The sequence below is a fragment of the Butyricicoccus sp. AM05-1 genome, assembly GCF_003474415.1.
Classification (GTDB): Bacteria; Bacillota; Clostridia; order Oscillospirales; family Butyricicoccaceae; genus Agathobaculum; species Agathobaculum butyriciproducens.
Genome location: NZ_QUDG01000012.1, coordinates 1 through 57,671, shown reverse-complemented (window position 1 = coordinate 57,671; position 57,671 = coordinate 1). Strand labels below are relative to the sequence as shown.

Here is a 57,671-nt window from a genome sequence, read left to right as displayed (position 1 = left end):
AAGCGATTGATAGATATATGCAATTTGGCGGAGATCGTATCGAGTTGATGCAACAAGATGTATGGTTGGCTACACAGCTTGAAAAAGATGATAGCTATCAAGATCTGATGAAAAAGATACACGAGATCGAATGCCCGCAGGGAACAAAAGGTTCTCGTCAAATTACGACACAGCGTAAAGAGATAGCGAAAATACAGAAGAAACTGGAGGCTATAGAAGCGCGGTATAAAGAAAAGTGTGGGTATCGTGATGCCGCCGAAGAAAAGGAGGAACTGAATATAGAAAAATATGTCAGAATATGTTGTCGAGTGACGAATGCTTGAACCAAGCGTTAGAAAATGTGAAAAAGGAATATGCTGAGACTATAGAATTAGCGGATTGATTTGATACCCATTGCAGAATAATTCTGCAATGGGTATTTTTGTAAAAATGTATTTTGCAATCATGCAAAAAAATTGTTTTTTTCATGATTGAGCGAAAACAGTGCGGAGAGATATACTAATCATGTCAGAAGACAAAACAACTTTTTGGAGGGAAAAGTAATGAAAAATTATGACCTTATGACAGAAAACGCGCGAAATATGCTGCAATTCGCGCAGCGTCCCGATTCGGGAGAGAATGTGGCCGTTATTGTGGGGACATACGATAAGAAGGGACGAGCTGTTGCCGTGCTGTGGACTGGAGGCTGTGCGATTTCGCTTGATGAGGTGCATGGCGTATGGGCTACGGATACAGGATATGGTGAAATTCATTACGAAAAAGCAAGCGAAGAGGACTTCGAATATGGAATTTTCGTTGAGTCTGGTGACACAATGCATTTTTACATTCAACTGCCCGATCGGCAGCGTGGCGGGCGTGTAGTGATGGCCAGCGATCTGCTCATTACAGCTGTTGCTGGGGACTATATTTTCATCTTTCATGCGGCTCGGGATAAGTTTGCGCGTTTCGCGTATTCGAACAAACCGCTGCTCAAGGCGGAGGTTGACCTGTTAACATTTGAAGCGCAGCGCGCATTGCTTGAGTGCTTGCAGTTAAATTTTGAGGAGGAACGATAAATGGATAAGAAATTGTATGATGACCGCAAAGATTGTCTAAAGAATGATTTTTGCGCGAGAGAAGTGATGGAAACTCACGATAATGGCACTCGGGCTGTTACCTCGCTGTATTCGGATCGTGAGGAGTCGCTGGCAGGAGTATTTGGAAGCCCAGATGCACCTGTATTTGACCCGGAGAAGATTATGGAGCAGGCATTGCTCATGCCCCGTATCAACTGGAACAATGAACTGCCGGATGAGCCGGATATGCCGGATTCTGTGGAAGAGGAAGAAACTGTCGTTCCGAGTTCACAGATTCGTCCACAAGTGGGACGGGCCTCGGTGGATTTGCTCGAGAGTGAGTACGCTTTCACGAAGTACGTCAAAAAACTCATTCCGATGGCCATCGTTGGCGGGCGCCTGTACCTGTTTCAGGCGCCGTGCTACCGCCTGCTCAGCGATCAAGAAATCCTAACCGAAATCAAGGCGGCACTGCCGCGGAATTTGCGGAAGGATATTTCGATGGCCTTTCTAAAGCGTGCAATCACTCAACTGAAGACGGAAAAAGACCTACAGATCGATCTGGAGGAGATCAATTATAACCCGTACGATGTTATTTTCGCGAACGGAATTTATAATGTTCAAACCGGTCACATGCGCGATGGCTGCCCAACGGACTGCTATATTGCTGCAAACGCGGCCAAATTCCGTCCGAAAAAGGGAAAAAAGATCAAGTCCAATGACGCAGAACGTGCTGTGGTCGATGACTTCTTCGAGCAGGCTTCCGGCGGTGATAAGGAAATCGAGCGTCTAATCTGGACCACCCTTGGTGTTATGTTGAGCACAGAGGCCAAGTTTAAGGCTTTCTTTTACCTGTTTGGTCCTCCGGATACGGGTAAAAGCCTGTTCGGTACATTGGTTACGCGGTTGATTGGTGCGGAAAACTGTGCGAATATCTTGTTGAACGAAGTAGACGCGAAGTACCACGGAGCTGAACTGCGTGGTAAACTAGCGAATATCAGTCTGGATCAGCCGAGCGTCGTAATCCGCAACATCGGTGTATTTAAGCAGCTTACGAGTGGCGGCAGTGATGTTGTAACGGTCGAAAAGAAGTTCGGGCCGGTAGAGCGTCTGGAATCCAGATTCATCAAATTTCTGTTTGCTGGCAACCATTTGCCTCGCCTGCGTGAGAATGACGATGCGTTCTGGACGAGAATGGTACTGGTGCCGTTTGAGAACAAGGTAGAGAAAGAGGATAGAGATCCAGATTTGTTGGAAAAGCTGCTTGACCGCTCGGATTACATCATTTTGCGAGCGCTTAAACACTACAAGGCTTTTCTTGATAACAATATGCGTTTTCCGGCATGCCGTCGCTCAGAGGAGCTGAAGAACGGTTATATTCCGGTTTCACCCAATGAAAAGGTGCGAATGTTCGTAGATGAGTGCTGTGAACTTGTGCCGGATGCACAGGCTATGACGCAGGAACTGTATGCGTGCTATTGCGGTTTCTGTCAGAGTAACGGCTACTCAGCTGAAACAATCAAGGCGTTTTCGACGATTCTGAAACGCGAAGTACCGCTGGATACCTTTCGGCAGAACTCGCAGCGTGGTTACCGCGGTATTCGGATGAAATAATTTGAAAAAGATGCGGCCGATCCGGCCAATCCGGCAGGACCGCGCAATTTGTCGGATGGGTCCGCATCTAAAGTATACCATAATGATATATTATAACTATATACAATATCAAGGAGGAAACTATTATGTACAAGGGTTTTGCTGAAGTGGATACCATTCCCAATACCCATAAGCGCCTGCGGGAGGAAGGATACCATGTATCGGTCTGCATGCTGCGCGGCTTAGTTCGCAGCGGTGCGCTGAAAGCCGCATATTCGGGCAATAAGGCACTGCTGTACTATCCGAATGTCATCAAGGTATTGCAGGAGGGTACTGAACCGCCCGAAGCAGTAAAGCGTCAGATTTTACGTCTGATGCAGCAGTAAGAAAGCAATGGGGGAGCGTACACCGGTTGCGTACGCTCCCTTGCCATGAGGAGGGATCAATATGGCAACTATTGAGCGAAAAGAAGGAAAACGTGGCGTAAGCTATCTGATTACCGTACATTGCGGATATGATTTGCACTATCGCAAGATACGGCATTATAAAACTTGGCGTGTTCCAGAGGGCTGGTCGGAAAAACGTGCCGAGCGGGAAGCACAGAAGATTGCTGTTGAGTTTGAACAGAAAATCCAGCAGGGCTTTCTGATCGACAATAAGCAGACCTTTGCTGAGTATGCGACCTATGTGATTGACTTAAAAGAGAGGACTGGCGTTAAGCACAGCACGATTCAGTCATATCGCTACTTGATGGGGCGAATTGTTCCGGTGATCGGGTATATGCGGTTGACAGATATTCGTCCGCAGCATTTGAATAATTTCTATAAAATGCTGATGGAGAAGGGTGTCCGCAGTAAAAAACTGCGGGTACATACCAATCTGGATTTAGGCGTATATCTGGAGAAGCATCATATATCGCGCAGTTTACTGGCAAAGCAGGCGCATGTTTCTCACACTACAGTAACAGTAGCCTGCCGCGGACAGAATATCCAGCTGGACAGTGCAGAGCGTATGGCAGAGGCATTGCAGGAACCATTGGACAAGCTCTTTATTGTCGGTAAGACAATGGAGCCGCTTTCCAATAAGACCATCAAGGAATATCATCGCTTTATTCGGGTGGTGCTGGCGCAGGCTGAGCGGGAGATGCTGGTTCCGTATAATGCAGCAGCGAGGGCAACGCCGCCGAAGGTCAAGCGCAAAGAGGTCAATTACTTTCAGCCGGAGGTATTGGCAGAGATCCTCAAAGCGTTAGAGGAAGAACCGTTGAAGTGGCGCATGATTACGCATTTGCTGATTGTAACCGGCTGCCGCCGCGGTGAAATTATGGGCTTGAAGTGGAGTAAGGTCGATTGGGAGAATCATCGAATCAAGATCGACAGTAATCTACTGTATGCCGGAGACTGCGGCCTGTATGAGGATACCACCAAGACGAGCAATGTTCGCTATATTCCGCTGCCGGATGAAACGCTTCGGCTGCTGCGCCGGTATCGCGCTGAACAGAATCAGCTGAGGTTGGTGAAAGGGGAGTATTGGAAGGATACTGACTTTGTGTTCACACAGGATAACGGCCTGCCGATGTATCCGGACAGCATTGGTTCATGGCTGACTAAGTTCAGCAAACGGCATAATCTGCCGCATATCAATCCGCACGCTTTTCGTCATACAGCAGCATCGCTGTTGATTGCGAATGGTATTGATGTGGTGACGGTTGCTAATATGCTGGGCCACAGTCAGGTCAGCACGACAGATAATATCTACGCGCATATTATCGAGGCCGAGCGCACCAAGGCCAGCGAATGTCTTGCTGATGTGATTTTGCACAGAAAACAGGGATAACAGTCTCGGACGGTAAGGCGAGGTAGTTGCTCAAAAACATGGAAAACTGCCGAAACCTGTCTGAAACAGACCGGTTTCGGCGATTTCCTTGGCTTGATGAAACTCGATTTGAATAATATAATATAACTATAAGAGTCTAAGACAAAGCGGAAAGGCTAATGTTGAATATACTGGAGGATAAATAATGGATAAAAGGAGAGTCGGTCAAATCAAAGAACGGTTTGACCTTGTAATACATAGTGATCAAGAAGCGGGTGTTGAATTTTGGTATGCACGCGATCTGATGTCGCTCCTCGGATATGAACGATGGGAGAATTTTGCGAAAGCAATCGTTCGTGCTATCGAATCCTGTGAAACAAGCGGGATAGCAGTGGCAGACCATTTTCGTGAGGTCACGAAAATGGTTCAGTTGGGAAGCGGTTCGCAGAGAGGAATCAAGGACTATATGCTGACGCGATACGCCTGCTATTTGATTGCACAGAACGGCGATCCGAAAAAAGAAGAAATTGCATTTGCACAGAGCTATTTTGCTGTTCAGACCCGCAAGCAGGAATTAATCGAAGAACGTATTTCTCTGATTGAGCGCACAGAGGCGCGCGGCAGATTGCGAGAATCGGAAAAGCGGCTTTCGCAGAACATTTATGAGCGCGGTGTAGATGACGCAGGATTCGGCCGTATTCGCTCTAAAGGCGATCAGGCGCTGTTTGGCGGTTATACGACACAGGAGATGAAAGAGCGGCTTGGCGTAAAGGACGGCCGCCCACTGGCTGATTTTTTGCCGACGCTCTCCATTGCAGCGAAGAACCTTGCGGCAGAAATGACCAACTACAATGTAGAGGAAAAAGATCTCCGTGGAGAACGTGATATTACCGGCGAGCACGTGCAGAATAATCGCTCCGTGCGGGATATGCTGGGACAGCGTGGTATTCAGCCGGAGAATCTGCCGCCTGCGGAAGATATTAAAAAGCTGGAGCGGCGTGTAAAATCTCAGGAAAAGAAACTGGCGGCACAGTCTGGAAAGCTGCCGGATAACGAGGAGGGCTGTTGATGGATTATAGTATATTGATTGCTCTTTTGAGAGCAAAGCAATATCTTACTGATTTGGAAAAGGATATTTTAGACACATGGGATGAATGGAAGAAAGAACCGTTTGACTACAATTCTGCACAAAGGCAAGTTATGCAGAACAATGCAAAATACCCAGAGATATTTATTGCAATCAAGGCTCTGCCGATGACAGTGACTCGTCCTTTGACCCAGATGACGGAAGCTGACATCCGATATAATTTGGAAAATCAGTTTATAGCACTTGCAGCGAAAAGAAGATAAACAAGAGCCTCAGACGGTAAAATGTCTGAGGCTTTTGCTATGTCCGCGTGGACGATAAATAGACGGTAAAAATTTTTTCTTCGATTTCTATTTGCACAGAAAATAAGAAAAACCGGTCATTTCAAACGAAATAACCGGTTGATCTGGTACGCCAGAAGGGATTCGAACCCCCGACCTTTTGGTTCGTAGCCAAACACTCTATCCAGCTGAGCTACTGGCGCATACAAGATCTGTTTTCTTTCGCTGTCGGCGTTTCGCTTTGTCGCTCTCGCTGACTGCCTTATTATAATATCACGGGTGCGACCTAATGTCAACAATTATTTTCAGATTTTTTGAAAGTTTTTTCGGAAACCTGTTTTCGGCAAAACAAAGCCGCCTGTGGGGGAACAGGCGGCTATATACAGCAGAGAAATTGGAGGTCTGCCATATACCTTATATTGCGTTTTATTCCTGCGGCGGAATGGTATCGAAGCCGATCTGCAGCTCTTCATCGGTGGGGATGTGGTTGCGCATGGTGCCGTTGTGATACGCCTCGTATGCTGCCATATCAAAGTAGCCGGTACCGGTCAGACCGAACAGGATGGTCTTAGCTTCGCCGGTCTCCTTGCACTTGAGCGCTTCGTCGATTGCGGCGCGGATGGCGTGGCTGGACTCCGGCGCCGGAAGAATGGTCTCCACCTTGGCGAACTGAACCGCTGCGTCAAATACGTCGGTCTGCTTGACGGAAACCGCCTCCATATAACCGTCGTGGTACAGCTTGGAGAGGATTGGGCTCATGCCGTGGTAGCGCAGGCCGCCTGCGTGGTTGGGCGCGGGCATGAAGCCGTTGCCGAGCGTGTACATGCGGGCCAGCGGCGTAACGTGGCCGGTATCACAGAAATCGTAAACATACTTGCCGCGGGTAAGCGACGGGCAGGAGGCCGGTTCCACCGCTATGATGCGCGGATCGGCTTTGCCGAGCAGCTTATCCTGCATGAACGGGGAAATCAGACCGCCGAGGTTGGAGCCGCCGCCGGCACAGCCGATCACGATATCCGGATACTCGTCGAGCATCTCCATAGCCTGCTTGCTCTCCAGACCGATGATGGACTGGTGCAGCAGCACCTGATTGAGCACGGAGCCGAGTACATAGCGGTAGCCCTCGTGCGTAGTAGCTACTTCAACGGCCTCAGAAATCGCACAGCCGAGCGAGCCGCCGGTGGTCGGATCGTGTGCCAGAATAGCGCGGCCTGCCTCGGTCGTATTGGACGGAGACGGCGTTACATTTGCGTCAAAGGTTTGCATGATGGCCTTGCGGAACGGCTTCTGCTCGTAGGAGACCTTAACCATGAATACCTTCAAATCCAGTCCGAAATATGCACATGCCTCGGAGAGTGCAGTACCCCACTGACCGGCACCGGTTTCGGTGGTAAGGCCCTTGAGACCCTGTTCCTTGGCGTAGTACGCCTGTGCGATCGCGGAATTCAGCTTGTGGCTGCCGGAGGTGTTGTTACCCTCAAACTTGTAGTAAATCTTAGCCGGGGTGTCCAGCGCTTTCTCCAGATTATATGCGCGGCACAGCGGAGACGGACGGTACAGCTTATACATATCGAGCACCGGCTCGGGAATATCAATGTAGCGGGTGTCGTTGTCCAACTCCTGGTGCGCCAGCTTTTGACAGAAGATGGGGTACAGCGCTTCTTCCGGCAGCGGCTGGTGCGTGCCCGGATGGATCAGCGGGTCCGGCTTTTCCTTCATGTCCGCCCGCAGGTTGTACCACTGCTTGGGCATCTGGTCTTCGGTCAAATAAAGTCTGTGGGGGATCTTAGCCATGGTGATTGCTCCTTTGCAAATTTCAGATAGAGTGGAGAGATGGTGAATATCTTCATTCATCACTCTCAACTCGGTTATACAAAATAAAAAGCTCCTGTCCCAGATTTCTCTTGGGACAGGAGCGAATACGCTCTTGCGGTACCACCCAGATTGACGCAAACTGCGTCCACTCTGCTCACACATCAAACAATGCGCGCTCCCCTGATAACGGGCGGAGTCCCCGTCGCAGTTACTTGGCCGAAGCCGTTCGCCTTGCCCTGCTGAAGTCCATTCACACGGTCCTTGCCTGCCGCAATCACACCGCCTGCGGCTCTCTTGGAGGTTTGGTCTCCCTGCTACTCGTCTTCGTCATTGGTTTGTGTTGGTTTACTTGGTATGGTCACAGTATATTCGCAAAACGAAGGATTGTCAAGTGTAATTTGCGAAAAATAATATATTATTTACGATATAAATTCTTATTGTGAGAATGAAGGCCACAGTATCGTCTTTTTCTGCATACTGTGCTATAATGGGTAGCAGAATGAGAATTTATCGAGGGAGCGAGTGCAAATGCGCGTGATCGAGGGGGAAAACGAACTGCGGCTGACCTGTTCGCGGAGTGCGAGCGGCGGCATTGCGCTTTTGCGGTGCGAAACGCAGGACGATATTGTGCGTCTGCCGGACGAGATCGACGGCGTGCCCGTCACCGAGGTCGGCGCGTATGTACTCAGCGAGCGGGCCCCCGATCTGACAGGCAAGGACACGTTCGCTGTCCGTATTACCTGCGGCGGCACGGAGCCGAAGCACAATGCGGCGGCTATCCGCACGGTTACGCTCCCGAAGGATGCGAAAAGCGTCGGAAGCTACGCATTTTATAACTGCCGCAGCCTCGAACGTATCGAACTGACCGGCTCGGTGAGCGAATTCGGCGGCGGTGCCCTGATGAACTGCATGAGCCTGCGCGAGGTTATCTTGCATGCCGAGCCTTTCGCGCCGACCTGCCTGCCCAGGCTGCTCGGTGAGTACGCCGGAGAACTCGATGTGCGGTTTGATGAGCACGCGCGGCTGCTGTTCCCCGAGTACGTCGAGGAGCTGGAGGACCTCAGTCCGGCGCATATTTTTCAGCGGCGCATTCACGGTGCAGGCTACAGCTACCGCCAGTGTTTTGACAGCGGTGTGCTGAATTTTCGGCAGTATGATGCTGCCCTGAGCGAACTGCTCGAGCGGCACGATTTTGCGGTCGCGGCACGCGTAGCTGTGCGGCGGCTTGCCGTACCGTTTGCGCTCTCGGATGGCGCAAAGACGGAGTATCTTACGGTTTTGCGCGCACACGGCGGAAATCTGGCACAGTCCTGCGCCAAGGCAGGCGAGACCGCTGCCTTGACCTTCCTGCTGTCGCTCGGTGTGCTCTCTGCTGCCGATGTGGATGCCGCATGCACGTCGGCCCGCGAAGCAGAGCAGACGGCAGCACTGTCCGTTCTGCTGTCAGCCGCCGGCAAAACGCAGTCCAAGGGACGCGCCAAATCGTTTGAATTATGATATAAATATATAGAAGTTATCAATAAATCCGTAGGGCAGGGTGCCCTACGATGCAAGATGAACCTGTGAGGTGATGTTTTCCATGTCGCAGTCCTCCCGCTGGGCTTCCATCGGACGCGAAATCCTGTTTTCCGCCCGCACCGAACTGTACATGAACCTGCCGTTCCTCGATTCTGCACTGGCGGCGCTGCCCGCGGCGGACGGCTATGATACACCCACGCTCGCTACCGACACGCGCGTGCTGTTTTTCAGCGGTGCCTGGCTGGCCCAGCAGTACGAGCGCTCCCGCGCGAACGTCAACCGCGCGTACCTGCACACGCTGTTCCACTGTCTGCTGCGCCATCCCGGCAAGACACGCGGACGCGATGCCGACCTGTGGGACCTTTCGTGCGATATCGCGGTTGAAAGCATGCTGGATTCGCTCGATTACCGCTGCCTGCAGGCCGAAAAGGTGTCGGTTCGGCGGCAGAATATCTACCGCGAACTGCGGGATGAGCTGCCGGTCCTGACGGCTGAGGCGGTCTATCGCCATTTTCGGCGCACACGGCTGAATTCGTATGACTGTGCCACGCTCACGCGCGTGTTCGCGGTGGACGAGCACACGCTGTGGTACAAGGAGGACGACGATCAGCAGGAGCGCCGCTGGCAGCAGCAGGCTGAGCGCACGCAGACCGCGATGGAAACCGTTTTTGCGAACAAGGCGGAAGGCGGTCAGGCCGTGCGGGAGCAGCTTGCCGTTTCCACCCGCAAAACGACTGATTTCCGCGCGTTCCTGCGCCGATTTGCCGCTCTGCGGGAGGAGGTCTCGGTGGATGCGGATTCGTTCGACTACGGCTACTACGCCTACGGGCTGCGTCATTTCGGAAATATGCCGCTCATCGAGCCGTTAGAGACGCGGGAGGTGCGGAAAATCGAGGATTTTGTTATTGCCATCGACACCTCGATGTCCACCTCCGGTGAACTCGTGCGCGCGTTCCTCAGCCGCACCTACGAGCTGCTGCAGGAGAACACCAGCTTTTTCCGGCATTTCAATCTGCGTATTCTGCAGTGCGACGATCAGCTGCGTTCGGACAAAAAGGTGACAAATGCGCGGGAACTCGCGGAATATATGGAGCATTTTGAACTGATCGGTCAGTCTGCGACCGATTTTCGTCCGGTTTTCGAGCACGTTGACCGCTTAAACGCCGAAGGCGCGTTCCGCCATCTGCGCGGCCTGCTGTACTTCACGGACGGACTCGGCATTTACCCGAAAAAACGTCCGAAGTACGACGCGGCATTCGTCATGCTCGAAGGCGAAGCCTATCCGGATAAGGTGCCGTCCTGGGGGATTCGGGCGGTAATCAGCGAGGATGCGTTAGCCGTAGAATAAAAGTAGAATGAAAAAGGACGCTTTACGCGTCCTTTCAGTCTGTCAAAAAAGTATTATTTTCATTTTTACGTTTCGTGCGGCAGCACGCATAAAATAGAATTTGCGAAGCAAATTCATAAATTCCGGGAGCATGGTCCAGACCCCCCTCTCTTGCCGCTATGCGGCAATTCACCTTGTGTATCTCGGAATTTATACAAGGGAAGAAAAAATGTGCCCGCAGGGCGCGGATTTTCTTCAGTATTCGCTCGAAAGCGTGGTTTCGAGCGAGAGGCTGCTCGAAAAACGATAGTTTTTTGACAGCCTCAAAAAGGACGCTTTACGCGTCCTTTTTTGCAGATCGGTTATTTTTCACCCATTCGGCAATCGTCTGCTTGACCTTCTTTATCTGCAGCGGCTTTGCCAGATGGGCATTCATGCCTGCGGCGAGGCACTTCTGTGCATCCTCGTAAAAGGCATTTGCGGTCATGGCGATGATGGGCAGCGTTTTCGCGTCCGGGCGGTTGAGCGAGCGAATGGCCTTCGTAGCGTCAATGCCGTTCATCACAGGCATCATCACATCCATGAGAACCGCGTCGAAGGTGTCCGGCGGATTGTTCTGCACGATCTCCACAGCCTGTTTGCCATCCGTGACGACGGTTACGGTTGCTCCCTCGTCGGTCAGCAGGATCTGTGCGATTTCGGCGTTGAGCGCATTGTCCTCGACGAGCAGCAGCCTGCAGCCTGCAATGCTGATATCCGGCGCGGCATGTGCGTCCGGTGTCTGCTCGGGAGACGGTGCAATTTCAAACGGCAGGGTGATCACGAAGGTGGAGCCGACGCCAAGCTGACTCGTGACCGCAATCGAGCCGCCCATCCGGTCGACAAGCTCCTTGGTGATGGTCATGCCGAGACCGGTGCCGTGATAATAGCTGCGCGCGTCCTGCTTTTCCTGCGTGAACGGCTCAAAAATATGGTCAACAAAGTCCGGACTCATGCCGATACCCGTATCCGAAATCGTCCAACGGTAGATGCATTTACCGTCCTGTTCACCGAGCGAGTCCGTACGGGTGGTGATTTTACCGCCGGGACGGTTGTATTTGATGCAGTTGCTGTAAATATTGAGGAAAATCTGCCGCAGATGCAGCGGACTGCCGTAAATATACGGGTACGGAATGATGCATTTGTCCTTTTCGTACTCCCACTCAATGCCGGCTTCTTCGGCGCGGCCGACGATAATGGTAATGATATCGCGGGTCAGCTCCACCAGACTGATGCGCTCATGCGTGAGGACGGTCGTGCCCTCCTCCAGCTTGCTCATCTGCAGCACATCGTTGATGAGCGACAGCAGGTGATTGGCGGAAATCTGCATTTTTTTGTGATTTTCCAGCAGCAGCGCCTTGTCATCAAAGTGGGTTTCGTCCACCTGCAGCAGACCGATAATGCCGTTGAGCGGTGTGCGGATATCGTGACTCATGCGTGAGAGAAATTCGGTTTTGGTGCGGTTCGCAATACGCATTTCATCGAAGGCGGCCTGCAGACGGGCGTTCTCCTGCTCGTCGCGGGCGTGCATCTGCGAGGTATCCTGCAGCAGGATAATCGCCGTGACCATCGGCGTTTCGGCATTGATTTCCGGATCAAACACGGTGGTCTGTGTCATCAGCACGGTTTTCTGTACCCAGCGGATGGCGCCGTCATCCTCCTGCACGCAGTATTCCACCGTGATGTGCTTTTCACCGGCGGCAAAGCGCTTGAGCAGACGGGCACTGGTATCTGCCGTGCGGTAGCTGCCGAGTGTTGCCGGTGTGACGCGCTTGCGGTACTCGTCGCAGTAGTCGCGGTAGGCGCAGGGAAGCGGGTAGTCGAGGAACAGCGCCCGGTCCGAATCGCTCTTGCCGGCAGGTGAAATGTTGCGCTCGAGGGTGTCGCGCGTGAGGTTTACCGTGTAGATTGTGCCTGCCATATCGAGCAGCGCGTCCACATAGCTGTCGTTCTCAAGGATAGACTGCTTTAGCTGCTCGTAGTACAGCGTCAGCTGCTCCTTCGGGTCGATGGCTTGGTCGGCGTTCAGCCGAATGGTCTCGAATGCGAGGATGAAATGATGCAGCCTGCCGTTTTTGTCCCAGTCAATCGGAAGAACGGTCAAACGGCTGTAGCGGCTTTCCTCGGCCGCGTTGTACTGCAGTTCGAGGGTATCCTCTGCGCTGTGCAGGTCGCGCTGCAGCACGTCAAGCTGCAGCGCAGAACGGATGCGGCTGCGCTCGCTTTTAGCAGCCTGTTCCTCGGCAATCTGCTCGACGGCGCCGGTGTAGCTGCCGTCCGATGCCAGAAAAAAGCTTTCGCACGCGCGGATAGTGCGGTAGGTGTCCAGACGCGCATCGCAGTACAGGCAGTCGGAAAAGCTGCGGTGCAGACGGTTGACCTGCTTCAACAGCTGAAAATCCAGCCGCTTTTCGGCGGCGGCTTCCTCGCGCTTGACGTGGTTTTTGTTGATGTACATGTTTTTGTCCGCAAAGTCAAACAGATCGCGCATATTGCTGTCCGGGTTGTCCGATGCAAGCGCAAAGCCGACTGCATAGCTGAGTGGCATATCCGGGTGGTGTCGGGACTCCTCAGCGAGCTGTTTACGGACATGGGAGAGCAATTTCTGCAGCGCATCGGCATCCAGTCCGTGCGTTACCGCGAGAAACTCATCGCCGCCTGTGCGGCCGACAAAATGCTCCTCGGGCATGGCAGCACGCAGCGCGACCGCAAACCGCCGGATGTATGCGTCACCGGTCTCATGGCCCATGCTGTTGTTGATGCGGCGCAGATTATTCAGGTCAAAGCTGCACACACCGGTTTCGGGCGCAGGCGGCGTCGGATCGTCGAGCAGCTCCTCGCACCTGTTCTTGTTAGGGAGACCGGTCGCGGCATCCAGATAGACCTTATGCTGCAGAGCGCGGTTCATCGTAGCCGTGCGCAGCGCCTGAAACAGCTGGTAGCCGATCAGCAGCATGAGCACGACGATATCCGCTGTGATGTACTTCTCCAGAATGGAAAGCGAGGTTGCCTTGCGCTGTGAGTACGCCTCTGCCAGACCGGTCGCGTCATTGCAGATGCCGAAAAAGGTTTCGCTGATGGGAATGATGTCCGTGTTATTTGAGCCGACTGCGCGCACGCGGCCTATCTCCTGCTTGAGTGCTTGAAAATAGTCATCCAGCTCCTGCATTTTGCTTTGGAAGGCATCATTGTTTAGCCGCACGAGGCTGAGCTTGTCGCTGCCGAAGCGCAGTCCGTCGATAAACGCGTCAATATCTGCGAGCATGCCGTCCTGCGGCTGACCGGAGATTTCCAGCTTGACGATACGCTGGGTCATGCCGCGCACGAGTCCGGCGTAGTTGACGATACGCGCGGTGCCCTGAACACTGGCAACGAGGTTCATCATCCAGACGATCAATATAGTCAGCACGACTGCCAGTGCGCCAATGGCGGCGTTGACGATGCCGGTGCTTTTCTTTTTGGGGTTGCCAGCCATGTGCAATGACCTCCTTGCAGGATGTCGAATTTTGTCGAACAAATTAGGCAGGTGAGAGAGTTATATATAAAATTATTATATCGTAAAAAGGGAACAGATGCAATGACAGAAGCGGAGAATCACGCGCTTCACAGAGATATCCACAGACTTGTGGATACATTGCCGATTTTGTGCTATAATGCAGAAAAAGCAATCGGAGGGACAGAGGATGAAGCTGCGTTATATGATTATCGGTGCCGGTGGCGTTGGCGGACCGGTAGGCGCGTATTTGAGCCAATCCGGTGCGGATACCACGCTTATTGCACGCGGAAAGCATCTTGCGGTCCTGCAGGAGCACGGCTTGACGCTTGTATCCGGAGAAAATGAGCGCGAGAGCATTCCGGTCAAGGCAATCGACATGGACGGCTTTCTTGCCGCGAGGGAGCAGGGCGCTCCCTCGCCGGATGTGATTTTCGTATGTGTCAAGGGATACTCTCTCGCGGATACCGTACCGTTCATCCGCAAGGCAGCAGGCAAAGACACAGTAGTTATTCCGGTGCTCAACATCTACGGCACGGGCCGTACCCTGCAGGCAGAGCTGCCTGAGCTTCTCGTCACAGACGGCTGCATCTACATTTCGGCCAACCGGATTGCGCCGGGTGTCATTCAGAAGCACGGCGCGATCTGCCGTATCGTGTACGGGCTGCCGAGCCACAAGACCGACCATCCGGTGCTGCAGCAGGTCGAGACAGACCTCAAAAACGCCGGAATCGCCCCGATTTATTCTCCCTATGTCGAGCGCGACACGCTGCTCAAATTTGCATATGTGTCACCGAATGCGGCCTGCGGACAGTATTATCACGCGAAAGCTGCGGAAATGCAGCATCCGGGCGAGGTGCGCGACAGCTTTGTGCGCCTGATAAAAGAGGTCGTTGCGCTGGCGGACAAGATGGGTATTCCGCTGGAGAGCAGGCCGGGGGAGCTGGTCGAGCGCAACCTGCGCATTCTGGATGCGCTTGCACCGACCGCGTCTACCTCTATGCAGCGCGATATGGAAGCCGGAAAACAGTCCGAGGTGGATGGTCTGATTTATCAGGTTGTGCGTCTGGCAGAGCAGTATGGCGTGGATGTGCCGGAGTACCGCAAAATCGCAGAGGCGGTAAAAAAACAGACGGAAAATAAGTGAAAACGGCAAAGACCCGGAATCCTCCGAAGAAAGATTCCGGGTCTTTGCACTATGGGTGGTGATGCTGTTTCGACTGTCATTGTCAACAATGACAATTTCACTGCACACCGTCCGATGGACGGTGACATTCGCAATCCTTTTCGAGCGCCTGAAGCTGCTGCTTCATGGTCGGCACCTCGCACTTGCCGGTGCGGATGGCCTCGAGCACGACCTCGGGCGACGCAGGAACCTTATTGATGCGCACGCCGATGGCACGCGACACGGCGTTGAGAATCGCCGGTGTGACGGGCACGGTTGCAACCTCGGAAATGCCCTTGGCACCGAACGGGCCCTGCGGTTCCGGGTCCTCGATTAAAATAATCTCGTAATCCGGCGTATCCTCGGCACGCGGCAGACCCAGCTGACGGTACAGCGTCTTGACCGGATAGCCGTTCCTTGTCGGATAACCCTCGGTCAGTGCGTAGCCCTGTCCCATCGAGCAGGAGCCGTGCATCTGTCCCTCGATGATATGCGGATTGATGGCGCGGCCGACATCGTGCGCCGCGATGATTTTGAGCAGACGAACCTTGCCGGTCTCCTTATCCACCTCGACGATAACGGCTTGCGTGGCATACGCATATGCCGGAAAGTTGCGGTATTTTGCACCGCGCTGCTTTGCGCCCTCAAAATCGCCGATGGCGAAGCAGGGGTCGGATGCATAATAGTATTCCGCGCGGCGTTCTTCGCCCGGCCGCCACGGACGGCTGTCTAAATCCTGCTTGAGCTTGACGCACGCCTCATATACCGCACGGCCGCCGCACAGCGTCTGACGCTCGGAAACCGACTCACCGGTGGGTATAGTCAGCTCGGTGTCGCCGTTGGTGATGTAAATATTTGCGATATTCATGCCGAGCGTTTCCGCCGCGATCTGCGTCATGGCTGTGCGGAAGCCCTGTCCCATATCCGTGCCGGAAACGATCATGTGCAGGCGGCCGTCGCCCTGCAGAATCAGCTTGCACGCGCCGTCATCGGTGAAAATACCCTTGCCGACACCGACATTCTTAAATCCCGAGGCCATGCCCCATCCAAGCACCTTGCTGCCCTTGGGATACTGGCCTTCGTATTCCTTGAGTGCTTTTCGCAAACTTTTTTCGCACTGGTTGATGGTATCCATCATACCCATGCTGTATTTGAGCACCTCACCGCCGACCGAGGTCGCACCCGGATAGACGGCATTGCGCCGACGCAGTTCAAACGGGTCGATCCCCAGCTTTTCCGCCATCATATCCATCGCGGTCTCAATCGAAATCGCCGCCTGATTGATGCCGTAGCCGCGAAACGCGCCGCCCTGCAGATTGTTGTTGCGGATCGCCGAGCCTTCTACCTTGACATTGGGAATGATGTACGGGCCGCCGCTCATCAGCGCGCCGGTCATCAGTGTGCCGTAGCTTTCGCATTCGTACGGGCCGCCGTCCGAAAACATGCGGCAGTCCAGATACTGGAACTTGCCGTCCGGCGTAAAGCCGATCTCGTAATCCGTATGGTAGCCATGGCGTTTGGTGGTGAGGATCAAATCCTCCTTGCGCGTCAGCGTAATCTTGACCGGCTTGCCGCAGGCATGAGCGGCAATAACCGCCGGTGCTTCAAGAAATGAGTCGCATTTTTTACCGAAGCCGCCGCCGAGCGGCGTCACGATAACGCGGATATCCTCCTCCGGCTTGTCCAGAATCTTTGCCAGCATACTGCGGATTTCAAACGGCGCCTGTGTGCAGGAATAGAGAATCGTTTTGCCGTCCTGCACCATGCCGATAGCCGAAACAGGCTCCATGCAGGCGTGCTCCTGCGGCTCGATATCCTTGGAGACATTGAGCTTGACAATATCCGTCCGCTGCTTTGCCTGCTCCACATCGCCGCTGACACGGCCGGTGTGTACGATGAAGCTGTTTTTGCGGTAGCCGTCCGCCATGGTGTAGATACCGGGCAGTTCTTCATAGTCGATTTTAACCAGTTTGGCGGCCGCTCTCGCGTGCGCCGCCGTATCCGCGACAACCAGCGCGAGATGGTCACCGAGAAACCGTACCTCATCCGTGCAAAAGACCGGCTGCTCCGGCGTCCATGTGCCGACCTTATTCATGCCGGGCACGTCAGCCGCCGTCACGATGCGCACCACGCCTTCCGCCTGTTCGGCGGCGGAGTAGTCCACCGCGTTGATCTTTGCGTGCGGTGTCGGCGCCCAGACAAATGCACCATGCAGCAGAGTATCTGCGCCGATGTCCTCAGCGGTGAGGTCGTCGCAGAATTTCAGTTTGCCGCCGGTCTTGTCCATGCCGTCCACATCCCAGACCGACTTACCGACCGCGGAACCGGTGATTTCGGGCACGACCTGATTTTCACCAACCACAGTAACCGTGCTTTCGTGGCTGCGGAAGCTGTCAATATCCGGATCTTCCCCGCGCAGCCGCGCCGCTGCCAGCTTGACCGCCTCGATAATCTTGACATAGCCGGTGCAGCGGCAGTAGTTGTTTTTCAGTCCGTCGTAGATTGCCGGCTCGGTCGGAGCCGGATGGTGCAGCAGCAGCGCCTTTGTCGCCATTACCATGCCCGGTGTGCAGAAGCCACACTGCACGGCGCCGACATCAAGAAACGAGTGCTGAATCACCTGCAGCATGGTGTCGTTCGGTGCGTTTTCGATGGTCTCAACGACTTTGCCGTCCAATCGGTGCATGAGCGTCACGCACGAGCGTGTCAGCCTGCCGTCTACCAGTACGCTGCACGCGCCGCAGTGACCGGTGCTGCAGGCTTCTTTTGTGCCCTTCATGCACTTTACATTGCGGAGATATTCGAGCAGGGTGCGGTTTTCACCGTCCTGTACTTCAATTTGTGTGCCATTGAGCGTAAATCGTAGCATGGGATTTCGCCCTCCTGCCGTTACTTGATTTTTGCTTTGATGCGCATGAAGCGTCTGTGACCGGAGTCAAGCGCCTCGTAAAAGTCCTCGCTGTCCTTCGGGTTGTCCTTTGTCAGCTTGGAGACCACATACATCAGCACGAACGCGGTCGCCAGACCAATCGTGCCGTACCACACATAGCCGAGATCCCAGACGAAGAAGGTCAGGCAGATGATGATCGCACCGACCGAAATCGAGGTGATAGCGGCTTTTCGGGTTGCCCACTTGCAGTAAATGCCGAATACCAGCGCCGGGAACAGCGATTCGACCAGGGAATCCGCGAAAATCATCAGATTGTAGACGTATTCCCAGTGCATGAGCGATACGGCAACCGTTACGGCACCGAACAGCAGAATCACCACGCGGATAACCGAGGTCTCGGAGGCCTTGAACCTGCAGTGGCCGATGCCGACGAGCAAATCCTTGTAGATGATAGAGGACATGACCATCAGCAGCGCATTTGCGGTGGACAGACCGACCGCCAGTACGCCGATGAGGAACACGATCATCAGAATCTGCGCGAGCAGACCGTGCGTGCCCGCGATGATGTTGCACATATACGGGATAACCAGTTCGGTCTCCGAGCTGGTCAGATTCGGCATGGCAGCCAGTGCTACCAGACCGATGAGCATTGTGCCGCCCCAGACAATGATCTGCAGGAACGGTGCAAGGAAAGCCATCTGACGCTGGTCCTTCAGACCCGCGCTGTAATAGCCGGAGCGTACAAAGACCTGCGGCAGCAGCAGCGTGTAGCCGAATGCACACGCAAGCGGATAGCTGACGCGCGACGGATAGGTGCAGATACCGATCGGACCCGGATAGGAGAACCAGTCCGGTGTCTGCACGCGGACGGTCTGGAATGCCTCGATGATCGAGCCGTTGAATACGATCTTGAGTGTTACGAAAATAATGGCCCACAGCGCCAGAATGAAGAACCAGCCCTGTACAGCATCCGCCAGTGCGGTGGATTTTACGCCGCCGAGCATGACGAATACCGTCATGATAATGCCGCAAATGAGCGTAAACGTCTGCGAGGATACCGCGCCGCCGGTGGCCACCTCAGCTGCACGTCCGCCGGCTACCAGTACCGCCGAGATAAACGGCACGGCGCAGATAATGTAAACAATGTCGATGATAACGGTCAGCGCCTTGGATTTGTAGCGGCAGAAGAAGAAATCCGCCGGGGTGGTGAAGTGCTTCTGCTGGTTGACCAGCCATACCTTGGTCATCGTGAAGTAGCAGATGATCGGGAACATGGAGTAGATGCACATCTCTGAGAAGAAATAGCCCAGTCCGTAGCGGTAATACGCGCCCGGGCCTGCGAAAAATACCCAGACGCTCATGCAGGAGGCGATATAGGTCATGACCATGACCGGCCACTTGAACCGGCCGCCCTGCAGATCGACCTTGCCTGCGTCACGTTTTTCCTTCCATGTGGTGTAGCGTGCGATAGCGATCAAAAATAGAAAATATGCCGCAAAAACGATCCATACCGTTTTGCCTGAAAGTAAACCCTGTGTTGTCATTTCCTCTGTTATCCTTTATTTGTCCGATTCTTTTTGCGTTTCGGAAGCGGCAGGCGTATTATCCTCAGCCGTTTCATCCTGTTCCTCATCCTCAATCAGAGGATACTCCTTTTCGGTCAGCTTGCAGCCGATATACACGGACAGCACCGTGCCGACAAAGCTGATCAGACCGTGTATGATGCAGGCGGTCTCACTGCCGTAGGGGGGGAATCCCGGGAAATTATAGAATATCCAGAAGAACAGCACAGACGCCAGCCAGATTTTCTCTGTTCTGCCGATTTTCATTTTGTGTCACCTTGTTTTCTCTTTTGTTTTAAGGCAATACCGCACAATTAAAGCTGCGGCTCCTTGTGCAGGCTCCGGTCGCACTGCCGCGGCTCCTTGTGCAGGCTCCGGTCGCACTGCCGCGGCGCTTTGTGGAAATTTTGTGCCCTGACGTCGTTGTGATTTCACGGTAATACACAAAGTATTACCGCAAAACCACGCCTGGTCAGAACGCAAAATTTACTCATAAATCGCTCTTGTTCAATTGTGCGGTATTGCCTTGAGTAATTACTTTTGCGAACGCCACTCATCGAGCAGCGCATCCGAATCCACGACAAGTCCCAGATGCAGCGAGATCATGCGCAGCGCAGGCTCTTCGAGGTGTTCGGAGCCGCGGGTGAGGTCGCGCGGCACGACGACGCGGAAGTCGCGGTTTGCGGCATCGAAGGCGGTGTTGATAACGCAGCAGTCGGTCATGCAGCCGGTGAGCACCACGCGGCGGATGCCGAGGTTGCGCAGCAGCAGCTCCAGATCGGTCGGATAGAACGCGCTCAGGCGCTTTTTGGTCGTTACCATGTAGTCCTCGTCGTGTACATCGATAGACATTCTGTTCCAGCGTGTGCCTTCGATGGCGTGCTCTGCGATGTTGGGAATCTCACCGACCGTAACCGGAAACACCATGCGCCACGCAGACGGAAACAGTTTTTCGTCTGCGCCGCCCTTACGCAGCGTTGAGCGGACATGGATGATTGGCAGACCGAGCGCGCGTGCTTCGTTCATGAAATGATTGAGCGGTTCGATGATCTCGCGTCCTCGCGGAGATGGACATGGACAGTCCGGATCGGTTGACAGGTGTCCATCGTGCATGTCGATCGTAATGACAGCCGTATCGCGGCGATTAAGGAAAACCTGCTGTAATTGCTCCGAAACCTCCTTTTCGATGCTGTCAAAGTATGCTTTCATTTGATTTTTCTCCTTCCCCGGCAAAACGCCGCAGCAATCTGTGCGGCGCTGTCAATAGCGGTATTGGAGTTATTATAGCACATGTGTCATGACATGTGCAAATGTTTTGGTCGGGGTGGGTGAAAGATTGTGAGGGATGGGGACCGGGGCGAGGTTGGGCGGGAGGATGGTGGTGCGGCTATCTGTGTCGATCCTGAGAAGGAGCGACATCAGAGAGCAGGAAGCCCCGAACACCACCGCTATTTCAATCCACGCTCCCGCGAAGGGAGCGACGACGAGGCACAGTGCATTTTCAATAGCCGTGACTGATTTCAATCCACGCTCCCGTGAAGGGAGCGACCCGTCCGAGTTCGGCGGCACGGCTGACGTGGAGGATTTCAATCCACGCTCCCGCGCGCTTTGCACATGCGCCCATGAGTGCCGGAGACGCGCCTGCATAGCTGAAGCTGATAATTCCGGCGAGGGCATGGAGCGGAAACCGAGCCGTTACCTGCTTCTCGCGGTTGACGACAACATTTTCGCCATCGAGCGTTAAATATGCGTCCTCTGAGGTGACAAACAGCGTGTTAAGCAGTTTTTTCATTCCTCCATCGCTCCTTTCAGGTAGCCGGAGACAGGTTTCGCCTTCATCAGCTCGGGCAAACACAATTCCTTGAGCGAGCAGGCCGAGCAGCCTTTCTGCGGTTTCACCTTAGGCGTGCAGCCGCGCCGCAGATAGTCGTGCATTTCGGCAAGGCTGTCGCGCACACGCTGACGCAGTTCGTCTGTAAATGCAACCGGCGTCCGTCGGCGCGGTTCACCGTAGAACAGCGCACCGTCGGAAATCTGACAGCACAGCATTTCCTCAAGACACATCGCCTGAGCGCACAGCTGCAGTTCGTCCGCGTCGTGCGGCTTGGGCTTGCCGCGCTTGTATTCGATTGGAAACGGCGACCACAGTCCGTCTCGTCCCTGCAGGGCAACGCCGTTTTCCGAGCGATGAAATTCCACCACATCGCATTCACCGGACACACCGAGCACCGCAGAATGGATACGCATGGCACGAACAATCAGCAGGTCGCCGCGGCTTTCCGTGCCGCCGCCGTGCGCTTTCTCGTGCAGAATCGAGCCGTCCACCGTGCGGTAATTCTCCGCCCACTGGTGCTCCACATGGATGAGCGCCCACTGCCGACGGCAGAATGCGAAGTGCTGCAAACCGGAGAGCTGGAGGAAATCCTCCTCGGCGTAGATTACCCCAGCACCTTGCAGGTCACGCCGTCCGGCAGGTTGGCTTCGTCAACCGTGATGGTGTAGTCCGTGTACGCACGCGGCGCAATCACGTCTTCGTTGTGCTCGGCATGAACCAGATCAAACAGCTTGTGCGAAGGTGCGTTGCCAAGCTCGGAATCATGCTTGAACACAATCAGCTGGCGTACAGCCATCTTGCCGCGAGCAGCCGAATGGTCGTTCTCGAACATGTTGATGATTGCCGTCCACAGCAGTTCGAGGTCATCCTCGGAGAATCCGGTCGTCTTGCGGGCGAGGTTAGCGGAAACATAGCCTTCCGCGCGGTACAGACCGTAAGGCACGATGTATTTGCGGCCCATTTCGGTGCCCTTTTTCTCCGCGTCAGCCTCGGTGGTGATGGCAACACGGGTGATCGTGACTTCCTGCGGAACAATAGGATCCACACTGCGGGCAAAGCCAAGCTGCACCGGACCGCGCACCTGTCCGCAGTTGAGTGCACCCTTGACAAAGGTGGTCATAACCGCACCGAATGTGCGAATATCGTAGAAATTCTGGCACATAAAGTCGCGCAGCTTGCTGTCCAGCTGGTCGTCCTTCTTCTTTGCATCCTTGAGCTTGTCCGGCGCTACACCGACATAAGCGCAGGCTTCTGCATCGCTGCGGTTGAGCGGTACACCGTCCTTGACGTAAATGCGGTAGCCGGATTCGCCTTCCTTGGCCATTTCCACATAGTTGCGGATTTTGCGCTTGAGGCATACATCGGTCACCAGACCGTAGCCGGTTTCCGGGTCGATACGCGGCATGTTGCCCGCATCCGGATCGCCGTTCGGATTACCGTTTTCCACGTCGAAAAAGATTACAAATTCATAGCGGTTTTTGATGGGTTCCATTTACTTGTCCTCCTTTACTTTGCGATGGTAGTATCCAAGATAAAAACAGGTGGTTTCTTCGGGGTTATAGCGAGAAGGAAGCGTCTCGGTCAGCAGAGAGAGCAGATGTTCCTTTTCGTTCTGCAATTTAACGGCATAATTGTGCTTATTGCGCATCAGTTTTTTTATATGGTACTCACTAAGCGGAATAATTTTATTAAATGCAGTTTTAGGAGTGGAGCCAGCCGCACGAAAATAGCTGTCCTTAATACTGCGGTTGATCTGATAATCTACAGATGCAAGCTGAATCTGCTCGAGGACATAAAATAACTGTCCCAGAATGTAGGGCTGGTAGGTGCAGTCTTCGTTCAAGTGCATATATGCCACCTCTTTTAGAATAGAATAGTTAGACTGATTTTCGCAGTTTTTCAGCAGATACGTCTTCAAAATTGCGGCACGCCGCCAGTTTACCTCAGAATCTGCGCGGATACGGAGCATAATACCGTTCAGCAGTGCCGCCGGATAACGGTCGTTGTTCCAGACAGCGCGGGCAGTCGCACCGGCCATAACCGGACTCGGCTTTTTGTCGCGGGCACTCTGGTTGACGGTTTCGGCAAGCAGCTGCCACAGCGGCAGGAATCCGGTCGGCGCCTTTGCCGGACGCTTGATTTTCAGACGTTCATAGTGCGCGTTGACGTTCTTCATCAATTCACCAAACGTGTTTTTATAGAAGAATCGCACACTCAGACGCGCGGCATTCGGTGCCAGACCGAGAATGTAGAACGCACGTTCAGGATCAAGATTTAATTCCTGACACGGTTCGCTGTCTGCAAGGTGCTTGAGCGCAGCGGATAAGTCATTATCCGACCAGCTTTGCGTGTTATTGCCCATAAGGCAGCTGAAAAAATCAGTATACTGCGGTTCTGCAGTCTCCGCCCAGCAAACGACGGTGGTGTCGCCGATGTACTGCGTATGCTCGCGGTCAGCCAGCAGGTGATTGAGCGCCGTCGTATAAGCAAATGCAGCGTGCTTACCAACAGGTGCATTGTAGTTCTGCTCGTGACCGTAGGAACAGAAGGCGGGGGCGTTGAACGATACAAGTGCGGCGCCGCTGGATTGTGCATCACGCACACCTTTGATGGCGGGATGAACGGCGGCAATCTCATCCAGTTCGCCGGTGACAAGACATTGCTGTTTGGGTGCATCGGAGTCACCGTCGTAATGCGCCTGCCATGCAGCGCAGATGGCCGGATCATCTGCCGGATACTGCCCATTCACATAAAATACCAGATTGGCACCGGCAATGAGTTTGTCGTAATCATCGACAAGAGCAGGGTGCTGTGCAGCTTCGGCAGGCTGCCATGTATCAAAAAATGCCAGCACCGCATGAGAAAAAGGAGAGTCCACATCATCAAGCAATTCATGGTGCAATAAAACGGCAGTTGCAAAGCATTTAGCAGTAAGGTCGGGTTTTCCTTTGCCATCAATACCCAACAAATAGGCTGCGTTATCCCATAGGAAATTTGACTTAGGATTCGCAGTCCGTTTGACTGCCGCCGGCAGATGAATATCCTCACGCGGTCGGAGTACTTTCTTTTTGCCTGCCTCTGCTTCATGCAGCAGCGGAATAACCTGGGCGAGTTCACCGTTTTCGCGCAGCTGGAGCGCATAACTGATTTTCGGTCTGCCCCAGCCAGGCGCATCAATTTCACCGCGGGCATTGAGGGCATCATAATATTGCGTCAGCGCCTGCAAAATCATTTGACCACCTCCGCACTGTGAATCGGGGGAACCTCCATGACACCGTCTATCAGCTTGGCGCGGAAGAACATCGGTGTGATATTGGCGGGATCGCTGTAATCCATGTCGAGCAGCATCCAGCCGAGATCGTGCTCACCGAGCAGCTTCTCCGGACAAGGCGGAAGTTGTTCACAAAGCCCAAACTTTACCGGAAATTCCCGTGTGCCGAAGTAGGGCATGCTGTAGCACTGTCCGCGGCGCAGACGGCGTTTCATAATGTCCTGAAACTTGCCGGGATTGTCGGTCGGCGCAGCCTTGTCGGTCATTTCAAAGTGCGCTTCGATGACATAGTGGACATCACGCAGTACCATTGCGGCACGCTGCTGAATGCTTTCTGATGCAGCAAGGTACAGCTCACCCTTGGGTTTTGCAATCCACGCCTTGACCGAACGCGCGTTGATGGTGTCCTTCACCTCATTTCGGCGGATGTTGGTGAAGTGAATCGGCGCACAGACATGAATGCGGTCGATGATCCAGCGAAGACCGGGGTGCCAGTAAATACTTTCCAGTAACCCGCGTGCCGCCGAGGGTGTCATGCAGTCATAGCTGACGCGTTCGGTCTTCATTTCAGGTCTGCTGAATAGAGCGTATGGACCGCTGACTTCAACTTGAATTGACATTGGTATATTTCCCTCCTTTACGAAGCCTTGCCAGATATTCCTTGGCATCAACAGAGAGTGGGATATGTGACAGGGCTTCGGTGTGATTTGTTGGATAGATAGGGTAGCAAGCTCCCTTATCTACGATTACATTATATCGCTTTACACTGTTGATTACAACAGTAATATTTCCTAATATGAGATAATTAAATTTATGCAAATGAAATAATAAGGCAGGGTAAAGAAACTTGACAAAATAAATCAGAAACTGTTATAGTGTATTTGTCGTCATTAGACGTGGATTGAAATCTAATTTGAGATAATTAAGGAAGCACGGGAGAATGTTACCACATTCTCCCGTTTTCCTTTTTACACGAAAAATTACCCGAAAAACGCCTGACCGCTGTCGGCCTTGAGCGACAGGCCGGTCGCTTCGCTGTACAGCGAGGCATCGGTCAGCACAGCACTGCGGTCGTCCAGACCATTGGTTTCATCGGCGGTTTGAAGCGCACCGGCATCATACAATGCCTGAAAATGCTCATCATACACCTGCACGGCGTACTGCCCAAGCTGCCGATACAGTTTTTTAGAGCACGCACCATCGCAAAGCCGCTCGATGAGTTCAGAGCCGTCCTTCCACGGAATATAAACTGTGCGTGTGTCGTTGTCGATCATGCGAAAATTCTCGGCAATTGTGCGGAACGGATACAGAGAGCCGCCGCGTCCACGCTCAAACGCGTCGATCACGCCGATTTTATCAATCGCGGAACCGTTCAGCTTGCGCAGTTCGTGGAAATAGTTTTCCATTGTCTGCGGAGAAGCGGGATCGGCATTGTTATCCAGCGCAATATTTGTCGCGCCGATGGCTTGTCCAAACAGCGGCGGAGCCTTCTCTGTGCGGCGGAAAATAGTAACAATGCTGTTCTCTGCGGCACGCTTGCCCTCGCGGTTGCAGCGTCCGGCGGCCTGCAGAATGGAATCCAGACCCGCCAGTTCGCGGTAAACGGCGGGGAAATCTATGTCAACACCGGCTTCAACAAGAGAAGTCGATACGACACGGCAGGGCAAACCGTCATTTAGTCGGCGTCGGATTTCCTCGAGCACCGTACGGCGGTGTGCCGGAACCATCAATGTGGACAGATGGAAACTGCCTTCCTCCGGCAATTTCGAGAAAATGGACTGCGCCGCTTTGCGGGAATTGACGATGCAGAGGACCTGCTCATGTGCGCACAGCAATTCGGCGAGTGCGTCATCCTCGAGGACACCGACTTGCCGGAACGTTACACGGCGGAATTTGTCAAAATAGAACGGAATCTCCGGGCAAATCTCGGAAACCGTATGCGACGGTGCGAATCGCTGAATCAAATCGCCGAGTACCGGCTGGGTAGCCGTACACAGCACGGCAGTTGCGCCGAACTGCTCTACCAGAGCGCCGATGGCCGCGACACACGGCATCAGGTGGCACAGCGGAAGCATTTGCGCTTCATCGAAAATAATCATGCTGTTCGCCAGATTGTGCAGCTTGCGGCACTGTGAGGAACGGTTAGCGTACATCGACTCGAAAAACTGAACGGCGGTTGTGATAACGAGCGGGCTGTCCCAGTTTTCGGCGGCCAGTGCCTTGGGATCGGGATTGCCGTTTTCCTCATCGTTCTCGAACTGTACACCGGAGTGATGTTCGAGTACGTTCTCATCGCCTAAAATACCGCGGAAAACATCGGCATTCTGCTCGATGATGGAGGTGTACGGTACAACATAAATCACACGTTTCATACCGTGCTCAACGGCATGATGCAGCGCAAATGCGAGAGAACTGGTCGTTTTGCCGCCGCCGGTCGGAACCGTAAGCGTGTAAATGCCCTTGGGATTGGCTGCGGCGGAAACGCACGCCCGCAAGATCTGCTGACGCAGCTTGTTCAGCTCGGAAGTCGGGCTGTCCCATTTATTTAGTCTGGCCTGTAAGCGGGTGAGCAGGGTTTCGAGCGAATCTCCGGTGCCGCGCGGCATATCGCCTTTCATGAATCGCTCGGTATCCAGATAATCCGCGTCCACCAGACAGGAGTACAGCATGCGCGTGCGGAATGACTCGGAAAGCGACGGCTTGGTGACCGGACGCTGCGGCAGGCGTACCGGCGGAATGGGGTAACCCGGGTCGAGCGGCGGAATAGCGGGAGTGCCCCACTTTTTTATTCTGCCGGTGAAGGTGGGCGTGCCTTCCGGGTCATTTGCGCTGCCTAAATCCGGCAAACCGCTGTGATGCCCCATGACACAAGCGGCTAAGAGCAGATTGTTTGACAACATGATGTTTCGTGCACCGGCGGTTGCATGATCGCCCTTTGGACCATTATCCAGAAGACGATGCTGAAATGCGGCAGTTGCTTTGCCGTCATCGTGGTGAACACCGGCCTCGTGACCTTCAGCTTGTGCACCGAATGCTTCGGCAAACTGCCCGCAGAGCGTGCTGACACCGCGCTCGTGATCGGAGAGAAGCTGATATTCTGTACGTTCAACGCCGTTTTCATTGATCGGACGGGTATGTGCATAGAATTTTTTATCCATAGCGATCACCTTCTATTGAATTGTTATATACAGTATATAACAGGTAAAGTCCGATAAAAAGTACAACACCCAATATGCCTGCCAAGAAGACCGCCTTAAATTACAGCAAACTGCTGAAAATATCAGTCAAATCCTATAGATTTCGTTAGCTTTATTTGTGCAAAACTGGCAAAACCTCCAGAAAATGAAATTCCTGCAATTCCGAGGTTGACACTGGGGATTGGCTGTGCTATTCTATAACCAACAAATCCAGTAGGGGATCGGAAAGGAGCGAGCAAAATGTTCATCGTAAACGCACGAATGTCGGGTCGAATGTGTATGAACATGCTGTATTATGCTCAGATGCTGCCTGACCGACAGAATACGAAATTACTTTGAATCGTCTTGCTTGACGCTGCGCGTTCTTGCGGATTCATTGCATTTTCTGAAGCGGGGAGCTGCGAGCTTCCCGCTTTTTTTGCACATTTAAGAGGAATAAGGAGGAATTTTCTTGATAAAATTGTCACATATCTCGAAGGAGTTTGTGAGCGGCAAGCGAACCATTCATGCGGTGCAGGATGTTTCGCTGACGATTGACAAGGGCGAAATTTTCGGTATGATCGGCTTTTCCGGTGCGGGTAAATCGACGTTGGTGCGCTGCATCAATCTGCTCGAGCGGCCGACCTCCGGCAAGGTGATCGTAGATGGTCAGGATATGCTGTCGCTCTCGGCAAAGGAGCTGCGGCAGGCCCGCAAGAAGATTGGCATGATCTTCCAGCACTTCAATCTGATGCCCTCGCGCACCGTAGCCGGCAACGTAGCATATCCGCTGCGCGGCAGCGGCCTTTCCAAACAGCAGATCGAGGAAAAGGTACAGCGGTTGCTTGATCTGGTCGGAATCGGTGATAAGGCGGAGGCGTATCCCAAGCAGCTGTCCGGCGGTCAGAAACAGCGTGTAGCAATCGCTCGCGCACTGGCAAACGACCCGAATGTGCTGCTCTGCGATGAGGCTACCTCGGCACTCGATCCGCAGACCACCAAGGCGATTCTGCAGCTGCTCAAGCACCTGAATGAAACCCTCGGCATCACAGTCGTTATCATCACCCATGAAATGGCGGTCGTCAAGGAGATCTGCCACCGCGTAGCCGTTATGGAGCACGGCAAGGTGGTCGAGTCCGGCGAGGTGTTCAACATTTTCGCCAACCCGAGAGAGAACATCACCAAGAACTTCATCCACACGACATCCAATCTTCGCAAGATCGAAGAACTCATCGCGGAGGATTCGCCGGTCGTCAAGCTGAATCCGGGTGAACTGATCGTGCGCTTGAGCTACATTCAGCGCAACGTATCTGAGCCGCTCATCTCGACGGTATCGCGCAAATTCGACATTGTGCTCAACATCATCTTTTCGGATATCGCCATCGTGCAGAATGCACCGATTGGCGGCACGGTAGCTATCATCAGCGGCGGCCGCGATCAAATCACACAGGCAATCGCCTATCTCAGTGAGAAAAACGTAGGAGTGGAGGTCATCAAGGATGCAAGAGTTTCTGAATAACATCATTCCGAACGTAATGGCAAAGCTGCCGGACTTCTATGCAGCCATCGGCGACACGCTGCTCATGGTGGTCTGGTCGGGTGCGATCTCGTTCGTGCTCGGTCTGACACTGGGCGTGCTGATCACGATCACCAAGCCGGGCGGCATTCTGGAAAACAAAATCGTCTATCAGATCCTGGACAAGCTGGTCAGCCTGTTCCGTTCCATCCCGTTCATCATCCTGCTGACGTGGGTAATGCCGGTTTCCCGTGCGATTATGGGTACGGCAATCTATGTTCGGGGTGCAATCGTTCCGCTGGTATTCGGTGCGGTGCCGTTCTTCACCCGTCAGGTGGAGAGCGCCCTCGCAGAGCTGGACGGCGGCCTCGTCGAAGCGGCACTCTCGATGGGCTCCACACCGCTGGAGATCATTTTCCGCGTTTACCTGAAGGAAAGCGTTGCTGCCATCGCACGCGGCACAACCATCACGGCGATCAGCCTGCTGAACCTGACCGCAATGGCCGGTGTCGTCGGTGCCGGCGGTCTGGGCGACTTCGCCATCCGTTACGGCCACGACCGCAACATGCTGGACGTTACCAACGTCACTGTTCTGGTCCTCGTCATCATTGTTTGCATTATGGAGTTCGTTGGCGGCAAGGTCGTCAAGAAGAACACGCATTAAGGAGTGTCTGACATGAGTATTTCCAATCGTAAAGTTGTTATTGTCGGTGCAGGCCATGTCGGCTCCCATGTCGGCTACGCACTGATTTCGCAGAGTCTGGCAGACGAGATTGTCTACATTGACTCCGACCGCGCAAAGGCAGTCGCACAGGCGCTCGACCTGACCGACGCGACCAATTACCTTCCGGTCCGCACCAAGGTCACTGCGGGTGACTACAGTGACGCGAAGGACGCGCAGATCATGATCATTGCGGCAGGCCCGCTGCCGACCGGCAATCAGACCCGTATGGATACACTGGGTCAGACCATTGCCATTTTGAAGGATGTAACAAAATCCATCAAAGAATCCGGATTTGACGGCATTATCGTCAATATCTCCAATCCAGCGGACGTTATCACGCATTACATCCAGCACACGCTGAACTGGGCGCCGGAACGCATTTTCTCTACCAGCACTACGCTGGATTCCGCAAGACTGCGCCGCGCGATCGCGCAGGAGATCGGCATTGACCAGAAATCTATCACCGCTTACGCGCTCGGCGAGCACGGCGAGAGCCAGATGGTTGCATGGTCGGCGGTCACGATTGCAGGCAAGCCGCTTTCCCAGTGGCGCGAGGAGTATCCGGACACCTTCGGCAAGCTCGACCTGGATGCGCTTGCTGACGCAGGCCGTGAAGGCGGCTGGACCATCCTGCGCGGCAAGCAGTGCACCGAGTTCGGCATTGGCGCTTCCGCTGCAGAAGTGGTTCGCGCCATTTTCTACAACGAGAACCGCGTTCTTTCGGTTTCTGTTCTGCTGAACGGCAAGTATGGTCAGCACGATGTGTACGCCAGTGTGCCCGCTATTGTTAACCGCGACGGCATCGCAGAGATCATCGAGCTTCACCTGACTCCCGAGGAGCAGGAGAAGTTCAACGCATCCTGCAAGACCATGAGCGAGAATTATCAGCTGTCGCTCACTCTCTAACATCAGTCGATTAAAAAATTCACATCATAAACGGAGGTAATCCCAATGAAGCTCAAAAGAATCATCGCACTGTCCCTGTCCGCAGCAACCCTCGCCCTGTCCCTGACCGCCTGCGGCGGCTCGAGCAGTGCAGCTTCCGATGACGCACAGGCATCCGACAGCAATTCCGGCGATGCCGTAACCGTAAAGCTCGGCGTAGTCGGCAGCATCTACGAGGATTTGTGGACTCCGGCCAAGGAAAAGCTGACTGACGAGGGTATCGACCTCGAGTTCGTACAGTTCTCGGACTACGTTACCCCGAACAACGCACTTGCGAACGGCGAGATCGATCTGAACGCTTTCCAGCACCGCATTTACCTGCAGAGCGAGATCGACAACTACGGCTATGAGATCGAGAACATCGGCAACACCTTTATCATTCCGCTGAACCTGTACTCCGACAAGGTTAAGTCGGTTGATGAGCTCAAGGACGGTGACACCGTAGCCATTCCGGACGATGTAACCAACGGCGGCCGCGCCCTCAAGGTTCTGGAAGCAGCGGGCCTGATCAAGCTGAAGGACAGCGCAGAGTTCAACCCGACCATCGACGACATCGAGACCTACAACACCAAGATCACCATCGAGGAGCTGAAGGCAAACGTTATCCCGTCCACGCTGGCTGACGTTACCGCAGCTGTTGTAAACGGCAACTACGCACTGGATTTCGGCCTCAAGACCGAGGACGCCATCTACAAGGATGATCAGCTGGACATCGAAGAGTACTGGAACCTGATCGCAGCACGTTCCGCTGACCTCGAGGATGCAGACAAACTGGAGACCTACAAGAAGGTTGTTGCAGCGTTCCAGTCCGATGAGACCGAGGCAGTATTCAATGACCAGTTCGGCGGCTACTTTATCAAGGCAGGCTGGGATCAGGATCTGCTGGCAGACAAGTAATTCATAATTATTCCTAATGCCGCCGGAAACAACCGGCGGCATTTTCGGCAGGAGGAAACAGTAATGCAGATCAACAAACAGGCGCTGCGGGAGATCATTCCGGACAGCGAACGCCTGCTTTTCGAGGAAAATATTCCGGCGGAGTACCTGAGCGACGCGCTCGGCCGCCGCACCGGCACAGCGGACGCACTCGTGTTCGCGTTTTCGACCGAGGAGGTCAGCGGCGTGCTCCGGTACGCCAACGAAAACGGTATCCCGGTCACGCCGCGCGGCGCGGGCACCAATCTGGTAGGCTCGACAATTCCGCTGTTCGGTGGTATCATTCTGGATGTATCCCGCATGAACCGCGTGCTCGAGCTTGATCGCGACACCATGACCATCACCGTCGAGCCGGGTATGCTGCTCAAGGATCTGCAGGCGTATGTCGAGGAGCGCGGCCTGTTCTATCCGCCCGATCCGGGCGAAAAGGCCTCGAGCATCGGCGGCAACATCAGCACCAATGCGGGCGGCATGCGTGCAGTCAAGTACGGCGTAACGCGCGATTATGTGCGCGGGCTGGAGGTCGTCCTTGCGGACGGCACGGTGCTGCATGTCGGCGGCAAGCAGGTGAAGGACGCGAGCGGACTGTCGCTCAAGCATCTGCTCATCGGCTCGGAGGGTACGCTGGCGGTCATCACCAAGTGCCTGCTGCGCCTTCTTCCCAAGCCGGAGACCACGGTGAGCGTGCTCGTGCCGTTTGCCGATCTCGGCACGGGTATCCGCAGCGTGCTGACCATCCTGCAGGCGAACGCCAACCCGACCGCAGTCGAGTTCATGGAACGCAAGGTGGTCGCGCTCGGCGAGGAGTTCTGCAAGGTGAAATATCCGCGTCCGGATGCGGGTTCGTACATTCTGCTGACGTTTGACGGCCACGAGAGCGAGGTCAACGCGAATATCGAGCGTGTGCGCCGCCTTGCGCTCGACAACGGTGCGATCGACTGCATCGTGCTGCGCAGTGCGGAGCAGGCCGCCGACATCTGGAAGGTGCGCGGTGCGCTCGTTATGGCGGTCGAGGCTGTGTCCGAGCAGGAGCCGGTGGACATCGTTGTGCCCATCAGCCACACGGCGGATTTCGTGCGCTATATCAACGAGCTGGAAGCGTCCTCGGGCGTGCGTATGATCGCGTTCGGTCATGCGGGTGACGGCAACGTGCATCTGTGCGTAGTGCGTGACGGCCGCGACCAGCAGACATGGGAGCGCGAGCTGCACGAAAACATGGAGCAGGCTTACGCTAAGGCGTATTCTTACGGCGGCGTAGCCTCGGGAGAGCACGGCATCGGCATTGCCAAGCGGCCGTATTTCCTGCGGGAAACTGCGGAGGACAATCTCGCCGTGATGAACACCATCAAGACCGCCCTCGACCCGAAGCACACGCTTAACGATCAGAAATCTTACATTATGGGAGGAAAATAACCATGCAGAGCTTATCCGAACGCACCGCCGGCTTTACCGATTCGGTCATCCGCCGTATGACGCGCGTTTCCATGCAGTATGACGCGGTAAACCTGTCGCAGGGTTTCCCGGACTTTGAGCCGCCGAAGGAGCTGCTCGACCGTCTGGCGCAGGTGGCCTACGAGGATTACCACCAGTATTCCATTACCTGGGGTTCGCAGAACTTCCGCGAGGCGCTGGCCGCCAAGCAGACCTATTTCATGGGCCGCAGGATCGACCCGAACACCGAGATCGTTACGACCTGCGGCAGCACCGAGGCGATGATGGCTGCGATGATGACGGTCACCAATCCGGGTGACAAGGTTATCATTTTCTCCCCGTTTTACGAGAACTACAGTGCGGATACCATTCTGTCCGGCGCAGAGCCGATTTATGTGCCGCTCGTGCCGCCGGATTTCCACTTTGACGCAAATGTGCTTGAGGACGCGTTCCGTCAGCACCCGAAGGCCATCATTCTGTGTAACCCGTCCAATCCGTGCGGCAAGGTGTTCACCCGTGCAGAACTGGAGATTATCGCGTCTCTCGCAGAGAAGTACGACACCTATGTTATCACCGACGAGGTATACGAGCATATTGTGTTCGCGCCGAACAAGCACACCTATTTCGCCACCCTGCCGGGCATGTGGGAGCGCACGCTGTCGTGCTCGTCGCTCTCCAAGACGTACTCGGTTACCGGTTGGAGACTGGGCTATATCATCGCCCCGCCGGAGATCATCGACCGTGCGAAAAAGGTGCATGATTTCCTGACCGTCGGCGCAGCAGCACCTTTGCAGGAGGCTGTTGTTACCGGTCTCAAGATGGGCCAGGACTACTACGACGACTTGCAGGCCAAGTACACACAAAAAAAGGAGCTGTTCCTCAAGGGTCTGGACGATCTGCAGATTGCCCATACCGACCCGCAGGGCGCGTACTATGTTCTGCTCGACATTTCCGAGTTCGGCTACGAGAGCGATCTTGCGTTCTGTGAGGATCTGGCGCATTATGTCGGCGTAGGCGCGGTTCCCGGATCGAGCTTCTTCCGTGAGCCGGTCAACAACCTGATTCGCCTGCATTTTGCCAAGAAGGACGAGACGCTGCTCGATGCACTCAACCGTCTGGAAGGTCTGCGTGATAAGATCAAACCGAAACACCGATAAACAGGAGGAAAAGCCATCATGGATGTAAAGAAAGCAGCAGCGGAAACGAAGGACTACATCGTATCCATCCGTCGGGAATTTCACCGGCACCCCGAACTGAGCCTGCAGGAGTTCCGCACCGCGCAGCGCATTGAGGAGGAACTGGACAAGTTCGGCATTCCGCACACGCGCGTAGGCGAAACCGGCGTGCTCGGCACGCTGAAGGGCGCAAAGGACAACGGAAAAGTGCTGGTTCTGCGTGCGGATATCGACGCGCTGCCCATTGAGGAGACGCATGAGTGCGTCTATCGCTCGGAGAATGCAGGCGTCATGCACGCCTGCGGCCATGATGCGCACGCGGCCTGCCTTCTGGGTGCCGCGAAAATCCTGTCGGAGAACAGAGACGCGTTCAGCGGAAAGGTCCGTCTTGTGTTTCAGCCGGGAGAGGAAATCGGAAAAGGTGCAAAGCCGTTTGTCGCAGCCGGCGTGCTGGAGGGTGCCGAGCGCGTGTTCGGTCCGCACACGGCATACGATTTGGAGGCAGGCACGGTGGGACTCAAACCGGGCATCAACAACGCCGCAGTCGATCATTTCCGCATTCGCGTGCACGGTAAGTCCACGCACGTTTCCACGCCGCATCTGGGCGTAGATGCGCTGTACATCGCCAGCCAGATTGTCGTGGCAGTGCAGGGACTGGTTACGCGCCGCACTTCACCGACCGAGCCGGTCATCATCGGTATCGGCAAGCTGAACGCGGGCACGACCTACAACGCCGTGGCAGCATTTGCTGAAATGGAGGGCACAACGCGCACCATTTCGCAGGAGAGCCGCGACCGCGTCCGTGCACAGGTCAGTGAGACAGCGCAGAGCATCGCTGCGCTGTACGGCGGCACGGCGGAAATCGAGTGGACGGACTTTGCCGCTGCGCTCGTCAATGACCCGCAGGTGTGCGAGGAAGCTGCTCGGGTCGTGGACGAGCTGCTCGGAGAAGGACACGTTGTCACAGACCGTGAGCTGTCGCTCAGCGGCGACAATTTTGCCGAGTTTGAGCTGTATAAGCCGGGCGCGTATGCGTATCTCGGCACCGGCAATCCGGATTTTCCGCACACGATGATCACCAACCATAACGGCGGCTTCGATGTGGACGAGAATGCACTTGTGACCGGTGCCGGTCTGTATGTCGGCTACACAGTCGCGCGGCTTGGATAAAGCAAAACGCTCAGCTATCAAACGATAGCTGAGCGTTTTGCTTTTGAAATTACAGTTTTGAACTTACATCCCGCACTCAAGTCCGTTATACCGTGTCACCACAAACGGATAGCTGAGTGTCTCCGGCTGGATGCCAAGCTGCCGCAGACCGGCGCACAAATCCTCGACAACCTGCATATCGTGGTCGCGCTGCGCAACGGACAGTTTCATTTTATCTCCATACGACGAGATCAGCAGCGCAAACGGCTGCACGGCGCACGGCAGGATTGCGCCGTAATCGAGTACATACGGACGGCAGCTTTCCGGCAGGGCGAACCGGCCGACGTTGGTAATGAGGAAACTGTCCTCGAGCACAAAATCAGTCGTGACCTTCTGTGCCGCCTGCATTTTCTCTGCGAGCGGCATATCTGCCTCATGCAGCGATTCACAGCGGTCTGCGGCGGCTTTTGCACGATAGAGCAGCTGTTCGCGCTGCATCTGATCCTTCAAAAACGCCTTCGTGCGCCGGAACACCTCGTCATTCGGCAGATCGCGGTATTCCGGAAAATACGGCAGATCGATGAAGCAAATAAAATACCGCGTGGTAAGCGTCGGCAGCAGCGGACGCAGATCGACCGGAATCTCCGCGATAACCGGCTTGTCCGTTCCACCGAACTTATCATCAAACGCTTTCATCATCAGCGGAGCCAGTACAGACAGCGGACTGACGCCGATGGACTTTGCGTAATCGTGCAGCTGCGAAAACGGGAATGTCACCTCGGTGACGACCTCGGAGCCGTCAGCGCCCCACTGTACCTCGGGGGCATGAACAGCCTCCGGCTTTTTCCAGATGCCATCCGGCGAAAATTCACGGTCTGCCAGCTGCTCGTAGCCGTTTGCGCTCTCCTCAGGAGACCAGCGGGTATCCATGCCGCGCACAGAGCCGTCATTCTCAACCGGGAAACCGCAGTTTTTCAGGTACTGGAACAGTACACAGCGGATAAACTCCTCGAATCCGCGTCCATCCGAGATAGAGTGCTGATACTCCATATAGATGGTCTTGTCGTGGTAGCCGACGAGAAATAAGTATCCGTTCGTATCCTTGGAGCCGATGGTGTAGCGGGTGGATACGCCATCGAACGGCAGCACCACGGCGGGCTGCACGTTGCGGCGGTAGCGGAACGCGGTCTCGGTCGGCTCGGCGGTCAGCATCATGTGCGGAAAGCGCAGCAGTGCCTGCTCGACGGCTTCGCGCAGCTTGTCCGGGCGCACTTTATCGCGCATGCGGATGGTGTGGCGCGGCACACAGGCGACGGTTTCATGGGTGTTATACAGGAAGATTTTTGCATAGCTGTCCGTGCGGAGCAGCGGGTCATTCATGGTCATTATAGCATTCTCCTCAAAGCATAATCCGGCGCATCTTATATGGTAATTTCAGTATATCACCCTGCAACGACGTTGTAAATCAAAATGAGTCGAATTTGCACAGTATTATGCAAATATAGAACATGGTGTACGATATAATGAGCCGCAAGCCTGAAAATACTTGCGATTTGGTTGGCAGAGTATATCATGCCGGAGAAGCTGACATAGGAGTATGGAATTTCTGCTGCGGCTGTTCGATTCGTTCTCGCGTGAGCGTATTCCGTGCGAGAAGCCAAAAAACAAGCGACACCATATTTCGATTGGTGTCGCTTGTGTGCGTTTTCAGGCGCTGTCGGTATTGTCTGCCCTTGCAGGGCGGTTGTTCATACCATATCCGTTGGGTGGTATGGATCGGATGGGATTACTGGTCGGTGTAGCGGCTGAGGATAACCGCTACCTGAGCACGGGTTGCGGTGCCGTTCGGCACGAGCGTAGTCGGGGTAACGCCGGTTACCAGACCGTTGCCGTTCGCCCAGCTCATTGCTTCAGCAGCCCACGACTCGACAGAAGCCGCGTCTGCGTAGCCGTCGAGTGCTGCGCTGCCCTGCGGCGTATGACCGCGATAGGTATCGTAGCGGTACAGGATGGCCGCCAGCTGCTGACGGGTGATCAGCGTATCCGGCTGGAATCTGCCGTCCGTGAAGCCGTTGACGATGCCGTTTTCGGAGGCCCATGCGATGGCTTCCGCGTACCACTTGCCGTCCGCCACATCGGTGAACTGTGCGGTGGAAGCGGCCTTGCTGCCGCTCATGCGGTAGAGTACCTGAACCAGCATTGCGCGGGTCATGCCGTCATCCGGACCGAACTTAGTCGCGGTCAGGCCCTTGAACCAGCCGTTCTCGAGTGCGGTGTTGACCTCGTTGTAGAACCACTTGCGCAGGTTGACATCGGAGAAGTCGCTGCTGTACTCGTGGGTGATAACGAAGGTGGAGAAGTGGGTGGTCTTAAAGGTAGCCTTTCCGGTCGCTGCATCATAAATGACAGGCAGCTTTTCAAACGAGCCGTCCTCAGCAAGATAGTATGCAACCAGATGCGCGGCGTTCTCGCCGCTCTTGAGGCTGTATGCCACAGAAATCGCAGCCGTGCCGTTCAGCGCGTGAACGCGGGTTGCAGTGCCGTTTTTCGGCTGTACCTGCGCAGAAATGTTCAGGATGGTGCTGTTCTTCGGCAGGTATTTGCGCTGTGCGTCAGTCAGGGAGGACTTGTCAGCGGAAGCGAGCGAAATACTTGCCATACCGTCAGCCTGTGCGGCGCTGCCGAGTGCGGTCAGCGTCTCACGGTCGAGTGCAACCGTGCCGTTCGGCAGGATAAGCGCTGCGCCGTTCTTTGCACCGGCAAGAGCAGCTACCACATCGCCGGTGAGCGATACCGCGCGTACGGTGGAGTCTGCGGACAGATCAAGCGTCAGCGAATCCTTGCCGGAAACCGCAGTTAGCTTGGAGCTGTCGGCAGAAACCGCTGCGGTGCCGTTCTTTACCGCAACCGTTGCGGGAATCTTGGTGCCGTCCGGTGCAGTGATGGAGGACGAGCCGTTGTCGGACGGAGCCGGTGCAGCACCGCCGCCGCCCGCTCCACCGCCGCCGCCTGCACCGCCGCCGCTGCTCGGCTTGGCGGCAAAGGCTGCGGTGACAGTAACGTCATTTGCCGGCATGGTGAAGGTGTAGGTCAGGGTGGACGCGGAAACCGTCTTGTCGAGTGCGGTCTCCGGTGCCAGCGTCAGGGTTTTCAACTGATAACCGCTTGCGGGTGTTGCAGTGAGCGTTACCGTGTCGCCGGCCTTGGCACGTGCCGCAGAAGCGGAAACGCTGCCGTTTTCGGCCTTATTGGCCGTGATTGCGTAGGTCTTGTGGAACAGATTGTCGGTGTTGACCGTCAGAGCTTCCGTTACGTTGCGGATAACCGCTTCAAAGCTTCCGTCCTTCTCGGTGACGGAAACAACGGCATTCGGAGCCGCCTTCTGGAGTTCAGACTTAATTTCTTCGGCGGTGCCGACACAGTTTGCACTCGGTGCAAGCGTCAGCTTGACCGTGCCGTTCTTGCGAACCTGAGCGGATGCGCTGTTGACTGCACCGGTGTCGGTTGGCTGAATCGGCGTGGTGTAGGTGAATTTGCCGGTGCCGTTTGTGCCGGAAATCTTGGCATCGTACTGTACAAGGTCGGTGAAGTGAACGCGGATGGTCTGGTTGGCATCGAGTGTGTGAATATAAATTGGATCGACAAGATTTACACCATCAACCTGTACAGCAGCATCGTTTTCTGCTGCGGTAATGTCACCCTGGGTAACCGTCCACTTTTCGACCATCTTTTGGGTGTTTGGTGCTGCAGTGAAGGTGATTATACTGCCGTTCGGCTGCTTGGTCTGAGAGTTGATCGCGGTGTCGTCAATCTTGGCGGTCAGATGGCCGTTCGTATCAGTGGTGCCGAAAGTAAGCTGATAGCTTGCCGTAACCTTAAAGTATACGGTTGCGGTAATATTCTTGTCCGCACGGATTTTGCCTTCCGGATTGGTTTTGGAGTTTCCGGCAGTCTTTTTGCCGTTTACTTCCCACTGTTCAACCTGATAGCCAGTCTTCGGCGCTGCATGGAAGGTGATTTCCTCATCCTTATAGATGGTTACGCCTCCTGCAGGCATAGCCTTGGTCTCAACTTCCTCACCGTAGATATCATACAGCGTGTATTTTACGGTGCCGTTGCCGGCTGCAGCGGTGGCCTTGGCGGTGTAGGAAGCGCTCTGGGCAAATGCAGCGCTGATGGACAGATTGCCAGCCAGTTCGCTGATGGTGTAAGTGCCGTTGGTCTTTGCCGCAGCTTCATCCTGAGCAGTACCGTTTACAACCCAATTCTTGAAATGCCAGCCGCGGTCTGCGCGTGCCTGCAGCTCAACCTTGCTGCCGCCGGGAATCTTGGACAGATCGTCCACAGCTTCGCCGTCTACGGTTGCAATGATCGTGCCATGCTCCATTTTTGGTGTGGTAATCGCAAATGCGGCACGGTCGGTCTTGAGCGAAACCTTGGTGTTCTCAGTGATGGGGAAGGTATAGCTGCCGTCAGCGTTGAGTTTTCCTGCTTCAACAGCCGTACCGTTCACCTGATAGGTCTCGTCCTTGGCGGCAGCATAGCCTGCCTTGGGCGCTACCGTAATCTCCGTATCACCGGTGACGCTTTCGCCGCTCTTGAGAGACTTGGTAAGCGTTTTGGAGGTATCGTCCGGATCAACCGTCTGATAGCTTGCGGTCAGCTCACCTTCTAGCGTCAGCGTGTAGCTGTCGCGCTCGAATACGGCAGCCAGATCAATATCCTGCACGCCAACCTCAACAGAGAGCGTGTTGGAGCCGTTCGCCGGGTTCGATTCGCCGGACGGATAGCTGTTTGCACCGCGTTTCGAGAGAATCCACTGCTTGAAGTGCCAGCCGGTATCCGGCGTTGCGGTGAAGTTGAACTTTGCACCGCTGGCAATGTAAGCCGGGAAATTCTTGAGGCTTTCGGAGCCATTTTCATCCGTGCATTTGAGTGTACCGCCCTGCTTATTCTGAACGGAAGCATTCAGTTTGGTATTGGTGGTCTTGAAGTAAACCAAAACAGATGCCGGTTTTGCACGGGTCTTGATGGTAACCGAGCTCTTCTCCTTGCTGTCCTCGATTTCCTTGCCGTCATAGGTCCAGTAATCGACTGCATAACCTGCATCCGGCACAGCCGTCAGGGTAACATCGGTGTTTGCGGTAAAGCTGGAGATTGCACTGCCGTCATCCGCCTTGCCGGCATTCAGACCTGCGGTAATGATCGACGCAGAACCGACAGAGTGCTTGTTTGCGCCTTCGCCGAAGTCCTCAGCCTTGAGGGTCAGGATGTAAGTCAGGCCGTTTACCGTGTAAACACCGGGGATAAAGGTAAATTCATAGTTGTTGTACAGCGTTTCGTTGGTAGCGGTAGTCTTGCATGGAGAAACCGTGTAGTTGCTGGGTGCAATGTTCGGCGCGAGCGTTTCCTTGTTGCCTGCGGTGTTGACTGCGGTATAGTCGAGGTGCAGAGCAGTAATCTCTTCAGCAGTCATGTTTTTCGTGTCTGCCGTGAGAGAAAGCTGTTTCGGGTCGTCAGGATTAACCTGATCCTGTGCAACACCGTCCTTCGGGGTGACAACGCGCAGCGTAACGGCACGCTGAACAACGGTAAACTCGGTTTCCGCAACCGGATTGGTTTCGCCGTTTACATAAGCATACAGCGTGTAAGTGCCAACATCCAGCTTATTGTTCTCTGTCAGTGGCTGCAAATCCTTGGAACTGGAAACCGCGTACTTGAAGGTCGCGTTAGTGACTTTCTGCAGACCCCGTGTATCGTTGCTCATGCGGGAGAGCGACGGCGTTACCGTATCGCCGTAGGTGAAGCGGGTGACGCTGTTGTTATCCTTGCCGTTGGTGAGCGTCAGCTGGTAGCCGGTCGCGTTCTCGCCAACGAGAACCATCTGGCCTTCCGCGTTGCTCATATCCTTGAATACATAGCTGCCCGGATAATACGGGGTAACCGTGTAGGCGCCGTCTGCGGGCACGATAACATCCTTTGTAACGTTGCCGGTTTTGCTGTCAATCTCAGCCGCAACCGTGGTAGAGAAGTCCGTGCCGCGAATCAGGAAGCTGAGCGTGCCGGTCGGGATGGTGGAGGTAGCAGACGCGGAACTCATTTTAGCGCTGATGTGCAGCGTGCGGTCAAACTGAGCAGTGTTGTCTTTTTGTACATTCTCCGCCGTAACCGTCAGCTCACACTTAGGCGTGCGTTTGCTGTAAACCGTGTTGATTTCGGGCGAGTAAGCGGAAATGCTGAACTCCTTCTGGGCGGTGTTGTCGAAGTAGAGCACATTCAATCGACAGCGGTAAGTGCCCTTGTCGGCAGAACCGGCGTTTTCGATGCTCAGCGTATCGGAAACGCTGCCGGCAATCTCGGTCCAGGAACCATTGTTCAGCTTCTGCCACTGATAGCTTACGCTGTTGTACTTGCCGCCGTCTGGATTTTTATTGTCTCCGTTATACTTAACCGTTGCGGTTGCCAGAGAATCCGGATAGATCGGCAGCTCCGTTTGATTTTCCCTGCCACCAATGGTTACCGAAATATCGGGATAGCCTGCTGTGGTCTTGGTGCGGCAGGTCAGCGGTTCGCTGTAAATGCTGTTGCGCTGCTGCTCAGCCTTGTTGTTGTTGCGGGTCTGAATCTGATATTCATACTCGGTATAGGGAGACAGATTCTTATCCGTGTAGCTGAAGGTGTAGGTGCCGTCATCGTTGCGGTCACCCTCGGTAAACGGCACAAATGCGAGTTCCTTGCGGCCGGAGCCATCCGGGAAGTTGTAGTAGCGGTACAGCTGGAAACCGGAAACGATCTTGTCGTACGTCCACGTCAGGGTGACGGAATCATCGGTGGTTTTCGCAACATCCTGCTCAAAATCCTCCGGCAGCGGAGACGGAGCACTATGCCCGGTTACCGCGTAGGTAACAACCGGGAACGCCTGATTGCCGCTGCGGTAGTTGTAGCAGAAAATTTTCCAGTTCATGCCGTAGCCGTACGGTTTGGCTTCAATCGGCATGTTCTGCAGCGAACCGGAGAACGAGCCGCCTGCGGTGTTGACAGACACCTTGCCGGCAGAGTGTTCCGAACCTGCCACAACGCCTGCGGTTACGCCGCCTGCGCCGGCACCGGCCTTGGTTTCGATCGAGGTGGTGTTGGTGTAGTTTTTGCTGTCCGAGGTGGAGAAGTTGATCTCCTGCGTGATGCCGGAGCCGCCGCCTGCCGCGGTGAAGTCAACCTTAGCCGGATCACCGTTATAAGCCTTGGAGCCTGCACTCGGTGCGCTCGGATAGCTGGACGGATCACCGATCGTATGCGTCAGCACGCTGCCCGAAATGGATGGCAGAACGCTGTAATCCTCGGCGATATTTTCGTAGTCGGACAGGTCGATCAGACCGATCGAGGCTTCGTGCGGGATGGAAACGGTGGAGGTTACTTTCGTGTATTTGCCTGTTCCATCCGGGATGTAGGAGGTGTACTCGTAAATCTCCATCGGGATGGAATAGAACGCCACTCTGTCCTCGCCGGAGGTTGTCTCGTAGGTGATGGACTGCTCGAGCGAGGAGGTGTGCTCGGTCTCGTAGGTGAAACCGGAGGTAAAGGCGGCTTCCGCCTCAACGCTGCCGATCTTAACGCCGAATACCGAGAATTCCTGCTCAAAGGAGACATACGCGCCGACCGAGATAGTAGAGGAGGAGCTGGTGCCGTTCTCGGTGCCCTTCATGCTCGAGTAGGTGGTGGAGGACTCGGCATAGTTGCCGGACAGGTCATCACGGTCGAGCAGATCGGAGAAGTACGGAGGCGAAGCCAGTACCGCCAGAACCTGCGGGTCGGAGTAGGTGTAATAGTGCTTGCCGGTGTAGGTCATGTAGCTGGTATCGTCGTCTGTGTTGGCGAGACAGAGCGTGTACGAGCTGTTGACATCGGTTTTTACCGGCTGAGAGCCGTCAAACAGGTTGACGGTCGAAAGTCTGGTTGTACCCGGCGTACGGGTGGTGTACGGTGTTGTTTGCGATGTAGTAGCATCTACATAGCCGACAAAAGCCTGATAGGAAGATCTTTTGCGGAACAGTTTATGCCACCAGCTCTTGTAATAATAACGGGTTGCGTACTGGGGAACTTTACCGGTGACGTTGTAGGATTCAGAATACTTGTTCTCATCCTTGGACATGGTCTGCGTCAGGGTGAACAGCGTACCCGAACCTGCGGTGTTGTTGTTTTTATCCACCGCGGTGGTCACAGAGCCTGCGGATGCATCGTACTCGACGTAGTCCTCATTCGGCATAGCAGGCGTGTTGTCAAGCGCCTGCTTGATATTCAGACCGTTCTCATCGCAGGAGATAACAAGGCTGTCAAAGTACAGCAGATCGCTGGTCTTGCCGTCATCGCCTTTTTCGCCTGCGGTCGGACGGGAGATGATAGCTGTATTGGCCGGACACAGCGGCAGAGAACGGAAGGTATCGTTGTGCTTTGCCATTGCACCGTAGATGTACTCGCCTTTATCGTTCTTTGCAAACAGATCAAAATTCTTAGAGACAGACGGCTTGAAGGTGACGCCGTTCCATGCGTACAAGCCTACATAGCGCGTGTTCTGCTTATTTGCCTTGAGGTCGGCATCCGACTGAGCCGCCAGAATCAGCGTTTTGCCGCCGCCGGTCATATCGCCGAAGGCGAAGGATGCGCGGACCAGATTGATGCCCTCATAGGTCAGCGGGAATTCCTGCGAGCTCTGCAGCATGTGAGCGCTCGTGGAGCCGAACATTACAACGGCACGCGAGCCTGCGTTCTGCTGCGGACCGTAGTAGTAACCCCAGGTGCAGGCGAGATCGTCTACGCCGTCCTGGTTGACGTCACCGCTGACGAGAGAGATCATGTTGGAAACGACACTGCCCTCACGGAAGAAGTACGTCCACGCCTGTCTCCAGTTAGAGGGATTGGAGTAATCGTCAGTCTGCAGGTCGTAAATCTCAATGCGGGAATTGCCGACCTCCGGCACATAGACCGCAACCTCGTCCTTACCGTCGTTGTCCCAGTCGCCGGTAGCTACCTGCAGGTAGTTTTTCAGCTGATACGGGTTTTCTGCGAAGTTTTCGACCTTTTTGGCGGTCGTGCTGCCTTCGTCGCTGGTGTCGGTCAGATTCGGGTTGCCGATTTCCTTGCTGGTGTCCAGCAGTGTGATCGGCTTGCCGTACTCGCCGGTTGTCGCATTGCCGAACCGCAGGTACAGACCGCCTTTCGCGCTCAGGTCACCGGCGTAAACCATGACCGTCTGCGAGGACTTTGCGTCCTGGTCCGAGGTGAAATGGCCTGCGGCTACGTCTGCCATGGCGTAATCGGTCTTGTCGTTCAGCTTGGTAGTGGCATTGGTCATGCCGGTCAGATAACCCTTGGTGGCATAGCCGTCAGTGCCCTTGCTGCCTATCGGGAACTGTGCGTATGTGCCGGTAGAGGTGGTTTTACCCTCAGAAATAGTTTGGATCTGCTTCTGAGCGCTCAAAAACTGCTGAGCCTGGGTAGATGTGTTATCATCATTGCCGTACAGCGTGCTTTGAAGGGTATTGTCCTTCTGGTTGGACTGGGAAACGCTTGTATCGCATTGCTCTGCGCTTTCACGCTTGCCCAAGCCGATTTTATCCGACGGCAGAACATCATTCGTCAGACCAACGGTATACAGCTCGTACACCGGTGTAACCTTGATGGTATTGCGGCCATACGGGTTGCTGGGGTCGTTGGCATTAAAGCCATCGGGCGCTTTGCTCGAATCTATGCCGAGCGCCGCAAGCGCGTCCGAGCTGCCGGTATCCGCTGCCGCTGCGCGGATATCAAGCGGGCCGCCCATGCCGGAGATGATCGCCAGTGCCAGAGCAAGGCTTATGCCGCGTTTGATTTTCATGGTATATTCCTCCTTTTCTCATTCTGCGGTGCAGTGGAACGAGCCGCGCCTGCAGTAAAGAGACTAAAAATTGCCTGCATTTATCATAGCAGCTTTGCAGCCCGTTGTGCGGCCGGATACACGAAATGTCCGATTTTCGACACGAAATACACCGATAGGAAAAACAGCGTGAAACACGCGTAAATTCTGCAAAAAAAGACACACAATCCACAGAAGTTATCAACAGGCTGTGGATAAAATGCGGTAAAAAAACACCCCGGTTTTGTCAGGTGACAAAACCGGGGTGAAAGGCGCAGCCGTACTTTTCCGCCAGTGCGCGGAACCGTGCGGGCAGAGCACGGATGCGTGCGGCACTGCTTTCGTTTGCGCGTATGCTGCTCGAGCAGGCAGACATCATGCAGGAGCACTTCGGGCGTGGGCCGAAAGCGCGTGCCTAAGTTCTGCGTGTCATGTCAGCACTATTCGTTTGCGGTGAACGCATTCGACGAGGTTGTCAAGGAGTATGACGCGGACCGGTACGGTTTTACCCTGCGGGAAACACAGACCGGAAGTGCATCACGCTCGATGAACTGAAACCCTATCCGTATCTGATTTTTGAGCAGGGAGACCGCAATTCCTTTTATTTTTCCGAGGAACTGCTCAGCATGCTCGATATGCCGAAAACCATTATGTTACCCAAAGAGATAGATACCCCTGAGTAACCGGAAAACCCCATCTCGACATATTCTGCTGCGATGATTCAGGTGTGTCGGTGGAGCACCGGAACGATTCGTGGTCGTTCAACATCGCAAAAGCCGCTAAACGGTATACGTTTAGCGGCAGTTTTTTTATCGGTTTCTTCGCCACGTTTCCGGCGCAAACAGCAGAAGCATGGGGAACAGCTCCAGACGACCGGCGAGCATATCGAAAGTCAGCACGATTTTACTCAGCGGGTGCAGTGCACCGAAGTTGGCTGCCGGACCGACCTGATTGAGTCCCGGACCGACGTTATTGATGCAGGTAACAACCGAGGTGAAGCTGGTTACCATATCCTCACAGTGCAGGCTGACAATGAGGATGGAAGTGGCAATGACGATCAGATATGCCACAAGAAAGGCGTTGACCGAGCGCATGACCTCATGCTGGACGCGCTGTCCGTCCATTTTATGCACGCGCACCAGACGCGGATGAATCAGCGACATCATTTCCTTCTTTACGCCCTTGAACAGCAGCAGGATGCGCGAGCATTTCACGCCGCCGCCGGTAGAACCGGCACACGCGCCGATGAACATCAGCAGCACGATCAGCAGCTTGCTGAATGCGGGCCACTGGTTAAAGTCCACGGTTGAAAAACCGGTGGTCGTGATGATAGACGCAACCTGAAACAGGGAATGGTGAAAGCTCTCGCGCAGCGAACTGAAGCAGCCGCGCACGTTGAAGGCGATCAGCGTGGTAAATACGGCAATCACGCCGAGGTACACGCGAATCTCCTCGATTTTGAATAATTGCTTGAATTTACGGGTCAAAAGCAGAAAATACGCGTTGAAATTGATACCGAAAAGGATCATAAAGACCGAGATGACATTCTGCAGGTAGGCGCTGTCGTAGTGCGCGATGGAATCATTCCAGTTGCCGAAGCCGCCGGTGCCTGCCGTGCCGAGCGAAACGCAGATGGCGTCGAACATCGGCATGCCGCCGAGCAGCAGCAGAATAATCTGCAGAACGGTCAGTCCAAAGTAAATCGCGTACAGGATAAGCGCGGTATCGCGCATGTGCGGCGATATTTTGGAGACCGAGGGTCCCGGGCTTTCCGCGCGCATCAGATAAATGGTCTGACCGCCTGCCAGCGGCAGGACGATCAGCATGAACACCAGAATGCCCATGCCGCCGACCCAGTGCATCAGGCAGCGCCATAGCATAGAGGCATGCGAAAGCGCCTCCACATCGCCGAGAATGGTAGCGCCGGTGGTGGTGAAGCCGGATGCGGCCTCGAAAATCGCATCTACCGCGAACGGAATCTCGCGGCTGAGCACGAACGGCAGGGCACCTGTCACGGCCAGCACCAGCCAGCACAGCGCGACGGCCACAAAGCCTTCGCGTGCGTAAAACTTGGTGTTTTTCGGCTTATATTCACACAGAATGCCTGCACCGACCATACAAATCAGTGCAGTGGCGATATAGGCGGGCAGCTCGGGTTCACGGTAAATGACCGCGGTAAACGCGGGCAGCAGCAGGAACAGGGACTCAATGCCCATCAGCCAGCCGATCAGATAGCGGACGATTGCGAAATTCATCTTTCGCGCCCTCTGGTTGTCGGCAGGAAGATATCCTGAAGGTCGTTCATGCCCTCGAAGGTGGAAACGACGATAACCGTATCGCCTTCATGCAGCACATCGTGGCCGCGCGGAATGATACGCTTGCCCTTGCGGTTGATGCAGCACAGCAGAACATCCGGACGAATCGGCATATCCTGCAGGGGAACGCCGGTGAGGTGGTGCGCCGCAACACGAAATTCAAGCGCTTCTGCACCGTCCAGCTGATGCAGGGTCTCCACGTTGGAGCCCATCGAGTTCTGCATGGCGCGGGTGTACTGGCTGATCAGCTCGGCGGTGGTCTGCTTGGGGCGAATCACCTTGCCGATCGGCATGCTGGCAATGACTTCCTCAAAGTTCACACGGTTGACCTTGGTGAACAGCTTCGCACGGGAATGACGGCCGGCGTGCAGCGCAAGCAGGATGTTCTCCTCGTCCATGCCGGTGAGCGCCGCAAACGCCTCGCAGGTTGCCAGACCCTCCTCGTCGAGCAGGTCGCGGTCGGTGCCGTCGCCGTAGATGATGGTCGCGTTCGGGAGCATTTCGGACAGTGCTTCGCAGCGTTCCAGTTTGTTTTCGATAATCTTGACTGCAATGCCGGAATCCAGCAGGATTTTCGCAAGAAAGTACGAGATTTTGCCGCCGCCGACCAGCATCGCGGAGGAAATGCGCTTGACCGGCAGACCGACCTTCTCGAAAAATTCGTTCTGCTCGTGCGGCGGAATGATGACGGTGATGTTATCGTTCTCGTGCAGGATGAAGTCGCCCTTCGGAATATAGGTCTGACCGTCGCGGCGGACCATGCACAGCAGCACGTCCGTGCGGAGCAGAGGATTGACCTCGCAGACCGCCATGCCGTCCAGGCGGGACTCGTGCGGAATTGTGAGGTCGAGCAGCTCGATACGTCCGCGGGCAAACGTGCTGACGCGGATGGCCGACGGGAATCGGATCAGACGCGAAACAACACGCGCGGTGGACAGCTCGGGGTTGATGACCATCGAAATACCCAGCTCATCGCGGATAAAGCCGAGGTCGGATACATATTCCGGATCGCGCACACGCGCAATGGCGTGGCAGCCGGATGCTTTACGAGCGATCAGGCAGGAAAGCAGGTTGATTTCGTCATGGGTGGTAACGGCGATGAGCAGGTCGGTATCCTGCACGCCGGCTTCACGCAGAACGTGATAGCTGGTGCCGCTGCCCTTTACTGTAGCAAGGTCGTACATATTGGAAAGCTCGTTCAGCCGGCGTTCGGACAGGTCAATCAGTGTCAGGTCGTGTCCGGCCGCGCTGAGCTGTCCTGCCAGCTCCGAGCCGACTTTGCCGCAGCCTACAATAATGATGCGCATAGCGCACCTCCGATCTATTTCTCTATAGCTGTGCTCTGTTGACACAGTCTTGATACGCATATAGCGATTATAGCTGTTTGACCGAGAAAAAGCAATATCCAGACAGGAATTTTGCAGGAGTTTAGCGGAAAACCGACAAATAGGGAGAAATGGTCGGTGTATAGCTGATAATGTATGTCCGAAAAAAGGAAAAACCACCCGAACGGGTGGTTTTCACTGCGGGTTAAAGTTCCGCGACAGGTTACTTAAACTGTGTATAAGTGGTATCGCTTGCGTAGCCGTCGCTGTCGGTCTGGTGCATGGAGACCAGATTGCCGTTATCATCAAAGGTACGGGTATCGGTTGAGAGGGTGCCGCCTTCGATGGTCGAGCGGGTGGTCTGCGTTTTGCCGTCCACCGAGTACACGGTGAGCACCTCGAGCACGATGCCGCTCTCGTCTACGGTGACCGACTGGATGAGCCGTCCCTGACTGTCATAACGGTTGTCGGTGGAGGAGGTGATATTGTCCTCGCCCTCGTAGGTGCGGGAGGACAGCACATCACCGTTGGTGTTCATGCCCATGCGGACGACCATCAGCTCGTTGCCGTCTGCGTCGTAAACCGTGTTGACGGCAGAGGACTGACCGTTGTCAACCTCGGTGTAAACCGTCTCGGAGGAGGCCGAAAGTTCGCCGTCCTCGTAGTTTTCCGTGCGCAGAACGCGGTTTTTGTCGTCATAGCTGCGGCGATACTCCGAGGTGGAGTTGTTGGTCTTGTCGGTGGTGACAGCATCCGTACAGTTGCCGTTGTCGTCGTAGGTGTAGTCCGTGTAGGTGAAATTAAGCGGTTCTTCCTCGCCTTCCACGGTCTGCATGGTGTAGGAGCGGAAGGTGCTGCCGTCCTTGTCATGGCAGTTGACCGTGTAGCTGCGGTTGCCTTCCTCCGTGCGCAGCTCCAGTTCATAGGAGGCAGCACGCGGCAGAACGGAAGCCAGCTGTGTCGGTACCTGCTCCATCACGGCAATACGGCATGCAGGCGTGCGGTCATACGCGATGGTGGCACCAAGCACGATGACCGTGCTTACAATACAGGAAATAATGCGTTTGATCATATTTTTGTTCCCCTAAAATAATTAAGGTATAATAATTTTGGTAATCAAGGTGATTCCGGAAAAATGCAGCCGAACCGGAATTCGGCTGCATTCAGCGTTGCTGGATTTTTACTGCAGATGGCTTACTTTACGATTTCCTTCGCTGCAGCGGTCAGAGCCTCGACCTTTTCTGCGGCCTCGGCCTTGTTCTCGCCCTTGGCCATGATGTAAACCTTGACCTTCGGCTCGGTGCCGGACGGACGGATGATAAAGGTCGTGCCGCCTTCCAGCTCGTAGTACATCACGTTCTGACCCTTGAGCTCCATCGGCTCGGACTTGCCGTCTGCCATGCAGGTGCGGGTGCCCGGCATGTAATCGCGGGTGTAATCGACCTTGTGGGTGCCGATCTGGGTCAGCGGCTTGTCGCGCAGCTCCTGCATGAGCTCCTTCATGCGCTGCAGGCCGGAAACACCCGGCATAACGATCGAAATGGTCTGTTCGCAGTAGTAGCCGTACTTTTCGTACATCTCTTCCATTGCGTCGTACAGGGTCTTGCCCTGGGTACGGTAGTAAGCCGCCATCTCGGCGATCAGCATGGAAGCGGTAACGGCATCCTTGTCGCGGGCATAATCGCCGCACAGGTAGCCGTAGGATTCCTCAAACGCGAAAATGTACTCGTGCGAGCCGTCCTGCTCGAATTGCTTGATCTTCTCGGCAAGGAACTTGAAGCCGGTGAAGGTGTCGAAGCACTCAACGCCGTTCTTTTCAGCCGCCGCGCGTGCCATCTCGGTGGTAACGATGGATTTGAGCACCGCCGGATGGGCAGGCATGGTGTTCGTCAGCTTCTTTGCGGTGATGATGTAATCGGTGAGCAGCACACCGACCTGATTGCCGGACAGGGTGACATACTCGCCAGACTTGTCCTTGAGGACGATGCCGGTGCGGTCGGAGTCCGGGTCGGTGCCGATGATCAGATCAACATCGTTCTGCTTTGCCAGCTCGATGGCGAGCGTAAAGCCTTCTTTGTACTCCGGATTCGGGTTTTTAACGGTCGGGAAGTCGCCGTCGATCTTCATCTGCTCCGGCTCACAGATAATGTGCTTGTAACCCAGGCGGCGCAGGATCTCGGGAACCAGACGGTAGCCGGCACCGTGGAACGGCGTGTACACCAACTTGAACTCATCGGCAACCTGCTTTACGCAGTCCGGATTTACCGCAACCTTAATAACCTCGCCGAGATAAGCCTCGTCGGTCTCCTTAGACAGAATACGGATCAGACCGTTTTTGACGGACTCATCGTAGTCTGCAGTTTTTACACCGGTGAAGATATCGGTCTTTGCCATTTCGTTGGCAACCACGTCTGCCTCGGCCGGAGGAAGCTGTGCGCCGTCCTCCCAGTAAACCTTGTAGCCGTTGTACTCCTTCGGGTTGTGGGAAGCCGTGATGTTGATGCCTGCGATGCAGCCGTAGTGACGGACAGCGAAGGACAGCTCCGGGGTCGGACGCAGCTCATCGAACAGCAGCGACTGGATGCCGTTTGCGGCCATGATGCACGCAGACTGCTTGGCGAACTCGGCCGAGAAATGGCGGGAGTCGTATGCAATGGCAACACCACGGTCCATTGCGGCCTGACCATTCGATACGATCAGGTTTGCCAGACCCTGTGCAGCCTGACCGACGGTAAAGCGGTTCATGCGGTTGAGGCCGACGCCCAGTACACCGCGCAGACCGGCCGTGCCGAACGACAGCGGCGCAAAGAAACGGCTTTCGATCTCTTCCTGATTATCTGCAACAGCAGCCAGCTCGGCATGCTCGTCCGCAGAGAGGGCAGAGCAGTCCAGCCAACGCTTGTATTCCGACATATAATCCATTGGTATCACCTCATCGTGTTAGTTGGCGCATCGCCGCTTTCAACCGACGGATTGCCACTATCTAAATTATACAATATCCGGCTGTCAATGCAAGGGGTTTTGCGCGAATTTGTGAAAAGATTCCATGAAGCGGAGTAATGATATACAAAACAGCAGAGCAGAAATTGTACGTTCTGTGAGAATACCGGAAAATTCTGCGAAAATGTGAAACCAAAACCGGCAGCGGGCCGTCTCTTTAGACAAAAGCCCTGTCTCGAGATAAAAATAACAGTACACAAATAAACAAAAGAATGGTAGAATAAAGGTAAATTATAATAAGAGGTGATAGCTTTGAAAAAAGTCCTTTCCGCCGTACTGACAGCGGCGCTGCTGGTCAGTACCGTGCCGGCTGCCTTTGCGGCTTCGGATATTGATGGCCACTGGGCAAAGTCCTACATTACCGAGCTGCATGAAAACGGCATTATCAATCCGTCTGCCAGCACGGGCAACTACGGCCCGGATGACAAGGTAACGCGCTGGGAGTTCATGCGATACATCAACCGCGCGTTCGGTTTTACCGAAAAGGCGGATATCAGCTTCTCGGATGTCAATTCGAGCGATGTTTTCTACGAAACCGTGCAGATTGCGGTCAAGCAGGGTTATATCAACGGTGTCGGCAACAACCGTATGGCGCCGGAGGGCACGCTGACCCGTGAGCAGGCAGCAACCATCCTCGGCCGACTGCACAAGTACACGCCGACGGCTAACCTGTCTGCGCTGGATATGTTCTCTGATCGGGCCAAGCTGAGCGATTACAGCAAATCCTACGTTGCGGAAGCGGTCAAGCAGGGTTATATCAACGGCTACACGAACGGTACCTTTAAGCCGCAGGGCACGCTCAGCCGAGGCGAAATCGCCAAAATGCTGTACGGCTATATGGGCACCCCGCTGAATAAGAACGGCAACGTGTACTCGCAGGCTACGCTCAAGAGCGATACCAAAAACGTTACGATTTCCGTACCGTGCACGCTGGCCGATGCGGATATCAAGGGCAATCTGTACATCACCGAGGGCGTTCTGGCGGGCAATGTAACGCTTGAGGATGTCACCGTTGCGGGCGATATCATCGTCAGTGGCGGCAATGTAACGCTGGACGGTGTTTCCGCACTCGAGATGGTCGTCTCCAATCCGACCGGACTGACCCCGCAGGTCATTGCGACCGGCAACACCAACATCGGCACCACCGAGGTAAAAACCTCTGCGACGCTGACCGAGAGCAATCTGGCAGCGACTGCAGGCGGCTTCTCCGATCTTAAAATGAACGGCAGCAGCGTCAGTCTGACGCTGGATGCAGCTGTCTGGGACGTTGCCAATGAGCAGACCGGCACCATCCTGACGACCGGCAGCACCTCCATCAGCACGCTTACCGCAAACGGCAGAACCACCGTCACCGGCGGCGGCTCGGTCCAGAAGGCGGTGCTCAACGCCAACGGCTGTGAGCTGACCATGCAGCCGACCAGCGTTGAGCTGGCGAGCGGCGTTACCGCGAAGATTGCAGGCAAGGATGTTGCGGCGTCCACCAGCGTTTCGGTTTCTCCGTCCACGCTGTCCATTGACGTGAATAACAAGGACGCGATCGCGTTCTCCTACGAGTTCACCTTCAACGCGGACAAGAACGATCTGACCCGTGTTTCGGTCAACGGCACCAATCTCAAGCAGGGCACGGATTACAACCTGCTGAGCGATAAGAACGGCATCCGTGTGTACAAAACCTATCTGTCCACGCTCAAGGCGGGCACCTACACCGCAGAGCTGACCTTTGAGGACGGCTCCAAGGCAGCCATCGGTCTGGCGGTCAGCAACTCGGCGCAGAGCGCAGTCAGCCCGAGCCAGATTACCTTTGATAAGTACGAGCAGTCCGCAAACCATGCCGATCAGACGGTAAACGTCGTTCTTCCGGCGGGCACGCGTCTGGATTCCGTCAAAATCGGCAGTACGGTGCTCGAGCGCGGCACGGATTACACCTATAATGCAACGAATGGCACGATTCGTCTGCTCAAGGAGACGCTTGCCAAGAAGAGCAAGGGCACTTATACGGTTACATTCGTACCCAATCAGGGTTCGTCCTTTACCTGCTCGCTGAGCGTGGTAGATACCGCGCCGGTGAACGAAGTACAGCCGTCCGCGATCGATTTTGACGCGAACACCTCGTCCGGCGGATACGCCGATCTGGTGGTAACGCTTAACATGGTAGACGGTGCAAAGCTCAAGAATATCCGCTCGAACGGCAAGACGCTCGAGGAGAACTGGCAGTACAAGATCGAGGGCAGCAAGGTCACGATCAACAAGTCTGCGGTTGCGGAATTCGGCAAGAGCGGCGCATCCTACGCGGATTTCGTTTTTGTGATGAGCAAGGGTCAAAGCCCGACGCTGCGTGTCAACTACGTTACCACTTACGCGCTGACGGCTTCCGTGGTCGATGATCTCGGTCTGCCGATTTCGGGTGCGTCCGTCACCTTCACGCCTTCGGACGCGGAGAGCGGCACGGCAGCGCAGACGCTGACCACCGGCTCAGGCGGCACGGCAACCGTTTATGTCAAGCGCGGCTCGTACGTTGTAACGGCAATGCATTCGCGCTTTACCGCGGCGGTTACGCAGACGGTCAAAATCTCTGCAGGCCGCACGGTCAAGCTGACCGGCGAGATTCTCGAGAATGTACAGCTAGTTGTCACCAACGCGTACGGCGCACCGCTGTCCGGTGCGGTTGTCACGGTTGGCGGCAAGAGCATCACCACCGGCACGGACGGCACGGCGTCGTTCAGCCTCAAGCGCGGCAGCTATGTGGCGCAGGTGGCGTGCACCGGCTACTCCGCACAGAGCGTACAGCTTTCCGTAACCGATTCGATTCGTGAGCGCGTACAGCTCAAGTAATTTCTCAAAAATGCAAGCCGCCCGGTTTTCCGGGCGGCTTTTTTGTGCGCTTTTACAGGCGGATGAGGGATAGGGCGTAAGGGCGTCAGAACGGCGCACAGCGGCTTGCGGTTGGGGTGCGATAGGGAAAATAGGGGCGGCCTGCGGCACGGCGCAGAGCGGCGGCAGACCGCTGGTGGGTGAGGGGATAAGAAAACCCCCGAGGAGATTTTCCTCGGGGGTTCCTTTTACGTAAAGTCGAATCGCGGGATTCGGAGATTACTGCTCGATATTGCTGTCGTCAGCAACGAAGATAGCGATGATAGACTTGGAGATATCGTCATTGTCGTATACTGCAACAAAGTTAGCCTTATCGCTGATACCATCGTGAACTACATCGGTCTCAGCAACAGTCTTGTTGTCGTCAGCGTCAACGTAGATAACCTTAACATCGTCGTCAACAGCAACGGTCTTCGAGTTGGTCTTAGCCAGCAGGTCAGCCTTGGTATTGTAGTAGGTCAGGATAGAAGCAGCCTCATACTCACCAGCGAAGCCCTTGAATGCGTTAGATGCGTTTGCAACATTCAGATTCAGAGTGCTGTCTGCGTAACGAGCATAGATCTTGATATCGCTGGTAGCGTATACGTTGTCAGAAGCCAGATCAAATGCAACCAGATCACCCTTCTTAAGGGTTTCGTTGCCAGCACCCTCGATCAGAACGGTCTTCGGGGTATCGGTGCTGTCATCAACAGTGAAGGAAGTGTAGGTGTCGTCACCGTTCTTAACAGTGCCGTTCTCGCTGGATACGATACCGTAAACGGTGTCAGAAGAAGCACCGGACGGCTTCTTATCCAGTTCTACATATGCAACTGCGATCTTGGAATCGTCGAGCATGGTAGAAATGTGGTAAGTGCCGGACGCAACCTTGATGGTATCCAGATTACGAACATTGTAGGAGTACCAGTCAGAACCCTTCTTAACGAATACAACTGCGTCAGTAGCGGTTACCTTCTTGGAGCCGCCGTTAGCCGCGGTTGCAAAGGACTTGGTATCCTTGTCATAAACAACATCGTTAGAAGCGGATACGGTCTTAACCAGATCACTGATTGCGGTAATCTTGATCTTGCCATTGGAAACATCGGTATACTTGATCAGCTTGCCAGCGGTCAGTTCGGTATCTTCATTGGCAGTCGAGATGGAATCCTTATGAACCTCAACGGTTACTTCGGAGCCGTCAGCCTTCATGATCGCAACCTTCAGCGGGTTGATCTTATCATTCAGAGTGCCGTCAGAGGTCTCAACAACAGCGTAGTTCTTGGTGCCCTCGGTAACCATCTCAGCGCCGTATACCATGCCATTGATCATGTACAGGGTAACAGTCTCGCCGATCTGATTTGCAAAGGAATCAGTAAAGTCGCTGTCGATGGTCTTGGACAGAGTCTCGCCGGCAATCTTATAGGTCTTGCCGTCTACGGTAACCTTCTTGGTGCCGTTGTAGCCGGTGATCTTGCCTTCAACAGTCTCTGCCTTCTTAACGATAGAGTAAGCAGAAGAATCGGTTGCAGTAGAGTTGTACAGAGTGGTAACAACAACGATGTCGTCCTTCTTAACATCGGAGTAAATGTCGTTGTCTTCCTTCTTCAGCTGACCAACACGGTTGTTGATAGAAACCTTGTCGGTGTTTACAGCGGTAACGCGAGCCAGCTTGGACTCAACAACGTAAGCCTTTACAATGTCGCCGTCATCGTTGCAAACAAACTTGATGGTGTCAGAAGATACAGCCGACAGATTCGAGAACAGAGTTGCCATCTGAGCAGCAGTCTTTTCTTCGCTCAGAGTCTTCTTGTCAGCACCGTAGTTGATATTCAGGTACTCGTAGTCCTTGGCAGCCTTAGCTACGTCATGGTTCTTATCGTCGAAACGAACAGTACCAGCGTCCTTCTGGGACTGCAGGTCATCCTTGGTGATGTTGTAAACCTTGGTAGTACCGGTTACGTATACGCCATAGATGGTGTCCTTCTTGTCCGGCTTGTTAGCGGTGCCGCCAGTAGCATCCTTGTACAGTACGGAAACTTCCTCGCCGATGTAGGAGAGGTCCAGCTTGCTGTACTTGAAGTCAGCGTTAGCCTTTGCAACGTCCTTGCCGTCCGGAGTGCCGTTTACACGGATCAGACCGGTGTCCAGACCGCAAACGTCCTCGTTGCCTTCAAAGGTACCAACCCACTTCTGCAGGCCCATGTACTTCTCGCCGATGGTCGGGTTGTAGTCGTTGCCAATACCGGTAACCAGCTTCATGTTGGTGTACTCGCCATCGCGCAGAACTACGGTGTAAGCAAATACTGCATTGTAGATCAGCTGTGCAGCGTACTGACGCGGGCAAGCGGAAGTGAAGGAAGTGTTAACGTCCTCCAGCAGACCGTTCTCGTCAGCCAGTGCGTTGGTCTTGGCTGCCCAACCGGTGCCTACCAGACCAGCCTTCTGAGCGTTGTAACCCAGGGTTACGAGCAGCATCTTAGCTGCTTCCTGAGCGCTTA

General features: G+C 54.7%; 38 protein-coding genes, 1 tRNA gene and 1 pseudogene (1 of these 40 running past the window's edge). 19 read left to right on the top strand and 21 right to left on the bottom strand.

Annotation, left to right across the window (positions count from 1 at the left end; all coding sequences use genetic code 11):
- From DW088_RS13550 to DW088_RS13520, 7 genes are all read left to right on the top strand, one after another.
- Nucleotides 1-323, top strand: partial view of a hypothetical protein gene (locus DW088_RS13550; RefSeq protein ID WP_118361335.1) — the final stretch only. It extends 571 nt beyond the left edge of the window; the window shows 323 of its 894 coding nt (coding positions 572-894); its start codon lies beyond the left edge, outside the window; the stop codon is at nt 321-323.
- Nucleotides 324-542: 219 nt separating this feature from the next.
- Nucleotides 543-1,055 (top strand): hypothetical protein, encoded by a 513-nt coding sequence (locus tag DW088_RS13545; protein ID WP_118361333.1) that lies wholly within the window; start codon nt 543-545, stop codon nt 1,053-1,055.
- A complete protein-coding gene (locus tag DW088_RS13540; RefSeq protein ID WP_118361331.1) occupies nt 1,056-2,669 on the top strand; it encodes a DNA primase family protein in 1,614 nt (537 codons plus the stop codon).
- Nucleotides 2,670-2,794: 125 nt separating this feature from the next.
- Nucleotides 2,795-3,034 (top strand): hypothetical protein, encoded by a 240-nt coding sequence (locus DW088_RS13535; protein ID WP_118361329.1) that lies wholly within the window; start codon nt 2,795-2,797, stop codon nt 3,032-3,034.
- 61 nt (nt 3,035-3,095) lie between these two features.
- Nucleotides 3,096-4,484 (top strand): tyrosine-type recombinase/integrase, encoded by a 1,389-nt coding sequence (locus DW088_RS13530; RefSeq protein ID WP_118361327.1) that lies wholly within the window; start codon nt 3,096-3,098, stop codon nt 4,482-4,484.
- A 184-nt stretch (nt 4,485-4,668) separates the two neighbouring features.
- Nucleotides 4,669-5,532 carry a DNA damage-inducible protein D gene (gene dinD, locus DW088_RS13525; protein ID WP_118361325.1) on the top strand — a complete coding sequence of 288 codons (864 nt, stop codon included), beginning with the start codon at nt 4,669-4,671 and terminating at the stop codon, nt 5,530-5,532.
- On the top strand, nt 5,532-5,813 hold the full coding sequence (locus DW088_RS13520; RefSeq protein ID WP_118361323.1) for a hypothetical protein: 282 nt from the start codon (nt 5,532-5,534) through the stop codon (nt 5,811-5,813). Before dinD ends, DW088_RS13520 begins: the two co-directional genes overlap by 1 nt.
- 144 nt (nt 5,814-5,957) lie before the next feature.
- On the opposite strand, the gene DW088_RS13515 is transcribed toward DW088_RS13520, so the two are convergent.
- Together DW088_RS13515 and DW088_RS13510 are read right to left on the bottom strand one after the other, a co-directional pair.
- Nucleotides 5,958-6,034 (bottom strand) — tRNA-Arg (locus DW088_RS13515).
- A 223-nt stretch (nt 6,035-6,257) separates the two neighbouring features.
- Nucleotides 6,258-7,625: a TrpB-like pyridoxal phosphate-dependent enzyme gene (locus tag DW088_RS13510; protein ID WP_116705229.1), complete on the bottom strand. Its 1,368-nt coding sequence runs from the start codon at nt 7,623-7,625 to the stop codon at nt 6,258-6,260.
- A gap of 549 nt (nt 7,626-8,174) precedes the next feature.
- Between DW088_RS13510 and DW088_RS13505 the strand changes: the two genes are divergently transcribed.
- Both DW088_RS13505 and DW088_RS13500 read left to right on the top strand, forming a co-directional pair.
- Entirely contained in the window at nt 8,175-9,143 is a 969-nt protein-coding gene (locus tag DW088_RS13505; protein WP_118361321.1) for a leucine-rich repeat protein, read from the top strand.
- A gap of 82 nt (nt 9,144-9,225) precedes the next feature.
- Entirely contained in the window at nt 9,226-10,512 is a 1,287-nt protein-coding gene (locus tag DW088_RS13500) for a vWA domain-containing protein (protein WP_118361319.1), read from the top strand.
- A 316-nt stretch (nt 10,513-10,828) separates the two neighbouring features.
- Here DW088_RS13500 and DW088_RS13495 read toward each other — a convergent pair whose 3' ends face one another.
- Nucleotides 10,829-14,005, bottom strand: a complete 3,177-nt coding sequence (locus DW088_RS13495) for an ATP-binding protein (RefSeq protein WP_118361317.1) — start codon at nt 14,003-14,005, stop codon at nt 10,829-10,831.
- Nucleotides 14,006-14,213: 208 nt separating this feature from the next.
- Between DW088_RS13495 and DW088_RS13490 the strand changes: the two genes are divergently transcribed.
- A complete protein-coding gene (locus DW088_RS13490) occupies nt 14,214-15,170 on the top strand; it encodes a ketopantoate reductase family protein (RefSeq protein ID WP_243029944.1) in 957 nt (318 codons plus the stop codon).
- 97 nt (nt 15,171-15,267) lie between these two features.
- Here DW088_RS13490 and DW088_RS13485 read toward each other — a convergent pair whose 3' ends face one another.
- The 10 genes and pseudogenes from DW088_RS13485 to cas3 form a co-directional block, all read right to left on the bottom strand.
- Nucleotides 15,268-18,057: a molybdopterin-dependent oxidoreductase gene (locus DW088_RS13485; RefSeq protein ID WP_118361313.1), complete on the bottom strand. Its 2,790-nt coding sequence runs from the start codon at nt 18,055-18,057 to the stop codon at nt 15,268-15,270.
- A gap of 20 nt (nt 18,058-18,077) precedes the next feature.
- Entirely contained in the window at nt 18,078-19,622 is a 1,545-nt protein-coding gene (locus DW088_RS13480; RefSeq protein WP_118361311.1) for a sodium:solute symporter family protein, read from the bottom strand.
- Between the two features lie 15 nt (nt 19,623-19,637).
- Nucleotides 19,638-19,907, bottom strand: a complete 270-nt coding sequence (locus DW088_RS13475) for a hypothetical protein (RefSeq protein WP_117490088.1) — start codon at nt 19,905-19,907, stop codon at nt 19,638-19,640.
- Nucleotides 19,908-20,174: 267 nt separating this feature from the next.
- Entirely contained in the window at nt 20,175-20,849 is a 675-nt protein-coding gene (locus tag DW088_RS13470; protein WP_118361309.1) for a cysteine hydrolase family protein, read from the bottom strand.
- Nucleotides 20,850-21,243: 394 nt separating this feature from the next.
- A pseudogene (locus DW088_RS13465) lies at nt 21,244-21,432 on the bottom strand (CRISPR-associated endonuclease Cas1); the annotation flags it as partial.
- Nucleotides 21,429-22,043 carry a CRISPR-associated protein Cas4 gene (cas4, locus tag DW088_RS13460; protein WP_243029942.1) on the bottom strand — a complete coding sequence of 205 codons (615 nt, stop codon included), beginning with the start codon at nt 22,041-22,043 and terminating at the stop codon, nt 21,429-21,431. The pseudogene DW088_RS13465 and the gene cas4, both read right to left, overlap by 4 nt.
- A gap of 35 nt (nt 22,044-22,078) precedes the next feature.
- Complete coding sequence (gene cas7c, locus DW088_RS13455) at nt 22,079-22,966, bottom strand: type I-C CRISPR-associated protein Cas7/Csd2 (protein WP_118361305.1); 888 nt, start codon at nt 22,964-22,966, stop codon at nt 22,079-22,081.
- Entirely contained in the window at nt 22,967-24,706 is a 1,740-nt protein-coding gene (gene cas8c, locus DW088_RS13450) for a type I-C CRISPR-associated protein Cas8c/Csd1 (RefSeq protein WP_118361303.1), read from the bottom strand.
- Nucleotides 24,703-25,365 carry a type I-C CRISPR-associated protein Cas5c gene (gene cas5c, locus DW088_RS13445; RefSeq protein WP_118361301.1) on the bottom strand — a complete coding sequence of 221 codons (663 nt, stop codon included), beginning with the start codon at nt 25,363-25,365 and terminating at the stop codon, nt 24,703-24,705. Before cas5c ends, cas8c begins: the two co-directional genes overlap by 4 nt.
- Nucleotides 25,366-25,725: 360 nt before the next feature.
- Nucleotides 25,726-27,903: a CRISPR-associated helicase Cas3' gene (gene cas3, locus DW088_RS13440; RefSeq protein WP_118361299.1), complete on the bottom strand. Its 2,178-nt coding sequence runs from the start codon at nt 27,901-27,903 to the stop codon at nt 25,726-25,728.
- 490 nt (nt 27,904-28,393) lie between these two features.
- Here cas3 and DW088_RS13435 point away from each other — a divergent pair, with 490 nt between their 5' ends.
- The 7 genes from DW088_RS13435 (at nt 28,394) to DW088_RS13405 (ending at nt 35,818) form a co-directional block, all read left to right on the top strand.
- On the top strand, nt 28,394-29,440 hold the full coding sequence (locus DW088_RS13435) for a methionine ABC transporter ATP-binding protein (RefSeq protein WP_118361297.1): 1,047 nt from the start codon (nt 28,394-28,396) through the stop codon (nt 29,438-29,440).
- Complete coding sequence (locus tag DW088_RS13430; protein WP_117555120.1) at nt 29,421-30,101, top strand: methionine ABC transporter permease; 681 nt, start codon at nt 29,421-29,423, stop codon at nt 30,099-30,101. The genes DW088_RS13435 and DW088_RS13430 overlap by 20 nt, the downstream gene beginning before the upstream one ends.
- A 12-nt stretch (nt 30,102-30,113) precedes the next feature.
- Nucleotides 30,114-31,067, top strand: a complete 954-nt coding sequence (locus DW088_RS13425) for an L-lactate dehydrogenase (protein ID WP_117490082.1) — start codon at nt 30,114-30,116, stop codon at nt 31,065-31,067.
- A gap of 45 nt (nt 31,068-31,112) precedes the next feature.
- Complete coding sequence (locus DW088_RS13420; RefSeq protein WP_117490080.1) at nt 31,113-32,003, top strand: MetQ/NlpA family ABC transporter substrate-binding protein; 891 nt, start codon at nt 31,113-31,115, stop codon at nt 32,001-32,003.
- Nucleotides 32,004-32,066: 63 nt separating this feature from the next.
- Nucleotides 32,067-33,455 (top strand): FAD-binding oxidoreductase, encoded by a 1,389-nt coding sequence (locus DW088_RS13415; protein WP_118361295.1) that lies wholly within the window; start codon nt 32,067-32,069, stop codon nt 33,453-33,455.
- Between the two features lie 2 nt (nt 33,456-33,457).
- The gene (locus tag DW088_RS13410) at nt 33,458-34,630 is read left to right on the top strand and encodes a pyridoxal phosphate-dependent aminotransferase (protein WP_118361294.1); all 1,173 of its coding nucleotides are present in this window, start codon (nt 33,458-33,460) and stop codon (nt 34,628-34,630) included.
- An 18-nt stretch (nt 34,631-34,648) separates the two neighbouring features.
- Nucleotides 34,649-35,818 carry a M20 metallopeptidase family protein gene (locus DW088_RS13405; protein ID WP_118361292.1) on the top strand — a complete coding sequence of 390 codons (1,170 nt, stop codon included), beginning with the start codon at nt 34,649-34,651 and terminating at the stop codon, nt 35,816-35,818.
- A gap of 63 nt (nt 35,819-35,881) precedes the next feature.
- Here the strand turns inward: DW088_RS13405 and DW088_RS13400 are convergent, their stop codons facing one another.
- The 3 genes from DW088_RS13400 to DW088_RS16575 all read right to left on the bottom strand — a co-directional run bounded on the left by DW088_RS13400 (nt 35,882) and on the right by DW088_RS16575 (nt 46,065).
- Nucleotides 35,882-37,183, bottom strand: a complete 1,302-nt coding sequence (locus DW088_RS13400) for a hypothetical protein (RefSeq protein ID WP_110435567.1) — start codon at nt 37,181-37,183, stop codon at nt 35,882-35,884.
- 400 nt (nt 37,184-37,583) lie between these two features.
- Nucleotides 37,584-45,668, bottom strand: coding sequence for an InlB B-repeat-containing protein (locus DW088_RS13395; RefSeq protein ID WP_118361290.1), 8,085 nt, complete (start codon nt 45,666-45,668; stop codon nt 37,584-37,586).
- A 265-nt stretch (nt 45,669-45,933) separates the two neighbouring features.
- Nucleotides 45,934-46,065 (bottom strand): hypothetical protein, encoded by a 132-nt coding sequence (locus DW088_RS16575; RefSeq protein WP_279217339.1) that lies wholly within the window; start codon nt 46,063-46,065, stop codon nt 45,934-45,936.
- 17 nt (nt 46,066-46,082) lie between these two features.
- On the opposite strand from DW088_RS16575, the gene DW088_RS16090 reads away from it, so the two are divergent.
- Nucleotides 46,083-46,241, top strand: coding sequence for a hypothetical protein (locus DW088_RS16090; protein ID WP_199720442.1), 159 nt, complete (start codon nt 46,083-46,085; stop codon nt 46,239-46,241).
- A gap of 254 nt (nt 46,242-46,495) precedes the next feature.
- On the opposite strand, the gene DW088_RS13385 is transcribed toward DW088_RS16090, so the two are convergent.
- From DW088_RS13385 to DW088_RS13370, 4 genes are all read right to left on the bottom strand, one after another.
- The gene (locus tag DW088_RS13385) at nt 46,496-47,941 is read right to left on the bottom strand and encodes a TrkH family potassium uptake protein (RefSeq protein WP_118361288.1); all 1,446 of its coding nucleotides are present in this window, start codon (nt 47,939-47,941) and stop codon (nt 46,496-46,498) included.
- Nucleotides 47,938-49,308, bottom strand: a complete 1,371-nt coding sequence (gene trkA / locus DW088_RS13380; RefSeq protein ID WP_118361286.1) for a Trk system potassium transporter TrkA — start codon at nt 49,306-49,308, stop codon at nt 47,938-47,940. Before trkA ends, DW088_RS13385 begins: the two co-directional genes overlap by 4 nt.
- Before the next feature lie 241 nt (nt 49,309-49,549).
- Entirely contained in the window at nt 49,550-50,398 is an 849-nt protein-coding gene (locus DW088_RS13375) for a hypothetical protein (RefSeq protein ID WP_118361284.1), read from the bottom strand.
- 122 nt (nt 50,399-50,520) lie between these two features.
- The gene (locus DW088_RS13370; RefSeq protein WP_118361282.1) at nt 50,521-52,248 is read right to left on the bottom strand and encodes a phospho-sugar mutase; all 1,728 of its coding nucleotides are present in this window, start codon (nt 52,246-52,248) and stop codon (nt 50,521-50,523) included.
- Between the two features lie 330 nt (nt 52,249-52,578).
- Between DW088_RS13370 and DW088_RS13365 the strand changes: the two genes are divergently transcribed.
- Nucleotides 52,579-55,158 carry a X2-like carbohydrate binding domain-containing protein gene (locus DW088_RS13365; protein WP_158574703.1) on the top strand — a complete coding sequence of 860 codons (2,580 nt, stop codon included), beginning with the start codon at nt 52,579-52,581 and terminating at the stop codon, nt 55,156-55,158.
- Nucleotides 55,159-55,416: 258 nt separating this feature from the next.
- On the opposite strand, the gene DW088_RS13360 is transcribed toward DW088_RS13365, so the two are convergent.
- The coding region (locus tag DW088_RS13360) for a hypothetical protein (RefSeq protein WP_207663034.1) at nt 55,417-57,671 on the bottom strand (2,255 nt) is incomplete at its 5' end.

Excerpts from the sequence above, each read along its gene's own strand:
- DW088_RS13545 (WP_118361333.1), top strand. The coding sequence starts at position 543 with ATGAAAAATTATGACCTTATGACAGAAAACGCGCGAAATATGCTGCAA.
- DW088_RS13540 (WP_118361331.1), top strand. The coding sequence starts at position 1,056 with ATGGATAAGAAATTGTATGATGACCGCAAAGATTGTCTAAAGAATGAT.
- DW088_RS13535 (WP_118361329.1), top strand. The coding sequence starts at position 2,795 with ATGTACAAGGGTTTTGCTGAAGTGGATACCATTCCCAATACCCATAAG.
- DW088_RS13530 (WP_118361327.1), top strand. The coding sequence starts at position 3,096 with ATGGCAACTATTGAGCGAAAAGAAGGAAAACGTGGCGTAAGCTATCTG.
- dinD (WP_118361325.1), top strand. The coding sequence starts at position 4,669 with ATGGATAAAAGGAGAGTCGGTCAAATCAAAGAACGGTTTGACCTTGTA.
- DW088_RS13520 (WP_118361323.1), top strand. The coding sequence starts at position 5,532 with ATGGATTATAGTATATTGATTGCTCTTTTGAGAGCAAAGCAATATCTT.
- DW088_RS13510 (WP_116705229.1), bottom strand. The coding sequence starts at position 7,625 with ATGGCTAAGATCCCCCACAGACTTTATTTGACCGAAGACCAGATGCCC.
- DW088_RS13505 (WP_118361321.1), top strand. The coding sequence starts at position 8,175 with ATGCGCGTGATCGAGGGGGAAAACGAACTGCGGCTGACCTGTTCGCGG.
- DW088_RS13500 (WP_118361319.1), top strand. The coding sequence starts at position 9,226 with ATGTCGCAGTCCTCCCGCTGGGCTTCCATCGGACGCGAAATCCTGTTT.
- DW088_RS13495 (WP_118361317.1), bottom strand. The coding sequence starts at position 14,005 with ATGGCTGGCAACCCCAAAAAGAAAAGCACCGGCATCGTCAACGCCGCC.
- DW088_RS13490 (WP_243029944.1), top strand. The coding sequence starts at position 14,214 with ATGAAGCTGCGTTATATGATTATCGGTGCCGGTGGCGTTGGCGGACCG.
- DW088_RS13485 (WP_118361313.1), bottom strand. The coding sequence starts at position 18,057 with ATGCTACGATTTACGCTCAATGGCACACAAATTGAAGTACAGGACGGT.
- DW088_RS13480 (WP_118361311.1), bottom strand. The coding sequence starts at position 19,622 with ATGACAACACAGGGTTTACTTTCAGGCAAAACGGTATGGATCGTTTTT.
- DW088_RS13475 (WP_117490088.1), bottom strand. The coding sequence starts at position 19,907 with ATGAAAATCGGCAGAACAGAGAAAATCTGGCTGGCGTCTGTGCTGTTC.
- DW088_RS13470 (WP_118361309.1), bottom strand. The coding sequence starts at position 20,849 with ATGAAAGCATACTTTGACAGCATCGAAAAGGAGGTTTCGGAGCAATTA.
- cas7c (WP_118361305.1), bottom strand. The coding sequence starts at position 22,966 with ATGGAACCCATCAAAAACCGCTATGAATTTGTAATCTTTTTCGACGTG.
- cas8c (WP_118361303.1), bottom strand. The coding sequence starts at position 24,706 with ATGATTTTGCAGGCGCTGACGCAATATTATGATGCCCTCAATGCCCGC.
- cas5c (WP_118361301.1), bottom strand. The coding sequence starts at position 25,365 with ATGTCAATTCAAGTTGAAGTCAGCGGTCCATACGCTCTATTCAGCAGA.
- cas3 (WP_118361299.1), bottom strand. The coding sequence starts at position 27,903 with ATGGATAAAAAATTCTATGCACATACCCGTCCGATCAATGAAAACGGC.
- DW088_RS13430 (WP_117555120.1), top strand. The coding sequence starts at position 29,421 with ATGCAAGAGTTTCTGAATAACATCATTCCGAACGTAATGGCAAAGCTG.
- DW088_RS13425 (WP_117490082.1), top strand. The coding sequence starts at position 30,114 with ATGAGTATTTCCAATCGTAAAGTTGTTATTGTCGGTGCAGGCCATGTC.
- DW088_RS13420 (WP_117490080.1), top strand. The coding sequence starts at position 31,113 with ATGAAGCTCAAAAGAATCATCGCACTGTCCCTGTCCGCAGCAACCCTC.
- DW088_RS13415 (WP_118361295.1), top strand. The coding sequence starts at position 32,067 with ATGCAGATCAACAAACAGGCGCTGCGGGAGATCATTCCGGACAGCGAA.
- DW088_RS13410 (WP_118361294.1), top strand. The coding sequence starts at position 33,458 with ATGCAGAGCTTATCCGAACGCACCGCCGGCTTTACCGATTCGGTCATC.
- DW088_RS13405 (WP_118361292.1), top strand. The coding sequence starts at position 34,649 with ATGGATGTAAAGAAAGCAGCAGCGGAAACGAAGGACTACATCGTATCC.
- DW088_RS13400 (WP_110435567.1), bottom strand. The coding sequence starts at position 37,183 with ATGACCATGAATGACCCGCTGCTCCGCACGGACAGCTATGCAAAAATC.
- DW088_RS13395 (WP_118361290.1), bottom strand. The coding sequence starts at position 45,668 with ATGAAAATCAAACGCGGCATAAGCCTTGCTCTGGCACTGGCGATCATC.
- DW088_RS16575 (WP_279217339.1), bottom strand. The coding sequence starts at position 46,065 with ATGATGTCTGCCTGCTCGAGCAGCATACGCGCAAACGAAAGCAGTGCC.
- DW088_RS13385 (WP_118361288.1), bottom strand. The coding sequence starts at position 47,941 with ATGAATTTCGCAATCGTCCGCTATCTGATCGGCTGGCTGATGGGCATT.
- trkA (WP_118361286.1), bottom strand. The coding sequence starts at position 49,308 with ATGCGCATCATTATTGTAGGCTGCGGCAAAGTCGGCTCGGAGCTGGCA.
- DW088_RS13375 (WP_118361284.1), bottom strand. The coding sequence starts at position 50,398 with ATGATCAAACGCATTATTTCCTGTATTGTAAGCACGGTCATCGTGCTT.
- DW088_RS13370 (WP_118361282.1), bottom strand. The coding sequence starts at position 52,248 with ATGGATTATATGTCGGAATACAAGCGTTGGCTGGACTGCTCTGCCCTC.